At 72.0% G+C, this 57425-nt stretch carries 49 protein-coding genes and 4 pseudogenes (2 of these 53 cut by a window edge); 23 read left to right on the top strand and 30 right to left on the bottom strand.

Annotation, left to right across the window (positions count from 1 at the left end):
• Nucleotides 1-9, top strand: partial view of an SseB family protein gene (locus KYY02_RS13800; RefSeq protein ID WP_371238210.1) — the 3' end only. Its footprint begins 396 nt before the window's first position; the window shows 9 of its 405 coding nt (coding positions 397-405); the start codon falls outside the window, past its left edge; its stop codon occupies nt 7-9.
• A 16-nt stretch (nt 10-25) separates the two neighbouring features.
• On the opposite strand, the gene KYY02_RS13795 is transcribed toward KYY02_RS13800, so the two are convergent.
• The 6 genes from KYY02_RS13795 to KYY02_RS13770 form a co-directional block, all read right to left on the bottom strand.
• Complete coding sequence (locus KYY02_RS13795; RefSeq protein ID WP_371238209.1) at nt 26-415, bottom strand: MarR family transcriptional regulator; 390 nt, start codon at nt 413-415, stop codon at nt 26-28.
• A gap of 62 nt (nt 416-477) precedes the next feature.
• Nucleotides 478-828 carry a VOC family protein gene (locus KYY02_RS13790; RefSeq protein ID WP_371238208.1) on the bottom strand — a complete coding sequence of 117 codons (351 nt, stop codon included), beginning with the start codon at nt 826-828 and terminating at the stop codon, nt 478-480.
• A gap of 110 nt (nt 829-938) precedes the next feature.
• A complete protein-coding gene (locus KYY02_RS13785; RefSeq protein ID WP_371238207.1) occupies nt 939-1970 on the bottom strand; it encodes a LacI family DNA-binding transcriptional regulator in 1032 nt (343 codons plus the stop codon).
• Nucleotides 1967-2860: a carbohydrate ABC transporter permease gene (locus KYY02_RS13780; RefSeq protein WP_371238206.1), complete on the bottom strand. Its 894-nt coding sequence runs from the start codon at nt 2858-2860 to the stop codon at nt 1967-1969. The genes KYY02_RS13785 and KYY02_RS13780 overlap by 4 nt, the downstream gene beginning before the upstream one ends.
• Nucleotides 2857-3789: a carbohydrate ABC transporter permease gene (locus KYY02_RS13775; RefSeq protein WP_371238205.1), complete on the bottom strand. Its 933-nt coding sequence runs from the start codon at nt 3787-3789 to the stop codon at nt 2857-2859. The genes KYY02_RS13780 and KYY02_RS13775 overlap by 4 nt, the downstream gene beginning before the upstream one ends.
• Nucleotides 3786-5105: an ABC transporter substrate-binding protein gene (locus KYY02_RS13770; RefSeq protein ID WP_371238204.1), complete on the bottom strand. Its 1320-nt coding sequence runs from the start codon at nt 5103-5105 to the stop codon at nt 3786-3788. The genes KYY02_RS13775 and KYY02_RS13770 overlap by 4 nt, the downstream gene beginning before the upstream one ends.
• Before the next feature lie 219 nt (nt 5106-5324).
• Here KYY02_RS13770 and KYY02_RS13765 point away from each other — a divergent pair, with 219 nt between their 5' ends.
• From KYY02_RS13765 to KYY02_RS13715, 11 genes are all read left to right on the top strand, one after another.
• A complete protein-coding gene (locus tag KYY02_RS13765) occupies nt 5325-7346 on the top strand; it encodes a beta-galactosidase (protein WP_371238203.1) in 2022 nt (673 codons plus the stop codon).
• 115 nt (nt 7347-7461) lie between these two features.
• Nucleotides 7462-9021, top strand: a complete 1560-nt coding sequence (locus KYY02_RS13760; RefSeq protein WP_371238202.1) for a glycoside hydrolase family 53 protein — start codon at nt 7462-7464, stop codon at nt 9019-9021.
• A gap of 163 nt (nt 9022-9184) precedes the next feature.
• Complete coding sequence (locus KYY02_RS13755) at nt 9185-9481, top strand: ArsR family transcriptional regulator (protein ID WP_371238201.1); 297 nt, start codon at nt 9185-9187, stop codon at nt 9479-9481.
• 34 nt (nt 9482-9515) lie between these two features.
• Nucleotides 9516-9959 carry a FluC/FEX family fluoride channel gene (locus KYY02_RS13750; protein ID WP_371238200.1) on the top strand — a complete coding sequence of 148 codons (444 nt, stop codon included), beginning with the start codon at nt 9516-9518 and terminating at the stop codon, nt 9957-9959.
• Nucleotides 9956-10303, top strand: coding sequence for a DUF190 domain-containing protein (locus tag KYY02_RS13745; protein WP_371238199.1), 348 nt, complete (start codon nt 9956-9958; stop codon nt 10301-10303). Before KYY02_RS13750 ends, KYY02_RS13745 begins: the two co-directional genes overlap by 4 nt.
• Nucleotides 10300-10674, top strand: coding sequence for a fluoride efflux transporter CrcB (crcB, locus tag KYY02_RS13740; protein WP_371238198.1), 375 nt, complete (start codon nt 10300-10302; stop codon nt 10672-10674). Before KYY02_RS13745 ends, crcB begins: the two co-directional genes overlap by 4 nt.
• Before the next feature lie 1422 nt (nt 10675-12096).
• Entirely contained in the window at nt 12097-12864 is a 768-nt protein-coding gene (locus tag KYY02_RS13735; protein WP_371238197.1) for a TSUP family transporter, read from the top strand.
• 36 nt (nt 12865-12900) lie between these two features.
• Nucleotides 12901-14052 carry an alpha-hydroxy acid oxidase gene (locus KYY02_RS13730; RefSeq protein WP_371238196.1) on the top strand — a complete coding sequence of 384 codons (1152 nt, stop codon included), beginning with the start codon at nt 12901-12903 and terminating at the stop codon, nt 14050-14052.
• Nucleotides 14049-15173, top strand: a complete 1125-nt coding sequence (locus KYY02_RS13725) for an aminotransferase-like domain-containing protein (RefSeq protein WP_371238195.1) — start codon at nt 14049-14051, stop codon at nt 15171-15173. The genes KYY02_RS13730 and KYY02_RS13725 overlap by 4 nt, the downstream gene beginning before the upstream one ends.
• Nucleotides 15133-16440 (top strand): benzoate/H(+) symporter BenE family transporter, encoded by a 1308-nt coding sequence (locus KYY02_RS13720; protein ID WP_371238194.1) that lies wholly within the window; start codon nt 15133-15135, stop codon nt 16438-16440. The genes KYY02_RS13725 and KYY02_RS13720 overlap by 41 nt, the downstream gene beginning before the upstream one ends.
• Before the next feature lie 476 nt (nt 16441-16916).
• Complete coding sequence (locus tag KYY02_RS13715) at nt 16917-19634, top strand: ATP-binding protein (protein WP_371238193.1); 2718 nt, start codon at nt 16917-16919, stop codon at nt 19632-19634.
• Here KYY02_RS13715 and KYY02_RS13710 read toward each other — a convergent pair.
• The 4 genes and pseudogenes from KYY02_RS13710 to KYY02_RS13695 all read right to left on the bottom strand — a co-directional run.
• Nucleotides 19604-20557, bottom strand: a complete 954-nt coding sequence (locus KYY02_RS13710) for an aspartyl/asparaginyl beta-hydroxylase domain-containing protein (RefSeq protein ID WP_371238251.1) — start codon at nt 20555-20557, stop codon at nt 19604-19606. The genes KYY02_RS13715 and KYY02_RS13710 overlap by 31 nt on opposite strands.
• A 23-nt stretch (nt 20558-20580) precedes the next feature.
• Nucleotides 20581-21351, bottom strand: a complete 771-nt coding sequence (locus tag KYY02_RS13705; RefSeq protein ID WP_371238192.1) for a TSUP family transporter — start codon at nt 21349-21351, stop codon at nt 20581-20583.
• Nucleotides 21352-21406: 55 nt separating this feature from the next.
• Nucleotides 21407-22396 (bottom strand): TauD/TfdA family dioxygenase, encoded by a 990-nt coding sequence (locus tag KYY02_RS13700; protein WP_371238191.1) that lies wholly within the window; start codon nt 22394-22396, stop codon nt 21407-21409.
• 294 nt (nt 22397-22690) lie between these two features.
• A pseudogene (locus KYY02_RS13695) lies at nt 22691-23043 on the bottom strand (transposase); the annotation flags it as partial.
• A 184-nt stretch (nt 23044-23227) separates the two neighbouring features.
• On the opposite strand from KYY02_RS13695, the gene KYY02_RS13690 reads away from it, so the two are divergent.
• Nucleotides 23228-23902 (top strand): FadR/GntR family transcriptional regulator, encoded by a 675-nt coding sequence (locus tag KYY02_RS13690; RefSeq protein ID WP_371238250.1) that lies wholly within the window; start codon nt 23228-23230, stop codon nt 23900-23902.
• Nucleotides 23902-24918 (top strand): asparaginase, encoded by a 1017-nt coding sequence (locus tag KYY02_RS13685; RefSeq protein WP_371238190.1) that lies wholly within the window; start codon nt 23902-23904, stop codon nt 24916-24918. Before KYY02_RS13690 ends, KYY02_RS13685 begins: the two co-directional genes overlap by 1 nt.
• Before the next feature lie 38 nt (nt 24919-24956).
• Here KYY02_RS13685 and KYY02_RS13680 read toward each other — a convergent pair whose 3' ends face one another.
• Nucleotides 24957-26108, bottom strand: a complete 1152-nt coding sequence (locus KYY02_RS13680; RefSeq protein WP_371238189.1) for a D-alanyl-D-alanine carboxypeptidase family protein — start codon at nt 26106-26108, stop codon at nt 24957-24959.
• Nucleotides 26109-26199: 91 nt separating this feature from the next.
• The gene (gene rho, locus KYY02_RS13675) at nt 26200-27336 is read right to left on the bottom strand and encodes a transcription termination factor Rho (RefSeq protein ID WP_371238188.1); all 1137 of its coding nucleotides are present in this window, start codon (nt 27334-27336) and stop codon (nt 26200-26202) included.
• A 331-nt stretch (nt 27337-27667) separates the two neighbouring features.
• Between rho and KYY02_RS13670 the strand changes: the two genes are divergently transcribed.
• A complete protein-coding gene (locus KYY02_RS13670) occupies nt 27668-28396 on the top strand; it encodes a class I SAM-dependent methyltransferase (RefSeq protein ID WP_371238187.1) in 729 nt (242 codons plus the stop codon).
• A gap of 76 nt (nt 28397-28472) precedes the next feature.
• On the opposite strand, the pseudogene KYY02_RS13665 reads toward KYY02_RS13670, so the two are convergent.
• A pseudogene (locus KYY02_RS13665) lies at nt 28473-28985 on the bottom strand (GntR family transcriptional regulator); the annotation flags it as partial.
• Between the two features lie 122 nt (nt 28986-29107).
• Nucleotides 29108-30076, bottom strand: coding sequence for an acetylxylan esterase (locus tag KYY02_RS13660; protein WP_371238186.1), 969 nt, complete (start codon nt 30074-30076; stop codon nt 29108-29110).
• A 648-nt stretch (nt 30077-30724) separates the two neighbouring features.
• Between KYY02_RS13660 and KYY02_RS13655 the strand changes: the two genes are divergently transcribed.
• Nucleotides 30725-30847, top strand: a complete 123-nt coding sequence (locus KYY02_RS13655; RefSeq protein WP_371238185.1) for a hypothetical protein — start codon at nt 30725-30727, stop codon at nt 30845-30847.
• Nucleotides 30848-30855: 8 nt separating this feature from the next.
• On the opposite strand, the pseudogene KYY02_RS13650 reads toward KYY02_RS13655, so the two are convergent.
• The 3 genes and pseudogenes from KYY02_RS13650 to KYY02_RS13640 form a co-directional block, all read right to left on the bottom strand.
• Nucleotides 30856-30996, bottom strand: a pseudogene (locus tag KYY02_RS13650) (transcriptional regulator); the annotation flags it as partial.
• A 300-nt stretch (nt 30997-31296) separates the two neighbouring features.
• Complete coding sequence (locus tag KYY02_RS13645) at nt 31297-32094, bottom strand: ferredoxin reductase (protein ID WP_371238184.1); 798 nt, start codon at nt 32092-32094, stop codon at nt 31297-31299.
• Complete coding sequence (locus KYY02_RS13640; protein ID WP_371238183.1) at nt 32087-32692, bottom strand: sulfite oxidase-like oxidoreductase; 606 nt, start codon at nt 32690-32692, stop codon at nt 32087-32089. The genes KYY02_RS13645 and KYY02_RS13640 overlap by 8 nt, the downstream gene beginning before the upstream one ends.
• A 682-nt stretch (nt 32693-33374) precedes the next feature.
• Here KYY02_RS13640 and KYY02_RS13635 point away from each other — a divergent pair.
• A complete protein-coding gene (locus KYY02_RS13635; RefSeq protein ID WP_371238182.1) occupies nt 33375-34187 on the top strand; it encodes a putative protein N(5)-glutamine methyltransferase in 813 nt (270 codons plus the stop codon).
• Between the two features lie 6 nt (nt 34188-34193).
• Here the strand turns inward: KYY02_RS13635 and KYY02_RS13630 are convergent, their stop codons facing one another.
• A complete protein-coding gene (locus KYY02_RS13630) occupies nt 34194-36263 on the bottom strand; it encodes a SpoIIE family protein phosphatase (protein WP_371238181.1) in 2070 nt (689 codons plus the stop codon).
• Between the two features lie 241 nt (nt 36264-36504).
• Here KYY02_RS13630 and KYY02_RS13625 point away from each other — a divergent pair, with 241 nt between their 5' ends.
• From KYY02_RS13625 to KYY02_RS13615, 3 genes are all read left to right on the top strand, one after another.
• Entirely contained in the window at nt 36505-36876 is a 372-nt protein-coding gene (locus KYY02_RS13625) for a hypothetical protein (RefSeq protein WP_371238180.1), read from the top strand.
• Between the two features lie 102 nt (nt 36877-36978).
• Nucleotides 36979-38994, top strand: coding sequence for an oxidoreductase (locus tag KYY02_RS13620; RefSeq protein ID WP_371238179.1), 2016 nt, complete (start codon nt 36979-36981; stop codon nt 38992-38994).
• Nucleotides 38995-39025: 31 nt separating this feature from the next.
• The gene (locus KYY02_RS13615; RefSeq protein ID WP_371238178.1) at nt 39026-39601 is read left to right on the top strand and encodes a PadR family transcriptional regulator; all 576 of its coding nucleotides are present in this window, start codon (nt 39026-39028) and stop codon (nt 39599-39601) included.
• A gap of 162 nt (nt 39602-39763) precedes the next feature.
• On the opposite strand, the gene KYY02_RS13610 is transcribed toward KYY02_RS13615, so the two are convergent.
• Nucleotides 39764-40294, bottom strand: coding sequence for a hypothetical protein (locus tag KYY02_RS13610; protein WP_371238177.1), 531 nt, complete (start codon nt 40292-40294; stop codon nt 39764-39766).
• A gap of 168 nt (nt 40295-40462) precedes the next feature.
• Complete coding sequence (locus tag KYY02_RS13605; RefSeq protein ID WP_371238176.1) at nt 40463-41458, bottom strand: fibronectin type III domain-containing protein; 996 nt, start codon at nt 41456-41458, stop codon at nt 40463-40465.
• 385 nt (nt 41459-41843) lie between these two features.
• Between KYY02_RS13605 and KYY02_RS13600 the strand changes: the two genes are divergently transcribed.
• Entirely contained in the window at nt 41844-42614 is a 771-nt protein-coding gene (locus KYY02_RS13600; RefSeq protein ID WP_371238175.1) for a glycoside hydrolase family 75 protein, read from the top strand.
• A 24-nt stretch (nt 42615-42638) separates the two neighbouring features.
• Here the strand turns inward: KYY02_RS13600 and KYY02_RS13595 are convergent, their stop codons facing one another.
• Genes KYY02_RS13595 through dhaK form a run of 3 tightly spaced genes read right to left on the bottom strand, consistent with a single transcriptional unit; the run spans nt 42639 to nt 44706 of the window.
• Complete coding sequence (locus tag KYY02_RS13595; protein ID WP_371238174.1) at nt 42639-43049, bottom strand: PTS-dependent dihydroxyacetone kinase phosphotransferase subunit DhaM; 411 nt, start codon at nt 43047-43049, stop codon at nt 42639-42641.
• The gene (gene dhaL / locus KYY02_RS13590; protein WP_371238173.1) at nt 43042-43659 is read right to left on the bottom strand and encodes a dihydroxyacetone kinase subunit DhaL; all 618 of its coding nucleotides are present in this window, start codon (nt 43657-43659) and stop codon (nt 43042-43044) included. The genes KYY02_RS13595 and dhaL overlap by 8 nt, the downstream gene beginning before the upstream one ends.
• 54 nt (nt 43660-43713) lie before the next feature.
• Nucleotides 43714-44706 (bottom strand): dihydroxyacetone kinase subunit DhaK, encoded by a 993-nt coding sequence (gene dhaK, locus KYY02_RS13585; protein WP_371238172.1) that lies wholly within the window; start codon nt 44704-44706, stop codon nt 43714-43716.
• A gap of 452 nt (nt 44707-45158) precedes the next feature.
• Here dhaK and KYY02_RS13580 point away from each other — a divergent pair.
• A pseudogene (locus tag KYY02_RS13580) lies at nt 45159-46361 on the top strand (IS3 family transposase).
• A gap of 623 nt (nt 46362-46984) precedes the next feature.
• Here KYY02_RS13580 and KYY02_RS13575 read toward each other — a convergent pair.
• Both KYY02_RS13575 and KYY02_RS13570 read right to left on the bottom strand, forming a co-directional pair.
• On the bottom strand, nt 46985-48040 hold the full coding sequence (locus tag KYY02_RS13575) for a YncE family protein (RefSeq protein WP_371238171.1): 1056 nt from the start codon (nt 48038-48040) through the stop codon (nt 46985-46987).
• 84 nt (nt 48041-48124) lie between these two features.
• The gene (locus KYY02_RS13570) at nt 48125-49903 is read right to left on the bottom strand and encodes a hypothetical protein (protein ID WP_371238170.1); all 1779 of its coding nucleotides are present in this window, start codon (nt 49901-49903) and stop codon (nt 48125-48127) included.
• A gap of 147 nt (nt 49904-50050) precedes the next feature.
• Here KYY02_RS13570 and fes point away from each other — a divergent pair, with 147 nt between their 5' ends.
• Nucleotides 50051-51337, top strand: a complete 1287-nt coding sequence (gene fes, locus KYY02_RS13565) for an enterochelin esterase (RefSeq protein ID WP_371238169.1) — start codon at nt 50051-50053, stop codon at nt 51335-51337.
• Here the strand turns inward: fes and KYY02_RS13560 are convergent.
• The 5 genes in view from KYY02_RS13560 to KYY02_RS13540 are tightly spaced (at most 22 nt apart) and all read right to left on the bottom strand, a layout consistent with a single transcriptional unit that may run on beyond the window.
• Nucleotides 51280-51546 carry an MbtH family NRPS accessory protein gene (locus KYY02_RS13560; protein WP_371238168.1) on the bottom strand — a complete coding sequence of 89 codons (267 nt, stop codon included), beginning with the start codon at nt 51544-51546 and terminating at the stop codon, nt 51280-51282. The genes fes and KYY02_RS13560 overlap by 58 nt on opposite strands.
• Complete coding sequence (locus KYY02_RS13555; protein WP_371238167.1) at nt 51543-55397, bottom strand: non-ribosomal peptide synthetase; 3855 nt, start codon at nt 55395-55397, stop codon at nt 51543-51545. Before KYY02_RS13555 ends, KYY02_RS13560 begins: the two co-directional genes overlap by 4 nt.
• Entirely contained in the window at nt 55394-55621 is a 228-nt protein-coding gene (locus KYY02_RS13550) for a phosphopantetheine-binding protein (RefSeq protein WP_371238166.1), read from the bottom strand. The genes KYY02_RS13555 and KYY02_RS13550 overlap by 4 nt, the downstream gene beginning before the upstream one ends.
• A gap of 2 nt (nt 55622-55623) precedes the next feature.
• Nucleotides 55624-56256 (bottom strand): isochorismatase family protein, encoded by a 633-nt coding sequence (locus tag KYY02_RS13545; RefSeq protein WP_371238165.1) that lies wholly within the window; start codon nt 56254-56256, stop codon nt 55624-55626.
• A gap of 22 nt (nt 56257-56278) precedes the next feature.
• Nucleotides 56279-57425 carry the 3' portion of a (2,3-dihydroxybenzoyl)adenylate synthase gene (locus tag KYY02_RS13540; protein WP_371238164.1) on the bottom strand. The gene runs 482 nt beyond the window's last position, so the window shows 1147 of its 1629 coding nt (coding positions 483-1629); its start codon lies beyond the right edge, outside the window; its stop codon occupies nt 56279-56281.

The following is a 57425-nucleotide window of genomic DNA, read 5'->3' as shown; positions in this document are numbered from 1 at the left end:
CGGCCCTGAGCCGGCCGTCCGCGCGCTACCCGCCCAGCGCGCGGACCAGGGCGGCGCGCTGCACCGGCAGCGCCTCGGCGTGCCGCTCGCGCCCCTTCGGCGTGAGTCGCACGTACACGCCGCGCCGGTCCTCCAGGCACATGCTGCGCTCCACCAGGCCGTCCTTCTCCAGGCGGGCGATGAGACGGGACAGCGCGCTCTGGCTGAGGTGGACCCGGCCCACCAGGTTCTGCACCCGGTGCTGCTCGCCGCTTGGGGGCGTGGCGGTCGCGAGCAGATCGAGCACCTCGAAGTCGGAGGCGCCCAGACCGTAGGGGTGCAGCGCGCGGTCGATCTCGCCCAGGGTGCGCGCGTGCACCGCGAGGATGTCACGCCACCGTTCCTCGAGCCGCGCCTCGACCGTCTTCGCTGCCATACTGGAACGGTAACATTTGTTCGACATTCAATGAATATGTGAGGGTGTCGCCTCGCCACACGTCAGGCGGGCGCGTCCTGGAACAGACCGACGAAGTTGCCGTCGGGGTCCCGCACGGACGCGATCAGCGTGCCGCCGCCGACGTCCTGCACGTCCTGCAAGGGCTTCGCCCCCGCCTCCACCAGCGCGGTGAGCGTCTGCCTGATGTCGGTCACGGTCCAGTAGGGGACCGGTCCGGTCATGCCCTTGGCGTGACCGCGCGGGTCGATGCCGATCTCGTGCGTGTCGGTCCGGAAACCGACGTAGTACGGCTCGTCCGTGTACGGCTCCACCCCGAACAGGGCCCGGAACAGCGCCTTCGCGGGGCCGGGGTCCTTCACGGGGTAGACGATCGTCTTCAGGCCGTGGGTCATGACGTACTCCTCCTCGAAGCGGATCCGGCGCCCTCGGCGCGCCGGTCCTCCCACGCTAGGCCGGGGGAGCGCCGCACGGCTTCTCCGATCCTGACCGACCGGTCCGGGGACTACGTCGAGTCCCGCTTCACCAACTCCGTCGGCAGGATCACCGCCGCCGGGTCCTCGCCGCCGATCTGGGCCAGCAGCACTCGCACCATCTCCGTGCTGATGCGGTCCCAGGGCTGGCGGATCGTGGTGAGTTCGGGGCTCGCGGCGACGGCCGCGGGGGAGTCGTCGAAACCGCCGACCGCGATGTCCTGGGGCACCCGGCGCCCCGCCCGGTGCAGCGCGGCGAGCACCCCCTGGGCCATCAGGTCGGAGGCGACGAACACCGCGTCCACCTCCGGGGCCTGCGCCAGCAGCCGCTCGGCGCCGGCCTCGCCGCTGGCCCGGCTGTAGTCGCCGGAGACGACCAGCCGCTCGTCGGCCTCGATGCCCGCCTCGGCGAGCACCTCCCAATAGCCGGCCAGGCGTTCCACACCGCCCGGGGTGTCCAGCGGACCGGTCACCATGCCGATCCGGCGCCGGCCGAGCGCCAGCAGGTGCCGCACCATGTCCCGCGCGCCGTCCCGGTCGTCGGCGGCCACGTAACCCACCTTCGAGCCGAGCCCGATCGGCTTCCCGCACGCGACCAGCGGCACGCCCGCCGCCCGCAGCTCCTCCGCCACCGGGTCGCCGGAGCGGCTGGACACCAGCAGCACCCCGTCGACGTGCCCGGCGGTGATGTACCGCGTGATGCGCCGCCGTTCGTCGTCCGTAGCGGCCAGCATCAGCAGCAGCGGCACGTCGTGCGCGGCCAGCGCCTGCGTGCAACCACGCAGCAGAACGTTGAAGTTGGGGTCCTCGAAGAACCGCTCCTGGGGCTCCGTGAGCAGGAAGCCCACCGAGTCGGAGCGGCCGGTGATCAGCGAGCGGGCGTGCCGGTTGACGACGTAACCCGTCTTGCGGATCGCGGCGTCGACCGCGTCCGCGGCGGCGGGACTGACGTAGTGGCCGCCGTTGAGCACCCGTGAGACGGTGCCGCGCGAGACACCGGCCTCGCGCGCCACGTCGTGGATCGTCGGCGGCTTGCGCCTGCCCCCCGTGTTGCTCATGGTCATGACTTTACGGCTCCGGAGAGCAGATCCAGGCTCCAGAACCGCTGGACGACCAGGAACAGCGCGACCAGCGGGAACACGGCGAGGAACGCGCCCGTGATCACCAGGGTGTACAGCGCGGGGGTGCTGGCGCCCTGTTCGAGCAGCGTGTACAGACCGAGGGTGATCGGGAACTTCTCGTCGTCGCTGAGCATGATGTACGGCAGCAGGAAGTTGTTCCAGATCGCCACGAACTGGAACAGGAAGACCGTCACCAGACCGGGCACCATCATCGGCAGCGCGACCCGGGTGAGGATCCGCCACTCGCCCGCGCCGTCCATCCGCCCGGCCTCCACCACATCGGCCGGCACCGCGGCCGCGGCGTAGATGCGCGCGAGGTAGACGCCGTACGGGGAGAGGATCTGCGGCAGCAGCACGGCCAGGTGGGAGTCGGTGAGGTCCGCCTTCGCCAGCAGCAGGTACTGGGGGACGGCGAGGATCACCGGCGGCATCAGCACACCGGCGAGCAGCACGTTGAACAGCGTCTCGCGGCCCCGGAAGCGGTAGACCGCCAGCGCGTAGCCGCTCAGCGCCGACACGCACGTCGACAGCAGCGCGCCCAGCCCGGCGTACAGGGCGGAGTTGCCCATCCACCGCCAGTAGACGCCGTCGCGGTAGGCGCTGAGGTCGGAGAGGTTCTCGGCGAGGCCGGTGCCCGGCCAGAACGTGAAGGTGGAGAACAGCTCCGAGCCGGACTTGGTGGACGCGATGACCACCCAGGCGACCGGCAGCAGGCAGTACAGCGCGCCGAGCAGCAGTGTCAGGGTCGGGACCAGCGCGATCCGGCGGCGCCGCGCCGGCCCCCGGGCGGCGCCGGCCGCGGGCTCGGCCTTGTGCAGGGCGAGGGAGCTCATCGGGCGGTCCTGCCTTCCTGCTTGTTGCGCCGGTTCGCGGCCCGCAGGAACCCGAAGGACAGCACCAGGGCGGCGAGCGCGATGAGGGTCGCCTGGGCGGCGGCCGCATGGATGTCGCCGTTGCCGAAGGCGTCCTGGTACACCTTCATCAGCGGACTCCAGGTGGTGGAAACGGAGTTGGTGAGCGGCTTGAGGGTGGTCGGTTCGTTGAACACCTGGAGCGTCGCGATGATCGAGAAGAAGAAGGTCAGCACCAGCGAGGGCGCCACCATCGGGATCTTGATCCGCAGCGCGATCTGCAGCGGCGTGGCACCGTCCAGCTTGGCCGCCTCGTACACCTCGGCCGGGATGGCCCGCAGCGCGGTGTAGATGACGACCATGTTGAAGCCGGTGCCGCCCCAGACCGCGATGTTCGACAGCGCCAGGTACAGCGGCCCGCCGTCCAGCAGGTCCGGCTGCGGCAGACCGAACCGGTCGAGCACGAAGTGGAACGGGCTCACGTCCGGCAGGTAGAGGAAGCCCCACAGCAGGGCCGCCACCACGCCGGGGACGGCGTACGGCAGGAAGATCGCGAGCCGGGTGAAGGGGGCCAGCCGCACCTTCTCGGAGTCGAGCATCAGCGCGAACAGCAGCGCGAGGCCCAGCATGACCGGCACCACGATGCAGCCGTAACCGAGCACGCGCAGCGCGCCGCCGAGCAGCTCGCTGTCGGACAGGGCGCCGGTGTAGTTCTCCAGACCGGCCCAGACCTCCTCGCGGGCACCGGTCCCCAGCCCGAGGCCGGACACCTGCACCTTGCGGAAGCTGAGCCAGACGGCGTACCCGATGGGCAGCGCGAAGAAGAGGAGGAACAGGAGGGACGCGGGGATCAGGAACGCGTACGGGGCCCCCTTGACCCCGTACGACGTCCGGCGGGCCGAGGACTTCACTCCGCGACCCCGAAGCCCTGCTTCTTCAGGTCGGCGACCGTGTCCTGCTGCATGGCGTCCAGGGCGGCGGCGAAGTCCGACCTGTTCTTCGCGGCGGCGCCGAAGGCGTCCTTGAACGTCGTGTAGGCGACGTTGACGTTCGGTCCCCAGGCGGACGGCGCGGTGGTCCTCGCGATCTCGGCGGCCTTCTCGTAGAAGTCGGGCTGGTGGGAGAAGTACTCCGGCGGGCTGGTGAAGGCGCCGCTGAGCTGGGCCGAAGTGGAGGCCGGGTAGATGCCGCTCTCCTTCGCCAGCGCGTTCAGCGCGTCGGCGTCGGTGTTCAGCCAGGCGGCGAACTCCGCGGCGGCCTCCTTGTTCCCGGAGTCCGTGGTCACGGCGGTGGAGGAGCCGCCCCAGCTGCCGGTGCTGCTCTCGCCCTCGTTCCACTGGGGGAGCGGGGCCATCGCCCACTTGCCCTTGGTGTCGGGTGCGGCCGTGGTCAGCGTGCCCGGCGCCCACACCGCGCTCACCCATGCGATCTGCTTGCCGGTGTTGAGCGCCTTGTTCCAGGCCGGCGTGTACATCGGCTGGTTGTCGACGGCGCCTTCCTTGACCAGACCGCCCCAGAACTCGGCGACCTTCTTGGTCGCGTCGTCGTTGATGCCGACCTTCCACTTGTCGCCGGAGGTGGTCCACCACCGGGCGCCGGCCTGCTGGGCGAGGCCCGCGAACAGACCGGAGTCGTTGGCGGAGAAGGTGGTCAGGTCCTTGTCGGGGGCCGCCTTCTTCAGCTTGCGCGCGGTCTCGGCGAACTCCTCCCAGGTGGCCGGGACGGAGAGCCCGTACTCCTCGAACAGGTCCTCGCGGTAGTAGAACATCATCGGCCCGATGTCCTGCGGGACCGCGTAGACGGCGTCCGTGCCGAGCGTGGTCTGCTGCCAGACGCCCTCGGCGAACTCGCCCTTCACGTCGTCCACGCTGTCCGCTATGTCGGCGAGCGCGTCATTGCTGACCAGCGTGGGCAGCGCCTGGTACTCGGCCTGCACCAGGTCGGGCGCCTTGCCGGCCTTGTGCGCGGTGAGGATCTTGGTGACCAGCGTGTCGCCGGACGCCTGCTTCTTCACCGTGACGGTGATCTGCTCCTTCCTGCCCGGCCCCTTGTTCCACAGGTCCACGACCTTGTCCATGCCGGGAGCCCAGGTCCAGTACGTCAGCGAGACCGGGCCCGACTGTGCCTCGCCGTCGTCGGACGACGAGCCGCAGGCGGCGAGTGCGGTGGCGCCGAGCGCGACGGCTACGGCGGAACTCACGAGGCGACGATGCTTCGTGTACGGCATGGAACTCTCCCCTGACCCGGGTCCCCGCCTGTTGCGGGAACCTGCTGCACTCCGGGCGCGGCTCGCCTCCGAGGCGCTCGCGCTGCTTCTGTGAGCGTTCACAGTAGGGAAACATCCCGGACACTTGTCAATGGTTGTTGCTGTGCGGTTATGTTGGCCCCGCACCGCCGAAAATGTGTGTGCACGTTCCCAAAAGACTGACACATCGGGAGAGAATCCATGCCGGAGACCACCCCCAGGGGCCTCATCGGGCTCGCCTTCGGTGGGGACTACAACCCCGAGCAGTGGCCGGAAAGGGTCTGGGACGAGGACGTCCGGCTGATGCGGGAGGCCGGCGTCACCATGGTGAGCGTCGGGATCTTCTCCTGGGCCCAGCTGGAACCCTCGCCCGGCGTGTACGACTTCGGCTGGCTCGACCGCAACCTGGACCTGCTGCACGAAGGCGGCATCCGCGTCGACCTCGGCACGCCCACCGTGGTGCCCCCCGCCTGGTTCTACCGCGCCCACCCCGACGCGCTGCCGGTCACCGCGGACGGTGTGCGCCTGGAGTTCGGCTCCCGCGGCGCCATCTGCCACAGCAACGCCGACTACCGGGCCGCCGCCGCGGGCATCACCACCAAGCTCGCCGAGCGCTACGGCGACCATCCCGCGCTCGCGATGTGGCACGTCCACAACGAGTACGGCGTCCCCGTCTCCGCCTGCTACTGCGACTCCTGCGCCGCCCACTTCCGCCGCTGGCTGGCGACGGTGTACGGCACCGTCGAAGCCGTCAACGAGGCCTGGGGGACGGCCTTCTGGGGTCAGCGCTACGCCTCGTTCGAGGAGATCAACCCGCCGCGCGCGACGCCCACGGTCGGTAATCCGGCCCAGGCGCTGGACTACCGGCGGTTCGCAGACGCCACCATGCGCGAGAACTTCACCGCCGAGCGGGACATCCTGCACCGCCTCTCACCCGGCACCCCGGTCACCACCAACTTCATGACCGCCCTCAGCCAGTGCGACTCCGTCGACTACTGGGCCTGGGGCCGCGAGGTGGACATCGTCACCAACGACCACTACCTCATCACCGACGGCCGCCGCACCCACGTCAACCTCGCCATGGCCGCCGACCTCACCCGCTCCGTCGCCGGCGGCGCCCCCTGGCTGCTGCTCGAACACTCCACCTCGGGCGTCAACTGGCAGCCCCGCAACCCCGCCAAGGCCCCCGGCCAGATGGCCCGCAACTCCCTCGCCCACGTGGCCCGCGGCTCCGAGGGCGCGATGTTCTTCCAGTGGCGCCAGTCCCGGCGCGGCGCCGAGAAGTTCCACTCCGCGATGCTGCCGCACGGCGGCACCGGGACCCGCGTCTTCCGTGAGGTGACCGGACTCGGCGCCTCCCTCCAGTCGTTGGCGCCCGTCCGGGGCACCCGCACCGAGGCCGACGTCGCCATGCTGTGGGACTGGCAGTCCTGGTGGGCGCAGAACCTCGACTGGCGTCCCAGCGAGGACCACGACGCCCGCGAACGTGCCGACGCCTGGTACGAGGCCCTCTACGACCACCACCTCACCGTCGACTTCGCCCACCCCGAAGCCGATCTGTCGAGGTATCCCCTCGTCGTCGTACCGGCCCTGTACCTGATGACGGAGACGGCGGGGAACAACCTCAGGGAGTACGTCGGGAACGGCGGCACCCTCGTGGTGTCGTACTTCTCCGGCATCGTCGACGAACACGACGCCGTGCACGACGGCCCCTACCCGGGCGCCCTGCGCGACGTCCTCGGCCTGACCGTCGAGGAGTTCTCCCCCCTGCTCCAGGGCGAACGGGTCCGCCTGACCGGCCCCGACGGCATCGAGACCGGCGCCGACGTGTGGACGGAGTTCGTGGTGCCCCAGGGCGCCGAGACGGTGTGGACGTATGCCGACGGCCTGACCGAGGGCTGTCCGGCCGTCACCCGGCACCGTCTCGGCGAGGGCACCGCCTGGTACGTCTCCACCCGGCTCGGCGCCGAGGGCCTCGCCACCCTGATCGGCCGGGCCGCCGGGGACGCCCGGATCGCCCCGCGCGCCGACCTGCCCCGCGACGTCGAAGTGGTGCGGCGCACGGGCGAGTCGGGCACCTTCCTGTTCGCGATCAACCACACCGCCACCGACGCCGAGGTGCCGCTGGACGCTCCTGGCACCGAGCTGCTGACCGGTGAACGCGCCGCGGGCCGCCTCGTGGTCCCGGCCGGAGCCGTCCGGGTCGTCCGACTCGACGGCTGAGCCACGACTCCCCTCCGCCCGCGTGAGCCACAGGCCGCGGGCGCAGGGGGCCCTCACCCGCGTCTTCCGGGCGCGGGGCATCCCCCTCCCCACGTCGAAGGGACGACGAACGTCCATGTTCCATCCCAGACGCGCACTCCGCGCCCTGCTGCCGCCGCTCGTGGCCGGGCTCGCCCTCACCACCCTGCCCGCCCAGACCGCGACGGCCGCGAGTACCCTCACCAACGGGGGCTTCGAGGCGGGTGGTTCGGGCACCGCCACGCCGGCCGGCTGGTCCGAGTACGGCGACACGGCCGCCTCGTACACGGAGGCCGGTGGCCGCGGCGGCGGTCATCGTCTGTCCCACTGGTCGTCCTCGGCCTACAAGGTGGAGACGTACCAGTACCTGTCGGGCCTGGCCAACGGCGACTACAGACTCACCGCCTGGGTCCGCTCCGGCGGCGGCCAGAACGCGGCCTACCTCGCCCTGAGGAACTGCGGCGGCGCCGAGCAGCGCACCGACCTGCCGGTGTCCGACTCCGGATGGATCCGGATCGTCGTGCCGGTCAGGGTGACGAACAACCAGTGCACGATCAGCGTCAACAGCGACGGACACGCCGGGAACTGGATCAACGTCGACGACCTGACCTTCGCCCGCGGCACCTCGGGCCTGCCGGTCAAGGGCGCCGACATCTCCTCCCTGCCCAAGAGCGAGGCCAGGGGCGGGGTCTACCGGACCGCGTCCGGCGCCGTCGGCGACCCGGTCGCGATCCTGAGGTCCGCCGGCATGAACTACGCCCGACTGAAGGTCTGGGTGGACCCGGCCGACGGCTACAACGACAAGGAGCACGTCCTCGCCCTGGCCAAGCGGATCAAGGCGCAGGGCATGAAGCTGCTGGTCGACTTCCACTACTCGGACGCCTGGGCCGACCCGGGCAAGCAGACCAAGCCCGCCGCCTGGGCCGGACACGGCTACGGGCAGCTGAAGAAGGACGTCCACGACCACACGTACGACGTCCTCGACGCCCTCAGGAAGCAGGGCACCACCGCCGACATGGTGCAGGTGGGCAACGAGATCAACGGCGGCATGCTCTGGAACGAGGGCTCCACGAGCAACTGGCCCCAGCTGGCCGGACTGCTCAACTCCGGCTACGACGCGGTCAAGGCGGTCAGCCCCTCCACGGTGGCCGCCCTGCACCTCGCCGAGGGCGGTGACCTCGAAGGCACCCGTTGGTGGTTCGACAACGCGGTCTCCCACGGAGTGAAGTTCGACGCCATCGGCCTGTCGTACTACGGCTACTGGCACGGCACGCTGCACGACTTCCAGACGACCCTGGACGACGCGGCCGGCCGCTACGGCAAGCCCGTCTTCGTCGCCGAGACGGCCTACCCGTTCCGGCTCGACAGCGAGGACGGGCACGAGAACATCATCGACCTCGACGGTGAACTCGTCCCCGGCTACCCGGCGTCCACCACTGGCCAGACCCGCTGGATGAACGACGTGGCGAGCATCGTGGAGGCCGTCCCGGACGGCCGGGGCCTCGGCGTCTTCTACTGGGAGGCCACCTGGACCGCCCGCAGCGGCAACGGCTGGGACCCCGCCGACCCGTCCTCCGGCAACGGCTGGGAGAACCAGGCGCTGTTCGGCTACGACGACCGCGCGCTGCCCGCGACGGCCTGGTTCCGCCACCGGTGAGCCCGCCGGCCCCGCGCCGACGACCGGCGGCGCGGGGCCGGCGGCCTTCACGCACGGACCGGCCGGGTCCCGGACGAGGCGTCTTCGCCCGGGATCCGGAGCCCTCGCGCACGGCAGAGTGGAAGGGCTCCGGAGCGCGAGGCCCGGCGCGGAGGTGTACGAGATGCTGAGGCCCCCTCGACGGGACACGACTGCGCGTCCTGAGGCTGCTGAGGGAACAGGACGCGGCGGCCGACGCCTGACCGAGGAGGTCGTCGCCGTACGGCTCGGCCTGCCCCGCCCGGTCGCCCTCACCCACCTGCGGCTGCTCACGGCCCTCGGCCTGCTGCGCACCGGCCGCTTTGCCGGGTGCGTGCGCTACCGGCGCGACGAGGTACGGATCGCCGAGGCGACGCGGCTGTCCGGGAAGGGCTGGCAGCCCCGCGGCCGCGACGTGACCCACCGCGTTCCGGGACGCTAGGCTGGCCCCGAGCGAGTGGGAGAGACGTACGACGGTGACAGCCCCCCGGACCGAGGGCCTGCGGGCCCGCCCCGCTCTCCGTGCCCAGGCTCCCGTCGTGGCCGTGGTCGCACTCGGCGGAGGAGCGGGGGCGGTGGCCCGGTACGCGGCGTCCCTGTGGTGGCCGACACCGGCGCACGGGTTCCCCTGGACGATCCTCGGGGTCAATGTCGCCGGCTGCGCCGTCATCGGCGTGTTCATGGTGATCGTCACCGAGGTCCGCACCGCCCACCCCCTCGTCCGCCCGTTCCTCGGCACCGGCGTCCTCGGCGGTTTCACCACCTTCTCGGCGTACACCGTCGACGTCCGGACCCTGCTCGACGGCGGCGGGGCGGGCGCCGGACTCGTGTACCTCGCGGTGACCCCGCTCGCGGCCCTCGCCGCCGTGTGGACGGCCGCCACGGCGACCCGCCGTGCCCTGACCGGGAGGCGGCCGTGACGAGGCCGACCGGCGCCGTCCTCCGTCCGACCGTGCACGTCGGCGGGAACGCCCCGCGGTGCCACCGGCCCCTCTCCTCGGAGATCGTCCACCGGGCCCGTGCGGCCGGACTCGCGGGGGCGAGCGTCCTGCGTGGCGTCGAGGGCTTCGGCGTCTCCTCCGTCGTCCGTACCCGCCGGCTGCCGTCCCTCAGCGGGGACCTCCCGGTGGCAGTCGTCGTGGTCGACACCGGGGAGCGCATGCGGGCCTTCCTGCCGGGACCCGACGCGCTCGTCACCGACGGCCCGGTCCTCCTCGACCGCTGTGAGGCGGTCCGGTACGCGCGTCACGGGGGAGCGCGGTGAACTGGCTGTACGTGATGCTGGGCGGCATGGTCGGCGCCCCGCTGCGCTACCTCACCGACCGTGCGGTGCAGTCCCGGCACGACTCGGTGTTCCCCTGGGGGACCTTCACGGTCAACGTCACCGGCAGCCTGGCCCTCGGCCTGCTCACCGGCGCGGCGGCCGCGGGCGCGGCGGACTCCCGCCTCCAGCTGCTCCTCGGCACGGGCCTGTGCGGCGCCCTGACCACCTACTCCACCTTCTCCTACGAGACGTTGCGCCTGGCCGAGGCCGGCGCCCGCGGCTACGCCGCCCTGAACGTCGTGGCGAGCGTGGCGGCCGGCCTGGGTGCGGCCTTCGCGGGCGCGGGCCTCGCTCACGCCGTGTGGGGTTAGGGGGTGCCGTTCGGATCGTGCCGGGGGCGCGGGGTCCGGCGCCGCTTCCCTGCGCTCGGCTCCGCTCACGCGGGAGGGCCCCCATCGCCGCGTTGCCGCCGGTTGCCGGGGCTCCGCCCTGGCGTCCTCCTCCGCCCCACGGTGCACGGCACCGGGTCCCGCCCGGCCCGGCCGCAGGGCGCCGCCCACCGGAGCCGGCCTGATCCGAACGGCGCCCCTGGTAGTGCCTGGTCAGGTCGGCTGGAGTGGTGCGTGTCCTTGGTGCTCGGTCTGAGGTCGAGGATGTATGAATCCGGACGCGATTGCTGCGGTGTGTGGTGAGTTGGAGGCGTTCGCGGCGGAGGTGTTCGAGCCGTTCGCGTGCAAGGACCAGCTCTGCTGCTCCCAGGGTCTGCGAAGGTCCTCGGCAAGGGGCCGGGGCAGGCGGAGTCGGGCGTGGGCGGCGAAGGTGAGCCGGGGCGGGCGGCCGCGGTCGGATCACGGAGCCCGGGAGGTGTCCAGTCCGGCGTCTGCTTGAACATCCTGAAGGTGTGTTCCAGGTCGAAGCCGTGCAGGAAGGCTTGTCAGGGCCGGTCGACGTCCCCGGCGGTGGCGTCAGTGGTCGACCACCGCAGTCGGATCGGCCGGGGGGTGCGCTCGCGCGTTTCAGCGAGGCTGACGCACTCACTGCAACTGTCGGTGAAGACGTTGCGGGGGCCACCGCGGTGTGAGATTGAACACATGCCAGGGACCTATTCGGTTCCTGGCTGGGCGTGGCAGGAAAGCGCTCACAGGTGGCGCATGGCTGCGCCCGAGGGGCAGTGTCCATCTGGACATCGGGCGCACGCCTCGCCGTTCCGTCAGTTCTGCCCGCTTCGGCCATCGGGGCAGCTCGGCAGGGACGCTGGGCGGGTGTGCCCGACGTGGGGTGCACCCCGCAGGACCGTTGTTTTGCGCTGCACGGGTCGGACGGTCCGTTTCATGGCAAATCGCACCATTGTCACATTTCTTAACAGGGGCGGTCACCGTCCGAAACCTGTTGTTGACGGAGTGAATTTGCGCGGGCTAGGTTGATCAACGTCTTCTGGGAAGTGCGTGCGAACCTTGGAGAGGGATCTTGACCGCCACCGATCAGGGCGAGACGGGTTATCGCTTAGCCGATTTCGAGTCGACCGACAAGACACGTGTTTCTCCAGCGTTCGCGAGCCGCGCCTCCAGTCCCTCGTCGTGCTTCTGGGACCATCATCGGATTCTTTGACCGGGCCGTTTCCCTTCCCCTTGCTGTATCTCGCTGCGGAGTCAGTCGATGAGGCGGCACCCGTATGCGCTGTCCGCTTCGGCCGGCGTGCGCGGCGCCGTCCGAGTCAGGTAATCAGCCTTGCCCTCCGTGCCTGGCGTCGTGCCACGTGGGCTGGTGGTGGCCCGTGAAATGAATGAGGAAAAGTGGATCTGTACGAGGTGGTCGGACTGCTCGTCGCCGCGACGGCGGCCGGGTGGGTGGATGCTGTCGTGGGTGGGGGCGGGGTGCTTCTCATTCCCGTGCTGCTGCTCTCCTTTCCCCAGCACCCGCCCGCGATGGCGCTGGGAACCAACAAGATCGCCGCGGTCATGGGCACCGCCACCGCCGCGTACATGTACCAGCGACGCACCCGGTTGGACCGCTCGATCCTGGTGCCGGCCGCGGTACTCGCCGTCCCGTTCGGTGCGCTGGGTGCGCTGTCCGCGGCGAGTGTGCCCACCGACTACTTCAGGCCCGTCATCATGGCCCTCCTGGTTTCGGTGGCACTCTTCGTGGCCTTCAGGCCGAGTTTCGGTGTTCAGCGGACGGATATGGTCGTGACCAGGGGACGACGTGTCACGGCCATCCTTCTGGCGGGGGTCGGAATCGGTTTCTACGACGGTGTGTTCGGCCCCGGGGTGGGCACCTTCCTCATCATTTCTTTCACTACTCTCCTCGCCACTCAGTTTCTGGAGAGCGCCGCCATGGCGAAGGTCATCAACGCCTCGTCCAATCTGGGAGCTCTGGCGGTGTTCGCCTGGCAGGGAAACGTTCTGTGGGCCATTGGGCTGGGAATGGCTGTGGGCAACATAACTGGCGCGATGATCGGATCGCGCACAGCAATGAAAAAAGGCTCTGGATTCGTACGAATCGTGTTGGTGCTCGTGGTCACCGGAATGGTTGTCAAGATGGGGATCGATCAGTTCGCGTAATCAAACTCGCTGTGCCGCTCGGAGGGATCGCCTGAAATGGCGATCGGGGAAATCTTGATGGGAGAGCTCATGGCAAGAGATCTGTCCGCGTTACTGACCCTGCTCGACTTCGAGAGGGCGGCTGACGCCGTGCTCGACGCCGCTTCCTGGGCATACGTTGCCGGCGGCGCCGACACCCAGGTCACGGTGCGTGCCAACGTCGAGGCGTTCGACCAGGTCTGGCTCAGGCCCCGGGCGCTCGGCAGCGCGAGCGACAAGCCCGACACCTCGGTGACCGTGTTCGAGCAGCGGCTTGCCCTTCCCGTGCTGCTCGCTCCGACCAGCCCGCAGAGGCTTCTGCACGACGACGCGGAGATGGCCACTGCCCGGGCGGCCGAGGCCACGGGAACCGTCTCCATCGTCAGCACCGACAGTCACCATGCCTTTCCCGAGGTGGCCCGGTCCGTCGGAAGCGACTGCTGGTTCCAGCTCTACGCCTACCGTTCCCGGGAGGATGTCGCTGCGACGATCACCCTGGCAGAGGAGGCCGGCGCCACCGCTCTGGTGGTGACCGTCGATGCCAGCTATGCGGCTCGCCGGATCACCACCCGGCGAGCAGGCTTCCGTACCCCCGCCCACGTCGACTTCGGCAACCTGCGCTCGCTCGGAATCCTGACCGGCGCGATCCCGGACGGTGCGCGCATCGAGCGCCTTCCCCTGACGTGGGACGACCTCGAATGGATACGGAGCCGGACCGGGATGCGCCTCGTGGTCAAAGGCATCCTGCGCGCCGAGGACGCCGAGCGGTGTCTCGACCTCGGTGCGGACGGGGTCATCGTCTCCAATCACGGGGGTCGCCAGCTCGACGGAGCGTTGCCGAGTCTGGTCGCTCTCGAGCAGGTCGCGGCGACGGTGTCAGGTCGCGGCACGGTTCTGATGGACGGCGGCATACGGTCCGGCGTTCACGTGGTCAAAGCCCTTGCCCTCGGCGCGGATGCCGTGTGCATCGGTCGGCCCTACCTGTGGGGGCTCGGCCTCGCCGGGCAGGAGGGCATCGAAGCGGTTCTCGGCCTCCTCAAGGACGAGATCGAGGACACGCTCCTCCAACTCGGCGTCGGCTCGATCGCCGACCTCGGCCCTGACTTCACAACCCGAGCCCGATTCGGCTCGGGCCCTGTTGCCCCGCTCGCTCAAGGAGACGACCTGTGACCGTCCAGACCGTCCACTTCTCCCGCGGCATACCCCCGCGCGAGGCAATACCCTCTACGGCCATCGCTGGACTCACCTCCGCGGTCCTCACCGCGGAGCCTGACCGGGTCTTCCAGTACGCGCCCATCGGCCGTCACACCGGTGACCAGGAGCTCCGGGAACAGCTCGGCAAGTTTCACTCGGTCGATCCTGACCGGGTGTTCGTGACCAACGGTTCTCTGCAGGCCCTCGACCTGCTCGCGGCCCACCTGCTGCGCGACGCGAGCGAGCCGCAGGTCCTGGTCGAGGCGCCGACGTACGACCGAGCGGTGCAGATCTTCCGTCGGCACGGGGCCCGGGTGTCCGGGGTGCCCCTGCGGCACGACGGCCTTGACCTCGACGTTCTCAGGGAGCGCCTGCGCACCGAGGTCCCGGCCTTCCTCTATGTCATTCCGGACTTCCAGAACCCAAGTGGTGTCACCACCGGTGAGGACAAGCGCCGGGAACTGGTGCGGTTGTCCGCTGAGTACGGCTTCACCATCCTGGAGGACATTCCGTACCGGGAACTCCGCTTCAGCGGTACCGCCCCCACTCCGCTCGGTGACCTGGCCGCGTCCGCCGACGGCGCCCGGGTGCTGACCATCGGCTCGCTGAGCAAGGTCCTCAGTCCAGGCCTGCGCGTCGGCTATGTCATCGGCCCGCCCGGGACGCCACATGCCCTCGCGGTCCTGGCCGAGAGCATCTACCTGTCCCCGGCCCCGTTGCTCCAAGTGGTTGCGGCCCGGGCACTCGCGGACGGTCTCGTGCGGCAGAACCTCGAGCGCATACGGCAGTTGTTCCAACCCCGACACGACGCCGCGGTCGAGGCGGTACGACAGACGTTCGGTGACATCCACCTGTGCATACCGGACGGCGGTTACTACGTCAGCGTGCACCTTCCGATCCGTACCGACGAGGAGGCCTTCCTGGCCGCTGCGCGGAACGAGGGGCTCGCCCTGACGCGTGGTTCGGCCTTCTACCCGGTGGACTCCGCTCCTCCCCCCGGCACCGCCTTTCTGCGGCTGCCGTTCCAGGCCCTTGACCCCGAGGAGTTCGCGGAAGGTGTCCGGCGACTCGCCGCTGCCGCTGAACAAGCGGTGTGATGAGCAGGAGGGGATACCCCCGGTAACGGATGCTGCCGACCGGGCCGGCGAGGGCGGTGGGGCAGGACGACGTGGCATCGTCCATGACGCCTCGTTCTCCGCCGTCCTCGCCGGCTTCGTCGCGGTCGTAGTCTCCTGCTCCGGACCGCTGGTGATCGTGCTCGCCGCAGCGGACGCCGGACGGCTCAGCGATGAGCAGACGGCCTCGTGGGTCTGGGCCGCGTGCGTCGGCAGCGGAGTGACGTGCGCAGCCCTGAGCTGGTGGAGCCGTATGCCGGTGATCACCGCCTTCTCGACGCCGGGAGCGGCGGTCCTGGTCGACAGCCTCGGCGCATACCCGTATCCCGAGGCGATCGGAGCGTTTCTGGTCACCGGCCTGGTCATGACACTGGTAGGTGTGACCGGCGCCTTCGGGTGGGCCCTGCGGCGCGTACCGCCCGGTGTGGTGTCCGGCATGCTCGCGGGCGTGCTCTTCTCCTTCGGGGCCGGTGTGTTCTCCGCGCTGGACAGCATCCCGGTTCCGGCACTCTCCTCGCTCATCACGTACTTCGCGGTCAAGCGGTGGTCACCGAGATACGCGGTGGCCTGTGCCCTCCTCGCCGCCGTACTTGCGACGGCTGCGGGACCAGGTCTCCATGTCGCGGCGGGTGACATCACCCCGGCCGTCCCGTTGTTCACTGCTCCCGACTTCTCGCTCCAGGCGATGGTGGGCATCGCGATCCCCTTGGCAGTAGTCACCCTGGCTTCGCAGAACGCCCCTGGCCTTGCCGTGCTCACCGCCTTCGGTTACCGACCGAAAGACCGCACGCTGATCGGCGTTACCGGGCTGGCCACTGGGGCGCTGGCGCCGTTCGGCGGGCACGCGATCAACCTGGCAGCCATCACCGCCGCGATCTGCACCGGCGAGGAAGCCCACCCCGATCCGCGGCGCCGCTACGTCGCGGGGGTCGCATGCGGCCTCTTCTACCTGGTGACCGGGTTCTGCGGGGTCGCCCTGGTCGGGGTGTTCACCGCGCTGCCGGCCGACCTGGTCTCCGTCGTCGCCGGAGTGTCGCTCCTGGGCGCCTTCTCAACGAGTCTCACACAGGCGGTCGCCGACGAATCAGGCCGGGACGCGGCCGTGGTCACGTTTCTGACCACCGCGTCAGGCATAAATTTCGGCGGCATCAGCTCGGCCTGCTGGGGTCTTGTCCTGGGCCTTGCCACGCACGGACTGCTCGGCTCCTCCGCTCGTTGCCGACGAGTCTGTCGCCGATTCGGACGGTGAACACGAAAAGCTCTTACCGCGCACCGGATCCTCTTCGGACGCAACCGTGTCCGAGAACACGCGAATGGGTCGCGGACCCCACGGTCCGTCATCGACGATCGAATCGGCTACGTGAGCGTGAAAGTTGGGTGGGAGTAGTGGCATCGGTCGTGCCGCCGGGGAGCGGTGTGCTGGAGGTCCGCATCCTAGGGACTCTGGAGGTATCTGTTGACCAGCGGACACTGGAGATATCCGCACCGCGTCCAAAATCCGTACTCGCCGCCTTGGCCTTGAACGCAGGAAGGCGCGTGAGTATCGAGGACCTTACGGAAAGCGTCTGGGGATCGGATATTCCTGCAGATCCTGCGAATCAGATCGCCGCGAGCGTCTCAGTGCTTCGCCGGATTTTCCGGCGAGGTGGAGTTGGATTCGATGTCGTCGCCACGCGACGACCAGGATACGAATTGATGACCGGAGATCGAGTCAGTGTCGACTCCATGGAATTCCGCGCTCTCCAGGCTGAATCCCGGGCCCACCTCGACGCCGGGAAGGAGCACTCCGCCCTGTCCTTGCTCAAATCGGCGATCGTCCTGTGGCGCGGACCGGTCCTGGCCGACCTGACCTGTCAGGTGTGGCAGCCGGAGATTCGTCGGCTGGAGGAGGAGTACTTCGCCCTGCGCGAGCAGTGCTCCAACCTCCAGCTCCGGCTGGGGCTGTACGAGGAGGTCATCACCGAACTGTTCCCCTTCGTCGCGCAGTACCCCCTGTTGGAGCGGCCGCGGGCCCAGCTGATGCGGGCCCTGTCGGAATCCGGCCGGCAGGCTGACGCCTTCCAGCTTTACCAGGACACGGCGGACCTCCTCGACCGCGAGCTGGGAGTTCCGCCGGGGGAGGACCTGCGGCGAGCCTTTCAACTAGTACTCACCAGTGGCGGTGAGCTGCGGGACACCGGTGCGCGCCCGCCCGCCGCGTCCGTCCCCGCGCGGAGCCCTGGAACCGTTCCGGACGGACCCGCTCCGGTACGGAAGGGCACGGCTCCGACGCCTGAGAACAGCACGGCCCGCATACCCAGTCAGCTCCCCGGCGACGTCGAGGAGTTCGCGGGCCGCGAAGAGGAGGTCGCCTTCCTCCGCACGGTCCTTATTCCCAGCGGCACCACCGTCCCCGTGGCCATCGTCGTGGGTCCCGGTGGCACAGGGAAGACCACCCTCGCCGTGCACGCGGCCCATCAACTGCGCAAGGTGTTCACCGACGGCCAGCTGTACGTCAACCTCGGCGGCATGAGCAAGAGCCCGGTCTCGGCCCATGAGGCGGTCGGCCGGTTCTTGCGAGAACTCGGACTGTCCGGTTCCGCCGTGCCTGACTCCCTCGACGAACGCGCCGCGCTGCTGCGGAGTCGCCTTGCCGGCCGCCGGATACTCCTCCTCCTGGACAACGCCGGCGACGCTCGGCAGATCACGCCTCTGCTCCCTGGTTCGGGCAGTTGCGCCGTCCTCGTCACCAGCAGGATCAGACTGACGACCGTCCCCAACGCCCGCATCCTGGAACTGGACGTACTGGAGCCCAGTCAGGCCGGAGCCCTCCTCGGCCGCCTGGTGGGTGAGGAACGGCTGGCGGCCGAGCCCGACGTGGTGAGCGAGCTGCTCCACTACTGCGGAGGGCTTCCGCTGGCGGTGCGCATCGTGGGCGCGAAACTGGTCTCCCGGCCACATTGGCCGTTGCGCAGGGCAGCGGACCGGCTGGCCGACGAACGCCGACGGCTCGATGAACTCACCCACGAAGGACTTGAGGTCCGTAGCACCTTGGAGCTCTCCCACCAGGGGCTGAGCCCGCGAGCACGGCGGCTGTTCCGCAGGCTGGCGCTGCTGGGGACCGCCGACTTCGCCGAATGGGTGTGCGAGCCCCTCCTGGGCGAGGCACTGTGGAGGGCCGAAGACGTTCTGGAGGAACTCCTCGACGCCCGCCTTGTGGACGTGGTCAGTCCCCCTGGCAGCAGTGACGTGCGCTACCGCTTGCACGACCTCGTCCGGTTGTTCGCCTGGGAATGTCTTGCGGACGGTGAGCCGAACGGAGAGCGGACCGAGGCCCTGCGCAGAGCCACCGCCACCGCGTTGGCCCTGACCGATCTGGCCCACCGTGAGGTGTGCGGCGGCGACTTCACCGTGGTACACGCGCTGGACGTGCGGCTGGTGACCGCCACGGACGTCCTTCGGTACGCCATCGTCGATCCGCTGGGCTGGTATGAGCAGAACCGCACCATTCTCACCACGCTGTGCGCACAAGCGGCCGAGCACGACTACGACGAGCTCGCGTGGGACCTGGCGGCAACCGCCCGCTGCCTGTTCAGCATGCGGTTCCACTTCGACGACTGGCAGCGTACGCATGAGGTTGCCCTGGCCGCCGTACGCCGCCAGGGCAACCGCAGGGGAGAGGCCGCGCTGCTCCTCGGGCTTGGCGACATGCACCTGACCCGGCGCCACTGTCACGTGGCCATGCCTCTGCTGGAGCGGTCCGCCCGGCTGTTCGCCGAGGTCGGCGAGCGGCACGGGCACGCCCTGGCGCTGCGGAAGGCGGCCAGCGCGGATCGCCTCCTGGGGCGTGCGAAGAAGGCCTTGACACGCTGGCGCGAATGCCTTCCCGCGCTGGTGGAGGCAGGCGACCTGGAGGCCCAGACCCAGGTGCTGCGCTGGACGTCCCAGACCCACCTCGAGCTGGGAGCATACGACGAAGCAGACGTGGCACTGCGGGAGGCGGAGCGACTGGCCGCATCCTTTCAGGGGCGTAGCTCGGCGCAGGTGCGGCTGGCCAGGGCCGACCTGACCGCAGTCCGTGGTGATCTCGACCGGGCCCGGGAACTGTACGCCAGCGCATGGGAAGCGACCACGCACCTCGGAGACCTCAGCGGTTCGTGCGTGGCCATGCTCGGACTGGGCACGGTGGATGTGCGCTCCGGCCGCACCGCTCAAGGACGTGATCACCTCGAGGCCGCCCGGACGCTCGCGCACGAAATCCAGGACCCGCTCCTGGAACTGGAGGTGTTACTGGTCCTGGCCTCCGCGCACCGCACGGAGGCCAGGCTTGCCGAGGCCGAGGCGTTGCTGATGGAGGGAGCGGCTCTGTGCCACCGGATCGGGGCCCCGGCACAGCTCATGCGCTTCACCGCCGCGTTGGCGGAGCTGTCCGATTACACCTCAGTGGCCAGGGAGACCCGGTAGAAGTATGCGCCTTCTCGCGCCTCCACCACCACCGCTGCCGGGCCCGCAGCTCCCGCCCGAACCCGCAAGGTCCGCTCCTCGCTCCACCCGCACATGCGGAACTCACCGTCCCCCAGGTGTTCCAGAGTGCAGAAGGGCCGCCCCGCCACCAGCAGCCGCAGAGTGCTCCGGTGCGTCACGATCTCGGCGGGAACAACGTTCCGCAGTGCGTCGCGCGGCAGGAAGTGCCCGGGATTCTCCCAGTTGGTAAATGCCTCCGGCAGCGGGAATCGGCAGATGTAGTGGTGAAGTTCAGCCGGGTCGAGACAGACGGCGGGACGCCGTTCGAGCACGAAAGGCGCGCGCAGGCAGGCCTGGAGGTCCGTGGGAAACAGCCCGGCAAGGGCCGCCGTATGGTGCAGGTCGATCACCATATGGACCAGTTCCTCATCCGTGTGGTTGACCAGAGCGTGCTGCCTCCAGGAGGCCGCGAACCACAGCGAGCCGGGCTGCCAGTGACTTTTGTCGTCGATGAAGACGACCCGGGACTCAGCGCCGCCGACCAGAGGCAGATGCAGCCGGCACAGGCCCCAGGGCGGTCCGATCTTCGCCGTCTGAAGCTTCGTGAGCACGGCTCCCGGGGCCAGTGCCACCAAGCGCACGGATCGCAACGGAGCCGGCAGGGACCGGAGGATCCCGGCGAGCAGCGGCGCATGTTCAAGCCAGCACGTCGGGGCGAACCCCCGCAGGCCGGGCCCGCCTGGGTCGGTGCGCCCAGGATCACCTCCGGGGCTGTGCAGGGCGAGAACCCTGCGTCCCTCAGCCACGGCCAGCGGGGCACCCGCCGTACGCAACGCACCGAGTTCGGCACGCAACAGGCGAGGGTCGCACACCAGACCCAGCTCGACGGCGCTGGGAAGGGACTGCCCCTGGGCGGAGTACATCAGTGGTGTCTCGCGCATCACCCTCATCCCCACCGGTCGTCGGCGAGCTTGATCACCAGCGCGCCGACGACCACGAGCAGAACGCCACGGACGAAACGAGAACCCCGCTTCAGCGCGGTCCGGGCTCTGAGAGCGGCACCCGCGATGTTGCAGACGGCCGTCCCGGCGCCCAGGGGCCACAGGATGTGTCCTTGCACAGCGAAGACCGTGAGCGCGCCGATGTCCCTCCCGGCGTTCACAGCCTTCGCCACCGCCGACGAATGGAGAAGCTCCATGGGCAGCAAGCCCGTGAAGCTCATGACGAGGAGGGTTCCGGTACCGGGCCCGAACACGCCGTCGTGGAAGCCGATGCCGCAGCCTGGGAGGGAAACAGCCGTCAGCTTCCGCCGCTTGCTGACAACGTCAGCGTCCTCGATCACGGACCCGGGACCGGGGCGTGGCGTCACGAACGCTGCCACTCCGATGAGCAGGGCCATGATCAGAGACCGGAACCGGTCGGCCGGCAGGCTGGAGGCCGCCGCAGCTCCGATCCCGGCGAGGGAAATCGCGAGACCGGCTGCGGGCAGCGCGATGTACGGGTCCAGCCCGGCGCGCCGCGCGTAGGTAATTGCGGTCACGCTGGTTTCCGTGATCACTGTCAGTTTGGTGGTGCCCAGCGCGATGGCGGGTGGCAGGGTGGGGAACGCCATGAGCAGCGCGGGTACGAGGACCAGCCCGCCGTCTCCTGCCACTGCGTCCACCCGGCCGGCCGCGGCTGCGAAACCTGGACGGATGGCAGCTGTCTCCGGGTCCACCCCGGTCCTTTCATGTCGTCCGGCGTGTCCGACTTGAGGAAGAGTGCGCCAATGATCACAGAACTCCGGTGATGTCGGTCAGCGCGGGGACGACACGGGGACGGGACATCATCCGCTCCGCCCAGCGGGGCATCGAGCGCAGCGAGTAGCAGCGCCGTAGCCAACGGTCCTGCCCGTCAAACCGTGGGGTGAAGCCGGCCCGGCCGTGCGCGGCGATGTGGTTGTCGACGACGACCAGGTCGCCAGGGGAGAGCACTATCTCGTGGCAGACCTGTTCCAGCGCCTCGGCCAGCGCCTTCGACGCGGCCACGGCCAGGGGTTCCTCGCTGGTGGTGGTGTGCGAGTTGAACCGCATGAACAGGTCGGGCTCGTGGCCGAACAGGACCGGGTGCAGGCCGGAGGAGGGCCGAGGGCCGCGGATGTTGCGGGCGAAGGAGGTCGGGTACGCACTGCGGAAAACGGGTCGGCGCAGGATTTCCTGGTAGGCCGTGGGCAGTAGTCCGTACGCTTCGCGGACGGATGCGACACGGGTCGCGGCGACCCCCTCGTGATCCTGGCGCAGACAGAGCAGCCCCAGGAAGTCGGGACGCAGCGGGTGGTGGACGTTCTCCGTGTGGAAGTCGAAGGCGACCGATCCGCTGTTCTCGATGCGCTGTTCCTCGCCCCGGACGGGGTGGACCTCGTGAATCAGCGTGCCGCTCTTCTCGTCCTCGTACCCGATGAGGGTGCCGAGCAGGTCGGCGACGAGCGTGAGCAGACCCGCGGTGCCGTGATCGGCAAGTCCGCCCGTCCGGTGCTCGCTGGGCGTGGCCGGAAGGTCGCCCACCGGCAGGCCGCGTATGAGGAAGAAGCCCTCGCGCGAGCCGCCGGTGGAGAACTCGATGAGCTGGGCGCGTAAGTCCGAGGGAATGTCCAGCAGCAAGTCGTTCACGTTCGGCCCGGAGCTCTGCTCGCCCCGCCGCTCTGCGGCACGCCTGGCCAGTTCCCACATCGTCCGGGCATCGGCTTCGGCGAGGTGGTGGCCTGTCTGTGCGAAAGTGTGCATCGTCGGCTCCTGCGTCGAGGGTTGCGCTGACCAGGTGCAACACACTAGGAAGGACGGGTGCCGATCGGGTGTCAGATCTCTGTCAGGAGCATGCGTAGACGCCTGCACAGTTCGCGCTTCGGGGGCTTAAGGCGCTCCGGTACGCGGCGATCAGGCCGGTTGCGATCACCCGCAGCCTTCTCCGCGTCATGAGCGGCGATCCACTCCCTCCCGTACGCCTGGCAGCAGTCGGGGTATCGCTCGCGGCGACGGTCCTCGAGCCGGCATGGAGATGCGGCCGTCCTCACCATGGTCGGGGACCTCCTTGTCCGGCTTGGCCAGGAGCTTCCTGAACTCCACCGTGCGGTGCCGGCGGTGCGGCGAGGAGATGACCTCGCCGGTGGCCGCGTTCAGGGCGGCGAACAAGATCGTCACGCCGCCGCGCAGGTGATCGTGGGTGCGGCGCGCGGGTGTGCCCGGCAGCACGGCGCCGACCGGTCCAGTGCCTGGATCTGCGACTTCTCGTCCAGGTACAGGACGACGGCCCGCTCGGGCGGGTCCAGGTACAGGCCGACCACGTCGCGGACCCTTTCGGTGAACCGCGGGTCCCTGGACAGCTTGAAGGTGTCCACCAGGTGTGGTTCGAGGCCGAAGGTCCGCCAGATCCGCCCCGGCGCGGAATGACGTGGGCCCCGGAGAGGAGATCCCGTCGGCCCCCGACGGGAGGTGCGGCCGGCCCCATCCCTGCACTGACCCTCCGCTTGACAGCGCCCGTGCCGCCCGCGCACCATCGGTCCCGTGAACCTGTCAGACAGCCAGACAGGTGGAGGGGGCCCGCGGCGCGTCAGCGCGATGGAAGCGGTGCTCTCCCACCTCCGCGGCGCCATCGAGCGCGGCGAGTACCCGATCGGTGGCAAGCTGCCCTCCGAGACGGAGCTGTGCCGTACCCTCGAGGTCTCCCGGCCCGTGCTGCGCGAGGCGTTGCGGGCCCTGCAGACCATGGGTCTGACCGTGTCCAGGACAGGCAAGGGCACCTTCGTCGTCGCCGACGCCGTGGGGGATCCCACCTTCGGCGACTACGCGGCCGGCGACCTGCTCGAGGTGCGCCGGCACATCGAGGTCCCGGTCGCCGGCTACGCGGCCCGGCGCCGCACCCCGGACGACCTGGACCGGCTGACCCACCTGCTGGACCGGATGGAGCGGGAGACCGACACCACGGCGTGGGTCGCGATGGACACCCTCTTCCACCTCACCGTGGCCGAAGCGGCCCGGAACCCGGTGTTCCGCCGGGTCATCGAGGAGATCCGGGACGCGCTGGCCCGCCAGTCCGCCTTCCTCAACGAACTCGGCGGACGCCGTGAACAGTCCGACCGCGAACACCGGGCGATCGTCCGGGCTCTGACCGACGGCTCCGAGCGTGACGCCGTCGAGGCCATGACCCACCACCTCGACCGCGTCGAGACGACCCTCGCCGCCATCGTGCGCCCCGCGCGCACGCCGGCCCACGACTCCCACCAGGCAGTGTGATGTACAGCAGTCCCCCCGCGGACGCACCCCTGATCCGCGAGCCCCTCCACGCCCCCGTCGCCCATCTGATACGCGGCGGGATCGTCGAAGGCGTCCACTACGGCTCCGTCGTCGTCCTCGGTCCCGACGGAGAGGTCCGGTTCCGGCTCGGCGACATCGAGGCCGCCTGCTACCCGCGCTCCGCGCTCAAGCCCGTCCAGGCGGTGGCGATGGTCCGCGCGGGGCTCCCGCTCGACGGCGGGCTGCTGTCGCTCGCCGCGGCCAGCCACTCCGGCGAGGAACGCCACCTCGCCGGAGTCCGGCGCGTCCTGGAACTCGCCGGGCTGACCGAGGCCGACCTCCGCAACGTCCCTGACCTGCCGTTCGACCCGGTCGTCCGGGACACCTGGGTGCGCGAGGGCCGCCCGCCGTCCCGGCTCGCCCAGAACTGCTCCGGCAAGCACGCCGCCATGCTGTACACGGCCAGGCTGAACGGCTGGTCCCTCGACGACTACCTCGACCCCGCCCACCCTCTCCAGCAGGCGATCGCCGAGATCGTCGAGGACCTCACCGGGCAGCGCGTCGCCACGGTCACCGTCGACGGCTGCGGCGCGCCGTTGTTCGCGGTCTCCCTGCACGGTCTCGCCCGCGCCGCCGCGCGGATCACCACCGCCGCGTCCGGTACGCCGGAGGCGCGCGTCGCCGACGCGATGCGGGAGCACGCGGAGCTGGCCTCCGGGTCCGGCCGGGACGTCGCCGCGCTGATGCGGGCGGTTCCCGGGCTGCTCGCCAAGGACGGGTTCGAGGGCGTGCAGGTCGCCGCGCTGCCGGACGGGCGGGCGATCGCCGTGAAGATCGCCGACGGGGCGGGGAGGGCGCGTGTTCCGGTGGCCGCGGGGGCGCTCGCGCGGGCGGGAGTGGATCCGTCGGCGCTCGCGGAGTTCGGGGGAGAGGTGCTGCTCGGGGGCGGGCGGCCGGTGGGGGAGGTGCGGCCGGTCCCCGCGCTGTCCTCGCTGCCCGCCCAGGCCCGGGGGTGACGCGGAGGGTTCCCCGCATCCCCTCGGGGGCGCTCCCGTCACCGCCGGCCCGTCGGTACCGGACCCCACCGGAGGAGTAGGTACAGGGACACCGCCGCGGCGCCCAGGAAGGCGGCGCCGGCGATGGTCCAGGGGAGGGGGCGGGCCGGGACCCCGTCCCCCCGGGACGCCGGGACGGGGGCGGGATCCGCTTCCGGGCCGCGCAACGGGGCGGGCCGCAGGGCGTCCAGGGAGCCCACCGGAGTCACGTGCCCGGACGCCTCGAAGCCCCAGTCCAGCAGTGCGCGGGCCTCCTCGTACACCGCGTGGCCGCCGCCCGACCGGGGGTTCATGACCGTCACCACGAGGGTGCGGCCGCCTCGGCGCGCCGCGGCCACGAGGGTGTGACCGGCGTTGCTGGTGTAGCCGTTCTTGATACCGATCAGCCCCGGGTAGGGATCGACGCCGTCCGCGCCGGTGAGCAGCCGGTTGGTGTTCACGATCCCGTAGGAGCCGCCGTCGCGGGCCGGGAACCGCGCCTCGTGGCGGGCGCAGTACCGCGCGAACTCGCGGTTGCGCAGCCCGGCGCGGCCGAACACCGCCAGGTCGTACGCCGACGACACCTGGCCGGGTGTGTCGTAGCCGTCGGGCGACTTCACCCGGGTGTCGCGGGCGCCCAGGGCGCGGGCCTTGGTCTGCATCCGCTCGGCCGTGGCCCGCCAGCCCCCGCTGAGCTCGGCCAGGACCCGCACGGCGTCGTTGCCGGAGCTGAGGAAGACCCCGTTCCACAGGTCGGACACCTGGTACGCACGGTCCTCGGCGACCCCGACGAGGCTGCTGCCGGGGCCGATGCCCGCCAGCTCCTCCTCGCTCACCCGGTGCCGGATGCCGGCCGGCAGGGTCGGCAGCACGGTGAGTGCGAACAGCGTCTTGAGCGTACTGGCCGGCGGCAGTCGGCGGTGCGCGTCGTGCGCCGCCAGGACGTCGCCGGTGCGGGCGTCGGCGACCAGCCACGACAGGGCGGACGGGGCAGGGACCCCGGGGGCCCCGGGGTGCGGGCGGACGTGCGTGCCGGGCCGGTACAGCAGCGCCGCGGCCCGTGGCCCGGGGTCCACGCCGGCAATCGCCGCGGCGGGCGCGGACACCAGCAGATGCGCCGTGCAGAGCACACAGGTCGACACGGCAACCCGCGAAGTAAATCCGATAGTCATACCGCAAACGTAGGAATGGCCCCCCGGAACACCGCGTTGCCCCGGCCGGGGACCGCCCGCGAGCACCCGGATGCCGCACGCCGGTGCCGTGTCAGCCGTCCGGCAGGGTCGGCCGGACGCGCCGCAGGAACGTCGCGTTGTCGGGGGTCTCGCGCATCCGGCTCAGCAGCGTCTCCAGATCGGTCAGCCCGTCCCGCGACCGCAGCACGCGCCGCAGTCCCCGGGCGGCGGCCAACTCGACCGGGGCAAGCAGCAGTTCCTCACGGCGGGTGCCCGATCCCGTGATGTCGGCGGCGGGGAACAGCCGGCGTGCGGCGGCCTCGCGGTTCAGCCGGAACTCCATGTTGCCGGTGCCTTTGAGCTCCTCGAAACAGAGCTCGTCGGCGCGGGAGCCGGTCTCCACCAGGGCCGAGGCGAGAATCGTGAGCGAGCCGCCCTCCTCGGCCTGGCGGGCGGCGCCGAAGAACCGCTTGGGCCCGAGCAGCGCGGAGGCGTCGACACCGCCGCTGAGGGTGCGGCCGCCGGACGCGGCCGCGTTGTTGTACGCCCGGCACAGCCGGGTCAGCGAGTCGAGGAGCACGACGACGTCCTCGCCCGCCTCGACGAGCCGCTTGGCCCGCTCGACGACCAGCTCGGCGAGCGCGATGTGCTCCTTGGCGGGCCGGTCGAAGGTCGAGGCGTACACCTCGCCGCGCACCGAGCGCCGCATGTCGGTGACCTCCTCGGGGCGTTCGTCGAGCAGCACCACCATCAGCCGGCACTCGGGGTGGTTGCCTGCGACGGCCGCCGCGAGCTGCTGGAGGAGGACGGTCTTCCCGGCCTTGGGCGGCGCCACGAGCAGCCCGCGCTGCCCCTTGCCGACCGGCGCCAGCAGGTCGACGACCCGCCCGGCCAATCCGGACGCCGGATGCTCCAGGCGCAGCCGCTGGCAGGGGTGGAGCGGCGTAAGATCGCGGAAGTGCCGCCGGGTGTGCGGCGCGTCGGGTGCGCGGCCCTCGACGCGGGTGACCTCGGTCAGGCCGTCCCGGTCGCCGCGCACGCCTTCCACGAGGTCGCCCCTGCGCAGACCGTGGCGGCGCAGCAGCGCAGGAGAGACGGACGGGCCGGAGGGGGAGGGCAGGCAGTTCTCGGCGCGCAGGCGCCCTTTCCCGGTCGCGTCGATGTCCAGGACACCGGTGACGAGCTGGGGCCGCTGCCGTACGGGAGGGGATACGAGGGTGGTGGTCATGGAGGCCGGTCCTTTCGCGGACGACGGACGGGGACGTACGGGGGAGGGAAAAGGAGAGGGGCCGCGCGGGGAGGGCGGACACGCGCCTGCGGGCGGCGGAGAACAGCACCCCGGTCACGGCGGGAAGACCCTGCCGACGAGGTGGTGCGGGAATGCCGTGCGCCGGTCGGAGACGACGGGCGGATCGGTGGACCGAAGAGAACGCGAAACGCGTGGAAGAAAAGGCGCCGACGCCCGAACGGGGGCGTGCTGGATGTGCCGTTTGCACTCTACCACTCGGTGGTGGTGTGCGGAGCCGCCATGTGGCCGGGGTCTCCTCTAGGCTGATCCGGTGTTCAGCCCCGAAGGCCCCCGTCTGCGTGAACTCGCCGCTCAGGTGCTGTCGTCCGTCGAGCGCGGCTACGACCTCCTCGCACCGAAGTTCGACCACACCCCCTTCCGTACGCCCGACTCGGTGCTCGACGCCACCGCCTCCGCACTGCGGCGGACGGGTCCCTTCGACACCGGCCTCGATCTGTGCTGCGGCACCGGCGCGGGCGTCGACGTACTGAGCCAGGTGTGCCGGGAGAGCGTCACCGGGGTCGACTTCAGCGCCGGCATGCTCTCCGTCGCGCGGCAGCGCGTCCGGCCGCCGGGGCCACCGGTGAACTGGGTGCGGGCGGACGCGCGGGCGCTGCCGTTCGGGCCGGTGTTCGACCTCGTGGCCAGCTTCGGCGCGTTCGGGCACTTCCTGCCCCGTGAGGTGCCGGTGCTGTTCGCGCAGGTCCACTCGGTGCTGCGACCGGGCGGACGCTTCGTCTTCCCCGTGGTCGCGCCGCCTCGGCCGGGCTCCCTCACCTACGGGATGCTGCTGGGGTTCGACGCCGTGATGCGGGTGCGCAACGCCGTCTGGCGCCCGTCGTTCGTCATGTACTACCGCGCCTTCCGCTTCGGCGACATGCGGCGGGAACTGAACCGCGCCGGATTCCGGGTGGAGCTGTGGGCGCTGACCGAGTTCGGACGGCGCCGGGACGACAGCCCGAAGGTCCGGTTGGTCGTCGCCGAGCGGACGGAGGCGTGACGGGCCGGGAACGGCCGGCGGGCGGGCGCCCCGGCCCGTGGCCTGTTCGGTGTGCAGGGCCATGGCGGCACGGGCCCCGGTCGCGGTGGCGGCCCAGTCCCCCGACCTCCGCGAGCGCCACCGCGGAAAACGATGCCACCGCCGCCCGCACTTCCCGCCCGTCGGCCGACGCGGACCAGCAGCGGTGCACCGGCGTCGGCCGGGCCGGGGCCGCTCCCAGGACCTCGGCGTGCCCGGGCGGCGGGGCCCCTCCCAGGCCACGGTGGCCCTGACCACCGCCCCCCGGCCGGAGCACCGTGCGCCGGTCGGGAAGCCGGACGACGCAGGCGTCCCCGCCGGCAGGCCGGGCAGCGCGGCGTGGCTGCCCCACCGGTCGGTGGTGACCGGTCCGTCACGGCGCAGCATTCGCAGCGCCTGCCCTACGGTCTCCCTGCTGACCTCGAAGTGCTCGGCCAACCGCCGCTCGCCGAGAGGCGTTCGCCCGGCGGAACCGCTCCGTCGCGCAGTTCGCCGAGCGACTCCCTCGTGATCCTCCGGTGGAGCGGCTTCCCCCGGTGAGCGAGCGGTCGTGCGGGGTGGTGCGGGCCATGCCGCGCCATCCTGTTGATGGCGGTCCGTGGCCGCGCGAGCTCGTTGCGCCACCACATCCGGCACTGGTCTGCACCACAGGGAAGGGTGGTCCGGCGGTCCGGCCGGAACCGTACGGTCCCCTCAGATGTACGAGCGCATCCAGCGCAGCTTGGCCACCTCCTGGAACGCGCCCCCGCCCTCGTGGTCGTTGAAGTCGTACACCTCGATCGCCTTGTCGTCGTGCGCCCAGGCGTTGAAGGCCCCGAACACCGTCGAGGGCGGGCAGGTCTGGTCCTCCAGGGCCGCCGAGAACAGTGCGGGCGCGCTGCCGCGGGCGGCGAAGTGCACGCCGTCGAAGTAGGACAGCGTGCGCAACGCGTCCTCGAAGCGGCCGCGGTGCGTCTTGAGGTAGGAGCCGATCTCCCGGTACGGCTGCCGGTCGGTGAGTGTGGTCGCGCGGGGGAAGTCGCAGAGGAACGGCACGTCCGGCGCGATGCCGGCCAGGTCCGGGACCAGGCCGCCGACCGCGATGGTGATGCCCCCGCCCTGGCTGGCGCCCACGGCGACCGTGCGGCTCGCGTCGGTCAGCGGGTGCGAGCGCGCCGCCTCCACCGCGCGTACGGCGTCCGTGAACACCCGGCGGTAGTAGTAGTTCTCGGGGGCGTCGATGCCGCGCGTCATGAAACCGGGGTAGGCGGGAGCGCCGCCCACCGGATCCGCCGTGCCGCCGCCGGCGCCCCAGGCGCTGCCCTGACCCCGGGTGTCCATCACGAAGTGGGCCCGGCCCGTGGACGCCCACAGCAGGTGCTCGTGGGGCAGCCCGCGGCCGCCGCCGTAACCGATGAACTCCACCACCAGCGGCAGCGGGGCCCCGGCGTCGGCGGGCAGGGTCAGCCAGCCCTTGACGGGATGACCGCCGAACCCGGCGAACGTCACGTCGAAGACCCGCACCGTGGACAGTCCCGTGTCGACCGGCTCGAAACGGGCGTCCAGGTCGTACGCGCGTGCCTCCTCGAGCGTCTTGGACCAGAACGCGTCGAAGTCCTCGGGCGCGGTGGACGCGCTGCGGTACTCGCGCAGTTCGTCGAGGGGGAGGTCGAACAGGGCCATCAGGGACCGCCTTCGTGAAGAGACAGTGCGAAGCGATGACACCGTACGTGGATCACCGGCGCCATCGCCAGAGGTTCTGGGGAAAGTCCCAGGTGGTGGGCGTGGAAAGCGATTGCTCTCGAGGGTGTCCGCAGGGAGCGTCCGCTCGGGTTCCGCAGTGCGTTCGGCGGCGGTGCGGACGGTGCGGCCGTAGGACGCGGGTGCTCCCGAACGGTGCGGAGCGACTGGTTCCCCCTGCCTTGCCAGGGGCTCGCGGGACGTCGGGCGGCGCCCCGCCGGGGCGCCGCCCGACGACGGAACACCCCCTGGGTGTCACCGTCAAGGCGAGTGTTCAGTACCTCCGGGGGTACATCGTTCAAGAGGGGTCGCAGGCGTGTCCTTCGTCGACATCCTGGAGTCCGAGGGCCTGGGCAACCGGGGATGTCCGGTCGGCGGACCCCGGTCGGCGGTGGTCGTCGACCCGCCGCGGGGACATCGGCCAGGTCGTCGTCGCCGCGGGGTGCGCATCGCCTGTGTGGCGAAGAATCATGCGCACAACGACTACGTCACCGGCGGCCTGGAGCTCGCCCGGGCGACCGGCACCTCCTGTCCGGTGCGGCCGCGGCCCACGCGCCCTTCGTCCGCCCCCAGGTCTGCGACGGCGATCCCGTGACGGCGGACGAAGGCGTGGTGCTGCGCGCACTCGTCACTCCCGGGCACATACCGCAACGCGTCCTCGCGTCCCTCCTGCCGGCCGTGGCCGCCTTCGTGCTCGCCGACGCGGTGACGTGAGACGGCGCTCAGGCCAGGGAGAGGAACAGCTTCTCCAGCCGGGCGCGCATCTGCTCCCGGTCCCCGGAAGCGGCCATGTCCGCATCGGTCAGGCAGTGCTGCAACCCCGTGGCGATGATCGCGAAACCCGCCTTGTCCAGGGCGCGGGCGGTCCGGGACCGCCGCCCCGGCCTCCGAGGCAGGCCCTCCGCGACTTCCCCGCCGCCGGACCCGGCGCGTCGACCGGCGCCGCGCGGGCCCCGTCCGCAGGAGCGGTGGCGAGGGAACCGCAGCGGCCCGGCCGGCGCGGGTCCACGCGACGCGGCGGGAAGAGCACGGCGGCGTCCTCGTCCGGGGCGCCGTGCTCGCGCCGGCCGCCGGGCGGGTCCCGGAACCGCCCGGCGACGGAACCCGGGCGGCGGCCGGCGCCGGCCCGGCGGCGTTCAGGACCAGGCGAGCGGGGCGCCCGGTCAGCCGAAGCGCTCGATGCGGATCCGCTCCACGGGCTGACCGGCCGCCACCAGCAACCTGGAGGCGTGCTCCGCGAAGGAGTTGGAGCCGCACACATAGGCCTCCCATCCACCAGGAGGCTGCTTCGCCAGGAGCGGCGCCACATGTGCGGCGGTCATACGTCCCACGGGCACACCCTCCGGGGCGCTGCGCGTGAACACCGGAGTGGTCTCCGCGCCGTACTCGCGTGCGTAGATCAGGTCCTCGGGCCCGCGCGCCGACACCAGCAGCCGCAGCGGCAGCCTCATGTCCCGGGCCCGGTGGTGCCGCACCATCGACATCAGCGGGACCACGCCGGAGCCGGCGCCCACCAGCAGCGCGGGCCGGTCGCCCGGCCAGGCGAAGAAGCCGCTGAGCGGGCCGCGCAGCTCGACCCGGTCACCGGGGCGGGCCACCGTGTGGAACCAGCCCGAGACCTCGCCGCCCTCGACACGGTCCAGGGTCAGCTCGATGTGCCCGGAGTCGTCGGGTGCCGACGCGATCGAGTAGTGGCGCTGGGCCACGTAGCCGTCCTCGGCGGTCAGCCGCAGCAGCAGGTGCTGGCCGGGCACGTGCCCCGGCCAGCCGGGCACCGCGAACCGGAAGGTCGTCGCCCGCGGAGTCTCGTGGCGGATCTCCGTCAGGGTCGCCGTCCGCCACACGGACGCGGTCCGCTCGCTCACGCCGATCCGTCCGGGCACCGCGAACCGTGTCGGCGGGGCGAAGCGCTCCGGGGCGCCCGGTGGGGTCCGTGTCGTCGCTGTCGTCCGCTCAGTCACCGGAGTACCGCTGCTCCTCCCAGGGGTTGCCGCGCGTGTGGTAGCCGTTGCCCTCCCAGAAGCCCGGCTCGTCGTGGTCGAGGAGCCGCAGTCCCGCGATCCACTTGACGCTCTTCCAGAAGTACAGGTGCGGCACGATCAGCCGCGCCGGACCGCCGTGCTCGGGGGGCAGCGGGCGTCCGTCGTACTCCCAGGCGATCCAGGCCCGGCCGCCGGTCACATCCGCGAGCGGCAGGCTGGCGGTGTAGCCGGTGTGCGCGTACGCGACCACATGCGTGGCTGACTCATGGGGCCGGACCATATGGAGGAACGCGTCCAGCGAGACGCCGCCGAACCGCACCCCGAACTTCGACCAGCTCGTCACACAGTGGATGGCCCCCTCGTAGGCCGAGGCCGGCAGCGCGTGCGCCTGCTCCCAGTCCCAGGTGCGGGGCTCCGTCACCAGCCCGTCGATCCGGAAGGTCCAGTCGGCGGGCGTGAGGTCGGGCGTGACCTCGGCGGACAGGACGGGCCATTCGTCGCCCGCGTCGTACTGGCCCGGCGGCAGTCCGGGGTTGTGCACGCGAGGACGGCCGGTGAAGCCTCGGGTGATGTTCACGTGATCGGCGATTCCGTTGCGACTGGTGCTCAAGCTTTTTCGTGTTCAACCGTACGCGGTGTCCGCGGCCGACGCGGTGCCGGGCCGGTCAGGCCGGTCACGTGGTCCCTCGCGGGCCGGTCCGCGAGGCGCCCCCGGGGGCCGCACGTCCGCCGTCGGCCGCACCGTCCGCATCCGGTGGCGCTCCGGGCCCGGGAGCCGCCCGACCGGGCCGTACCGCTCCGGCGCGGTCGTCCGGCGGCCCACCGCCGACCCGTCCGGCGCGCGGTGGGCGACCGGGGCGACGGCCCGACGGCAGCCGCTCGCCGCCGGTCACCGCTCATTGCCGGCCGCCCGAGCGGCGTGCACGCCACGGGCGCCGGCCCGGGGCGCGTACGCCGGGCCGGCACGCGGGCACGGCGGGCGAGGACCGTCATCCCGCGTCGGCCGCCCCGGCCGCGTCCACCCGCGCGCGTACCCCCTTCGCGGCCCCGGCCCCCGAAAGCACCGTACGGCGGCGGTGATCCTCGGGTAATGTGGCCGTCCGGCTGTGAATCCCGCCGGCCGCAGGACGTCGAGGAGGTGAGACCCATCACCGCTGTGTCAGGTCGGGTGCTCTCACCTCGAAGCGATGCGGACCACCGGCAGTAGGTGACCGCGAGAGCGCCCTTCGGCTCCCGAAAGGCCCAGGCTCTTGCCGCACATGCCGCCCCCGCCCCTCTCCTTCTCCGTCGTCCCGCCGTCCCCGTCCCGGGACGCCGTCGTGACCGCCCTCCGCGCCGCCGGTTGCGTCTTCGCCGAGGACGAGGCCGAGTTGATCCTCGCCGCCGCACCCACCCCCCGGGACATCGCCCCGATGGCCGAGCGCCGGGCGGCCGGACTGCCCCTGGAACTCGTCGTCGGCTGGGCCGGGTTCCACGGCCGGCGCATCAGCGTGGCACCCGGTGTCTTCGTGCCCCGCCGCCGCACCGAGTTCCTCGTCGAACAGGCGATCGCCCAGGCGCCGGACGCGTCCGTCGTCGTGGACCTGTGCTGCGGCTCCGGCGCCGTCGGCGCGGCTCTGGCCGCCGCGCTCGGCGCGGTCGAGCTGCACGCCGCCGACATCGACCCGGCCGCCGTGCGCTGCGCCCGCCGTAACGTCGCCGCACTCGGCGGCCGGGTCCACACCGGCGACCTGTTCGAGGCGCTCCCCGGCGCGCTGCGGGGACGCGTCGACATCCTCGCGGCCAATGTGCCCTACGTGCCCAGCGACGAGATCGGTCTGCTGCCCCCGGAGGCCCGCGACCACGAGCCCCTGGTCGCGCTCGACGGCGGCGCGGACGGCCTCGACGTGCTGCGCAGGGTCGCCGCCGGGGCGCCCGGATGGCTCGCTCCGGACGGCTGCCTGCTGGTGGAGACCAGCAGCCGGCAGGCCCCCGCCGCCGTCGACGCCTTCACCGCAGCCGGCCTGCGCACCCGCCTGGCCGCCTCCGACGAGTGGTACGCCCATGTCGTGATCGGTGTGCGGCCGGCGTAGGACCGCTCAGGGGGCCGGCGCCGTCGCACGGGCGATGAGCAGGGCCACGTCGTCGAAGTTGTCGGGCTCGTGCAGGGTGCGCAGGAGCAGGTCGCAGACCTCCTCCAGGGAGTCGCCGGGGTGGTCCAGCAGGGCCAGCAGCCGGTCCAGACGCTCGTCCAGCGGATCCCGGCGCGTCTCGACCAGACCGTCGGTGTAGAGCACCAGCAGGTCGCCCGGTTCCAGTTCGACGGTGGTCGTGGAGAAGGCGACCCCGCCCACCCCCAGCGGCACGCCGGTGGGCAGGTCGAGCAGCTCGGGGGCGTGGCCGGCCCGCACCCGGGCCGGCGGCAGGTGTCCGGCGTTGGCGATCGTGCAGCGCCGCTCGCGGGGATCGTGGACGGCGTAGACACAGGTGGCGATCGCCTGGTCCAGGCCATCGGTGATCCGGTCCAGGTGCTCCAGGAGGACGGCCGGATCGAGGCCGAGGGAGGCGAGGGTGTGGGTCGCCGTGCGCAGCCGGCCCATGGCGGCCGCCGCGGGGATGCCACTGCCCATCACGTCCCCCACGACGAGGGCCGTCTTGCCGTCCTCCAGCGGGATCACGTCGAACCAGTCGCCGCCGACCTCGCTGGTGGCGCCCGCCGGCTGGTAGCGGGAGGCGACCTCGAGGCCCCCGGTGAGGGGTGGATGGCTCGGCAGCAGGCTGCGCTGCAGGGTGAGGGCGGTGTCGCGGGCGTTCTGGTACCAGCGGGCGTTGTCGATCTGCACGGCCGCGCGGGAGGCCAGTTCCCGCGCGAGCAGCAGGTCGTCCTCGCCGAACGGCACGGGATTGCGCATGCGCAGGAGGTCGAGGGCGCCCAGCACCTCCCCGCGCGCGATCAGCGGCACTGCCAGGTACGAGTGGGCACCCGCGCGCGCCAGCAGCGCGGCCGCCTCCGGGGAGCGGGCGATCCGCGCCAGGTCCTCGTCCTTCACCTGCGGCACCATCACCGGCAGCCCGGTGCGCACGCACTCGGTGATCAGCCGGTCCGGGGCGTACCGGGTCACCCGGCCCGGCGGGTCGGCCGCCGCCAGCACCTCGGCCGCGTCCACCACGCGCACCGCCAGCGCCCGGATCACCGCCGGCTCGGTGGGGCCGAGGGCGCTGCGGCGGCCCCGCACCACCGCGTCCAGCAGATCCACCGCCGCCGCGTCGGCCAGCTCCGGCACGGCCACGTCGGCGAGCTCGCCGGCCGTACGGTCCAGGTCCAGGGTGGTGCCGATCCGGGCGGTGGCGTCGACGATCACGGCGAGCCGCCGCCGTGCGGTCTCCGCCTCGGCGTTCGCCCGGTACGGCTCGGTGACGTCCACCACCGACACGGCCACGCCCAGCACCGTGCCGAGCGCGTTCTCCAGGCGGTACAGCGAGAACGACCAGACGTGGTCCTCGTCCGGATCGGCCGGGGTGCGGCCGGTCATGGACCGGTCGACGACGGGCCGGCCGGTCTCGAGGACCTCGCGCGCGGCGGCCTCGAGCGCCTCGGCGTCCACCAGCGGCAGCACATCCCGGACCCTGCGGTTCAGATGCTCCTCGGCCGGGACGCCGTTGATCCGCTCCAGCGCCGGATTCACCGAGACGTAGCGCAGATCGGTGTCCAGCACGGCCAGCCCCAGGGGGGACTGGGCGACGATCCGGGTGGACAGGGCCACGTCCTGCTCCAGCCGGCGCGCCGTCGTCTGGTCCACCGCGAGACCGAGGGCGTAGACGTTCCCCCGGTCGTCCAGCAGACGCATGTTGCGGAACTCCACCAACCGGGTGCTGCCGTCCTTGCGCCGGATGGGGAAGGCCCCGGCCCAGCTCCGTCCGGTGCGCATGACGTCGGCGAACAGATCCACCACGAGGTCCAGGTGCTGCTCGTGCACCATGATCCGGGCGGCGTACCGGCCCAGCGCCTCCTGGGCGCCGTACCCGAACAGTTCCTCGGCCTGGGGGCTCCACAGCACGATCCGTCCCTCGGTGTCCAGCACCACCGAGGCCACCCGCAGCACATCGAGCAGCCCGCTGGGACGCACCGGCCCGTCGCCGTCGGCCGGGGGTGACCCCACTGCACTCATCGCACGCCCCGCCTTCACCGATCTCCACGGCACGTCCGCACCGCGCCGACACCCTTGTTTCTACCGCGCGAGGCCCATTTTCCGCCGCTCCTGCCGTCCGGTGCCAGCTTCTCCCACCATCGGGCCGGGCGCCCCGCGCGGCCGTCACCGCGGCAGCGGCGCGCGAGTAGTGCTCTTCGACGGGTGGTGCTTTGCTGAGTGGGGGGCGGGGACGGCGTGGGCCACGAGAGGAGCGATCACGATGGGCAGCGAGCGACCGCACCCGGAATTCGTCTCGGTCGAGATCAGCGGATGCAGCAAGGACGACGCCCGGATCGTGTTCGACACGCTGTGCGCGTGCTTCGCGTCCGACCGGTGCTCCGACGACGTACCGGAGGAGTTCTCCGAGACCCGCCCGACGGTGTGGCTCAGCACCTTCGACGTCGCCGACGCGCACGAGGGCGCCCGGCCCGGGGCCCGGCTGGCCTCGTCGGTCGACGCCGACCTGCAGGGCGGCTACTGGGCGATCGACCGGTTCCGTACGACGCTGGACTCCCTGTTCACGGTGCACGACCTGAGCACGGTCCCCGGCGACCAGGAGAAGGAGTTGCACGTACGTCTCGAAAGCCGGTGACGTTCCCGGCCCGATGTGCCCTCCGTCTCTTATGCAACTAGTTGCATAAGGCGGTGCGCGTGCCTTACAACTACAGGCACGACACCGCGCACGGAGGGCCCGATGACCCGTTACCCCCACCTGTTGACCCCCCTCGACCTGGGCTTCACCACCCTGCCCAACCGGGTCCTCATGGGCTCCATGCACGTGGGCCTGGAGGAGGCCGAGGGGGGCTTCTCCCGTATGGCCGAGTTCTACGCCGCCCGCGCCCGCGGCGGGGTCGGCCTCATCGTCACCGGCGGCATCGCCCCCAACGACGAGGGGCGGCCCTACGAGGGCGGCGCGAAGCTCACCACCGAGGCCGAGGCGCAGCAGCACCGGACCGTCACCGACGCGGTGCACCGCGAGGGCGGGCGCATCGCGATGCAGATCCTGCACTTCGGCCGGTACGCCTACCACCGGGACCTGGTCGCCCCCAGTCCCGTCCAGGCGCCGATCAGCCCCTTCCCGCCCCGCGAGCTGACCGACGCCGAGGTCGAGCGCACCGTCGACGACTACGCCCGCGCCGCCCGACTCGCCCGACGGGCCGGCTACGACGGCGTCGAGATCATGGGCTCCGAGGGCTACCTGATCAACGAGTTCATCGCCACGCAGACCAACCACCGCACCGACCGCTGGGGCGGCTCCTACGAGAACCGCATGCGCTTCCCCGTCGAGATCGTCCGCCGGGTGCGCGAGGCGGTCGGTGAGGACTTCATCGTCGTCTACCGGCTCTCCATGCTCGACCTCGTGCCCGGCGGCTCCATCCTGGACGAGGTGATCACCCTCGCCAAGGCCGTCGAGACGGCCGGAGCGACGATCATCAACACCGGCATCGGCTGGCACGAGGCCCGCATCCCCACCATCGCCACCTCCGTTCCCCGTGGCGCGTACACCTGGGTGACCAAGCGCCTCATGGGCGAGGTGACGGTGCCGCTGGTCACCACCAACCGCATCAACACCCCCGAGCTCGCCGAGCAGGTGCTCGCCGAGGGCTGCGCCGACATGGTGTCGATGGCCCGCCCGATGCTCGCCGACCCCGACTTCGTCGCCAAGGCCGCCGACGGCCGCCCCGAGGCGATCAACACCTGCATCGGCTGCAACCAGGCCTGCCTCGACCACACCTTCAGCGGGCAGATCACCTCCTGCCTGGTCAACCCGCGCGCCTGCCACGAGACCGAGCTCGTGCTGTCCCCGACCCGCCGCCGCAGGCGCGTCGCGGTCGTCGGCGCCGGCCCGGCCGGCCTCGCCTGCGCGGTGAGCGCCGCCGAACGCGGCCACCACGTCACCCTGTTCGACGCCGCGAGCGAGATCGGCGGCCAGCTCAACGTGGCCCGCAAGGTCCCCGGCAAGCAGGAGTTCGACGAGACCCTGCGCTACTTCCGCACCCGGCTCGCCGAACTGGCCGTGGACGTGCGTCTCGACACGCGCGTCACCGCCGGGGACGTGGCCGGCCACGACGAGGTCGTCGTCGCCACCGGCGTCACCCCGCGCGTCCCCGACATCCCCGGCGTCGACCACAGGAGCGTCCTCGGCTATCTCGACGTGCTCCGCGACGGCGCCCCCGTCGGCGACCGGGTCGCGATCCTCGGCGCGGGCGGCATCGGCTTCGACGTCGCCGAGTTCCTCACCGACGGCGGCGACAAGGCGCACGAGAACCCCGAGACGTACTTCCGTCGGTGGGGCGTCGACCTCGACCACCGCGCCCCCGGCGGCCTCGCCGTACCCGAGCGCCCCGCCCCGCCGCGCACCGTCCACCTGCTGCAGCGCAAGGCCTCCAAGGTCGGCGCCGGCCTCGGCAGGACCACCGGCTGGATCCACCGCACCGAACTCAGGCACCGCGGCGTCACCATGGTCCCGGGCGTGCGCTACGACCGGATCGACGACGCCGGACTGCACGTCACCGTCGACGGCGAGAGCACTGTCCTGGAGGTCGACACGGTCGTCCTGTGCACCGGCCAGGAACCGCGCCGCGACCTGTACGAGGAACTGGTCGCCGCCGGACGGCCCGTCCACCTGATCGGCGGCGCCGACGTGGCCGCCGAGCTGGACGCCAAGCGCGCCATCAAGCAGGGCACCGAGCTGGCGGCGGCGCTGTAGGCCGGGCGCGGCCCGTCCCTAGGATGAGCCCATGTCACTCCCGCACGCGATCCTCACCGCCCTGCTCGAGAAGCCGTCGTCAGGGCTGGAGCTGACCCGCCGGTTCGACCGGTCGATCGGCTACTTCTGGTCCGCGACGCACCAGCAGATCTACCGCGAGCTGGGGAAACTGGAGGCCGAGGGACTGATCCGGGTCCTCCCCTCCGAGCAGCCCGCCCGGGGGCAGAAGAAGGCGTACGAGGTCCTGCCGGCGGGGCGCGCGGAACTGGCCCGTTGGACCTCCGCCTCCCAGGACCCCAAGCCGCACCGCGACGCGATGCTGCTCCGGCTGAGGGCGGCGGCCGTGGTCGGCACCGCGGGCCTGGCGGCCGATCTGCGGCGCCACCGGGAGATGCACGAGCGCCAGTTGGCGGAGTACCGGGAGATCGAGCGGCGCGACTTCCCGCCGGGCAAGGACGGGCCGGAGGACCGGTTGCGCCATCTGGTGCTGCGCGCCGGCATCGACCTGGAGACCTTCTGGACCCAGTGGCTCGACCACGCGCTGGCGGAGTTCGCCCGGCTGCCGGACACCGGCGGACCCGAGAGCCCCGCCGTACGGAAGGCGTGACACCGCGACGGGCCGGCGCCGGCCGCCCTCCCGGGGCGCGTCGGATGTGCCGGCGGCCGGCGCCGGGTCCAGGGGATGTCGTCCGGATCCTGCCGGGGCCGCGGGGCCGGTGCGGCTGCACGGCGCCGTCCCCCGGCGCCGACCCGATCCGGACGAGACCCCCTAGGAGCGGCGCGCAGCGTTGCGGCGGCGCAGGTACCAGGCGGTGGCGGCGATCCCCGTGCCGACCAGTGCGCTGCCCGCCACCAGCGTGACCGTGCCGTAGTCCGTCGAGCCGCCGCCGATGCCGCCCATCACCCCGAGGGACGGGGAGGCGGTAGGAGAGGCCGAGGGGGTGGGAGCCGTGGAGACGACGACGGACTGCGTGCCCGCGGTGCTGCCGTTCGAGCAGATCACGATCACCGTGTACGTGCCCGGAGCGACGTCGGACCAGGCGGCGGACTGTCCCGAACCGTTCCCCGACAGCGCCACCTGACGGCCCTGTGAGAAGCTCGTCTGGCTGCTGTGGAGCAGCGAGGCGGTGCCCCAGTGGCCGTTGACCTGGGCGCACGCGCTGGTGCTCACCGAGACCGTCGGTCCGGTGGTGCTGACGGAGATCCCGGCCGCGGCGGCCGGCCCGGCCAGGGCCAGCGCGAGCGCGGCGGCGGCAGCCGCGGTCGGACCGGAACGGAGCAGTGGCTTCGAGTTGCGCATGTCGACTGCCTTCCGGCGGCACGGCCGGCGGTACATCCCTTGTGCCGCCTAGGTCGGGGAGCGCCCGTGCTGCCACGAGGCAAGCCAACGGGCCGCCGGACCGGCGCGCACTCCGGCGGCATCCGGGCAGGTGACGGCTTCCTCCGGGCGGCCGACCCCGGGGCAGGGTCAGCGTCCGGCGCCCGTCGTCACCGTGCGCTCCGCGGAGAAGCCGCCCCAGGTCCCGTCCGGCAGCATCGCCCGGATCCGCACCCGGTGGGCGACCCCGGGCTCCCGGCCGGCGTAGAAGCGGTACGTCGCCCGGCCGCGGGGCGCGTCACCGCCGTGGACGAGCGAGGTGGCGACACGGCCGTCCAGGTGCACCTCGTACTCGGTGATCACCCCGTCGACGCGCGGCGGCACCCAGTGGAGGACGATGTGGTACGCGCCGTCGGCCCACTCGCTCGCGGCCCGGAAGCCGGTGGGAGCGCCGGCCGGGCCGTCCGCGCCGTCCGCGGTGGTGAGGCGGACGGTGGCACCGGCGGGGGAGAGGTTGTCGGCCGCGTCCCGGGCCCGGACCGTGAAGGAGTAGCGGGTGCCCGGCCGCAGCCCCGTCACCACGGTGGCCGTCTGGTTCCCGCCCACACTGTGGATCTTCGTTCCGCCCTGGTGGACGTCGTACGACACCACACCCCGGTCGTCCTTCGCGGCGGACCACGACAACCGGGCCGCCCGGCTTCCGGCAGTCCGTCCGTGAAGCTCCGCCGGACGGGTGGGGGCGGTGTCGTCGGCGGTGGTCGCCCCGGGTGTCGTCGCCCGGACCTCCCGACTGCGCGGCCCGAGCCGCCCGTCCGTGTCCCGGGCCCGCACCGTGAACACATAGGTGGTCGCGGGCCGGAGTCCGGTGACGTCCACCATGTGTTCGGCACCGGGCGCTTCCTTCACCTTCGTGGTGCCCCGGTACACCTCGTAGCGGCTCACCGCGGTGTCGGCGACCGTGTTCCACATGACGTGCACGCTGGTGGCGCTGCCCGCCTCGGCCGTCACGCCGGTCGGTGCTCCGGGCGGCCGTTCACCACCGGCGCCGTCGTCCGGCCCTCCCCATCGGCAGGAGGTGAGCAGCAGGAGGACACCGCCGAGCGCGAGAAGGCGACGCGGGGACACGGCCGAGGGAACGCCACGCACGACTCTGCCTCCCAGGGCGGCACACGGGGACATCCGAAGAATGGTCCGTACCAATACGAGCAGACTGGCGTGATCACATCAAGAGGGTGGGGTGGAGGAGTGCTCGCGCACATTACGTATGCTGAAGCCCGAACGGGTCGAACCTCCCCTCATGAAAGGGGAGTTCGGGCCCATGGCGCGGATCGCTGTCGTCGCGGATCCCGCGCCGGCGCGGGCGGCCGGACGGCTCGGGTCGATCCGGACCCGGGCCCCGGCCCCCTGGTCGTGGTCGCTGGTGCGATCGTGCGCTGCCCGGCCCTGTCGGGGCCGTCGTGCCGCCGTAACGGGAAGAAATGGTGCAAAGTTCCCGTGAGTGTGCGCCCGTGACCCCGACGAGAGGCCCCCCTTGATCGTGTCCCGTGTCCCGTCACTCACCCTGGTCATGGCCGGTGTCGCCCTGCTGACCCCCTCGCCTCCCCCCGTCACCGCACCCCAGCCCCGTACCGAACCGTCCGCACGGCGCACGGCCCCGGTTCCCGCCGTCGGTCCGTCGGCCGGGGTGCGTACCGGGCCGTCCGCACGGCGCACGGCCCCCGTCTCCGCCGCCGACCTGCTGGCCAAGGTGCGCGCCTGCGCACCCGTCTCCCACGGCCGCTACCGCGAGGACCACGGCGCCAGGGCCACCGTCCCGGTGTGCGGAACCCGCGACGCCGTGTTCTGGAAGGCCGACATGGACATCGACTGCGACGGCCGCCCCGGCCCCCGCTGCAACGCCCGCGCCGACCCGTACTTCTCCGCCTCCACGGCCTTCGCCCAGTCCGACGGCCGCCCGCTGAGCTCCGAGAAGACCCCCTACGTGGTGGTGCCCGCGCCCAGCGTCGTGTGGAACCACCGGTCCCACGGCGTGCGCGGCGGATCGGTGGTGGCGGTGGTGTACCGCGACCGGGTGCGGTACGCGGTCGTCGGTGACACCGGCCCCGCCGACATCATCGGCGAGGCCTCCCACGCCGCGGCCGAGTCGCTCGGTATCGACCCCGACCCGCTCGCCGGCGGCACACCCTCCGGCGTCACCTACATCGTGTTCAGGAACAGCCGGGTGACCCCCATCGAGGACCACCGGGCCGCGGTGACGGCGGGGGAGCGGCTGGCCCGGCGGTTCGTGGAGGCCGACCACTGAACCGGCCGGGCGTCGCCGCCCTCCTCACACCTTCCGGTACGTGTACGCCTCGACGGCCGCCGCCTCCACCGCGGCCAGGTCCGCCCCCGTGGAGGCCGTGACCACCGCGGCCACCGCGCCCTCCACGAACGGCGCGTCCACCAGTCTGGTCCGCTCGGGGAGTTCGTCGCCCTCGGCGAGCAGCGCCTTCACGGTGAGCACCGCGCTGCCCAGGTCGGTCAGCACGGCCACCCCCGCCCCCCGATCGACGGACGCGGCCGCCGCGGCGATCAGCTCGGCGCTCGTGCCGAGCCCACCGCCCTCGGTGCCGCCCGCCGGCGCGACGGGGACCGATCCGCCGGCGCCCGCCAGACCCTGCGCCAGCTCCGCCACCGACGCGGCCACCGCCGCGCTGTGCGACACCAGCACGATCCCCACCAGCTTCTCGTCACTCACCGCCGGCCTCCGTGTCCGCCGAGGCCGCCACGAGTCCGGCGATCAGCAGCGCCGCCGACGTGGCCCCCGGATCCTGGTGCCCGATGCTGCGCTCACCCAGGTAACTGGCCCTTCCCTTGCGCGCCCGCAACGGCGTCGTCGCCACGGCGCCCCCCTCGGCGGCGTCGCGCGCGGCGGCGAAGGAGTCGCCGAGGGCGTCCACCGCGGGCACCAGAGCGTCGATCATCGTCTTGTCGCCCGGTGCGGCACCACCGAGCTGCCGTACCGCGTCCACCCCGGCGCGCAGCGCCTCGGCCAGTTGCCGCTCGTCCACCTCGACGGCGTCCCCGAGCGCCTTGCCGGTGCGGCGCAGCAGCGTCCCGTACAGCGGACCGGACGCGCCGCCCACCGTCGAGACGAGCAGCCGCCCGGCCTGGACCAGCACCGCCCCGGGCGTGGTGGGCAGCTCCTTCTCCAGCGCGTCCCTCACCGCCCGGAACCCGCGCTGGAGGTTACTGCCGTGATCCGCGTCCCCGATCGGCGAGTCGAGGGCGGTGAGCCGTTCCGCCTCGCGGTCCACGGACGCGGCGACGGCCGTCATCCAACGGCGGAAGAAGTCGGCGTCGAGCACGGGAACTCCTTTCGTGATAGGTACTCCTGAACCGAACCATGGCACCGGCGTGCCTCACATGCCCCAGCGCAGCCCCGGAGTCCGCACCGGCGCGTCCCACAGCCGCAGCAGTTCCTCGTCGATCCGGCACAGGGTGACCGAGGCGCCCGCCATGTCGAGGGAGGTGACGTAATTGCCGACCAGGACACGGGCCACCGGGACCCCGCGTTCGCCGAGCACCCGCTGCACCTCGGCGTTGAAGCCGTACAGCTCCAGCAGCGGGGTGGCGCCCATGCCGTTGACCAGGACCAGGACGGGGTCGCGTGGCGTGAGGTCCTCCAGGATCGCGTCGAGGGCGACCTCGGCGATCTCGGCGGACGTCATCATCGGCCGCCGCTCCCGGCCCGGCTCGCCGTGGATGCCGATGCCCAGCTCCAGCTCGCCGGAGGGGAGGTCGAAGGTGGGACTGCCCTTGGCCGGCGTGGTGCAGGCGCTCAGCGCCACACCGAAGCTGCGGGAGTTCTCGTTCACCTGCCGGGCGATCGCCTCCACCCGCTCCAGCGGCTGTCCCTCGTCCGCCGCCGCGCCCGCGATCTTCTCCACGAACAGGGTTGCCCCCGTGCCCCGCCGGCCGGCCGTGTACAGACTGTCGGTCACCGCCACGTCGTCGTCGACCAGCACCTTCGCCACCTGGATGCCCTCGTCCTCGGCCAGCTCGGCGGCCATGTCGAAGTTGAGCACGTCACCGGTGTAGTTCTTCACGACGAACAGCACCCCTGCCCCGCTGTCCACGGCCGCCGCGGCCCGCACCATCTGGTCGGGCACCGGGGAGGTGAACACCTCGCCGGGACAGGCAGCCGACAGCATCCCCGGCCCCACGAACCCGCCGTGCAGCGGCTCGTGCCCCGACCCCCCGCCGGACACCAGGCCCACCTTCCCGGCCACGGGAGCGTCCTTGCGCACGATCACCCGGTTCTCCACGTCCACCGCCAGCTCGGGGTGGGCCGCAGCCATCCCCCGCAACGCGTCCGCGACCACGGTCTCCGGGACGTTGATGAGCATCTCCATGGGTACCTCCTGGGAAGCCTAGCAGGACAGTCGCTGACCTGCGTCTTTGCTGGTCAGAGTGAGTGGGAGCGGTTTTCGATCTTGGCGGTTCGTGACGGCTCGGAGCGGGTTCTGGCGGTACTGATGCTGACTTAATGTTGACTTTGGCGACACCTCGTCAGGTCGGACAGGCAGTCGGATGCCGTGTGGTCGAGATCCCTGCTGACGGCAGTATCGGCCTTGCGGCAGCGAAGGTCACGCGCGAGAACGGCATGGGCGCGCCCCGGTCCCGAAACGGGCTGTGCCGAGCGTCGGCGTCTTGCGGGCCTTGATCAGTAGGCCGCTGGTCGAACAGGTCACCTGGTCGACTGTCCAAGCATGCTAGCCGGATCACCGGTGGGTGAGCTGTACTGAGATTTGTGGAGTCCCTGATGCCAGGGTTACCGTCCTGGCGAAGGAGAACTACCAGCGCCATGGCAGCACCCCGTAAATACCTCGACGAACTCCGCGAGCGCGCGATCCGTGAGGTCCGCGCCACCGGCCGCCCATCGCCCACGTCGCCAAGGATCTGGGCATCCGCAAGGAAGCCCTGCGCGGCTGGGTCCGCCAGGCCGAGGCCGACCACGGCGGGCGCGACGACCGGCTGACCACCGCCGAGCAGGACGAGCTCAGACAACTCCGCAAAGAAGTAGCCGAGTCGAGGCGGGCGAACGAGATCCTCAAAGCCGCCTCGGTGTTTTTTGCCCAGGAGATCGACCGTCCCCGGACGAGGCCGAGCTGGGGGTGCCCCCTCTGGGGGAGTGATCGACCACCTGCGTGACAGAGGTCTCGGGGTCGATCCCGTCTGCCGGGTGCTGGACCTGTCGCCGTCGACGTACTTCGCCCGCGAGAAGCGGCCGAAGACGGCCCGGCGGCTCCGCGGCGAGGAGCTCATGCCACTGATCGAGCAGGTCCACGCGGAGTCGGGCGGCACCTATGGCGCCCGCCGGATCACCCGCGCCCTTCGGCGCAAGGGACACGAGGTGGCCCGCTGCACCGTCGAGCGGCTGATGGCCGAGCTCGACATCGAGGGCGTCATCCGTGGCCGACGGCGGCGCACCACCATCCCGGAGCCGTCGGCACCCCGCCCGCCGGACCTGGTCGACCGCGACTTCACCGCCTCTCGGCCCGGCCAGCTCTGGGTGGCGGACATGACGTATGTCCGCACCTGGTCCGGCTGGGCATACGTGGCATTCGTCCTGGACGTGTGCTCACGGATGATCGTAGGCTGGCAGGCCGCGAACCACATGCGGACCGAACTCCCGCTGGGCGCCCTGGAAATGGCGCTGTGGAGACGGAGAATCAAGAAGGACTCCGGCCTCATTCATCACAGCGACCGCGGGTCGCAATACGTGTCAATTCGATACACCGACCGGCTGTCCGACATCGGCGCCTCAGCGTCGGTCGGCTCGGTCGCGGACTCGTATGACAACGCGATGGCCGAGGCCCTGAACGGCACCTTCAAGGCCGAACTCATCGAGATGCAGGGCCCCTGGAAGGACGTCGAGCGGGCGATCTTCCAGTGGATCACGTGGTACAACGAAGAACGCCTCCACTGCGCGCTCGACTACGTACCGCCCGCCGAGTACGAGCAAGCCTTCTGGCAGAGCCGGGAGCAAGTCCCGCAGTCCGCCTGAACCATCAAGATCGGGCTCTACGAAACTCGGGGCAGCTCGTGCGCCCCTGGCGCGTAGCAGTTGGTGGATTACCGCAACCAGTCTTCTGGGCCCACTCTCCGTCAACTTTGGAGTGAGGCCAACATCGAGCACTTCCAGGACGGATCAATCGCTCACTCGAAGTGGACGGAGGGCCGTCGGCAGAGGGCTCCGTCACCTCGTGTCTGAGGGCCGGGCGTGCTGCGCAGGTGACTGTCTTCGCTCACGGGGGAGGCGGTAGCTGCCCGTTCTTGGTCCCACCATGGCGCAGGTGAGTGGCATTTGCGTGGCGCCGTGAGACGGCGAAGACGCACCGGGGCCTTCCAGCGCGGCTTGTCATCAGGCCGGCTGTTCCGGTGGCGGGCCCTACCTGTGCTTGCCCCGAACTGCCCGCCGGGTCCGAGCGGAGCGGCGGGCAATGGCGCGTCGTCTGATCCGGCACCTGGCCGCCGAGCGGGAGCGAACCCCGATGACCGTCCCGCTGCTCCGCGTCACATGAGGAGACTTCCGTCGGCCCGGTCGACGGGATCGTCGGTATGTGGACGGTGCCCGTCACCTCCCGCTGCCAGGCAGCGGGAGGTGACGGGCACCGGTGAACGGAGACGTCAGCGCGCGAGTCGGATCCGTGTGATGGTGTCTTCGGTCGCGGTGGCACCGGACTTGTCGACCACGTAGGCGGTGCCGTCGGTGATCTCCACGTGGTTCGGGTTGATGCCGGTGGCGATGGTCTCCTCGACCACGCCCTCCTTCACGTCCACCCGGGTCACGTTGGCGGCGGTGCGGTTGACCACCAGGACGTCGCCGGAGCGCTCGTCGGTGGCCACGGACAGGGCGCCGGCGCCGGTTGCCACGGACCGGGTGACGGTGCCCGACTTCAGGTCGACCACGGACAGGGTGCCCGAACTCTGGTCGGCGGTGTAGGCGGTCTTACCGTTCTTGGACAGCGAGACCGAGATCGGGCCGTCACCGGCCGGGATGAGACGCGGGGTCTCGGAGCCCCGCGCCAGCTCGATCAGGCGGTCGTTGTTGAGGTCGGCCGCGTAGAGCGTGCCGGTCTTCTCGTTGACGGTCAGGCCGGTGGGGCCGGCGCCCTCGACGGTGACGCGCTCCTTCTCCTTCAGGGTCTTGGTGTCGAAGGCGACCAGGGTGCCGTCGCCGAAGGCGCTCGCCCACACCGTGTCGTGCTTCTCGTCGACGACGATCTCGCGGGCGTGGTTGACGTCCGGCAGGCTGGCGAGGTGCTCGCCGGTGCGCTGGTTGTAGACGGACACGGTGTTGTTGCGGGTGTTCGTCGTCCAGACGGTGTTGTGCTCGTCGTCGACGGCGACGCCGTAGACCGCCTCGACGGCGCTGGTGGCGGTGTCGGTGACCGGCGGGGTGAGGTCGGCCTTGATCTTCAAGGTCTTCGGGTCGACCTTCAGCAGGTGCGACTCGGTGACCGGCGGGCGGCCCACGGCGGCGGTGACCCACAGCACGTTGTTCCGCTCGGAGTAGGACGACTGGTACAGGCCCTTGGTGAGCGTGGCGGTGGTGACCGACGATCCGGCGGACTGCGCGGACGCGGTGCCCGCCAGGGCGAGGGTGCTGCCCGCGGCGACCGCCACGGCTATGGCGGTGGCGACCGCGGCGCGGCGGCGGATGGGGGTGGCGGGGATGGACATGGCGGTGAAACTCCCTTTTCTCGGTGATAAACGGACAACTGCGGAGGGGGAAGTGGCTCAGGTGGCCGCCCGGAGGCGGCGGTTTCAGGCGACCGCGGCGGGACCGGCGGCGCTGCGGCGGCGGATGACGAGGAGCGTGGTGGCGGCGGCCCCGGCCGCGCCGCCGGCCGCCGCGGCCGCCGCGGACCAGGCGATCGTGGCGTAGGAGACGAGGCTTTCGACGGACGCCGCGGCCAGGGTCCCGGCGGGGGTGTCCGGGGTGGTGGTCCCGGACGTCGGGGAGGATGCGGCGGCCCTGTCCGTCGCGGTGACGACCGTGAACTCCACCTTCAGTGTGGTGGCCGGGTTCGGGGCGAGGAAGCGCAGCCAGTGGCCGCCCGCGGAGGTGTCCACCGGGACGGTGACCTCACCTTCGCGGGTGCCGCTGTCGTCGATGTCCCACTGGCCGAGGATGGCCTCGTCGTCGAGCTTGACAGTGACCTTCTCCCCGGCGGGGAACCCGGTCACCGTGATGTGCAGGGTGCCGCCGGGCCGCACCTGGTCGGCGGTGATCTCGGCCTTGGCCCCGGCGGCGTTGGTCGCGCTGGCGGGGGCGCCCCAGGCGGCCGGCGCGGGGCTCGCGGCACCGTCCGCCGCGGAGGTGCCGGTCGCGCCGGTCGCGGAGGTGCCCGCGGCGCCGGACGTCACCGTGAAGTCGGCCCGGAGGCTGGTGGGCGGGTTCGGGGCGAGGAAGCGCAGCCAGTGCGCGCCCTTGGCGGTGTCGGCGGGGACGGTGACGCCACCGGTGTACGACCCGTCGGAGCCGACCGCCCACTGGCCGAGGATCTTGCCGTCGTCCAGCTTGACCGTCAGCTGCTGACCGGCCGGGAAGCCGGTCACCCGGAACGAGACCCTGCCGCCCGCGGCCACCCGGGAGCCCGCGGTGATGGTGGCGGACGTGCCCGCCGCCACATCGCCGGAGCCGGAGCCGCCCGTCGTCCCCGTCGAACCGCCGGCGCCGCCCGTACCGCTGCCCGACCCGCCGGAACCGCTGCCCGTGCCGCCGCCCGCCGAACCGCCGCCTGAACCGCCCGCCTTGGGCGAGGTGACGGTGATGTCCGCCTTCAGACTGGTGGCGGGGGAGGGGGCGAGGATACGCAGCCAGTGCCTGCCGGCCGGGACGGAGGCGGGGACGGTCACCGTGCCGGAGAACGTCCCGTCGGCCTTCACCGCGTCGGACCACTGGGCGAGGATCTCACCGTCGTCCAGCTTCGCCGTGACGTCCTGTCCCCCGACGAAGCCCGAGAGGGTGAAGGACACCTTGCCGCCGGCTGCCACCTCCCGCCCGCCGGTGAGCTTCACCGCGGGCTCGGTGACCGCCGACGGGGAGGGCGTGGGCGTGGGCTGCGCGGTCTGCGAGGGTGTGGGGGCCGGTGTCGGAGCGGGAGCGGCGGCCGTGACCGTCAGGTCCTCGCTGCGGACGCTCGTCTGCGGGGCCAGGAACCGCAGCCAGTGCCCGCCGCCGGTGCTCGCGTCGGCGGGGGCCGTGACCGAGCCCGCGACGCTTCCGTCGTCGCCGACGGTGAACTGCTTCAGCAGCGTCGCGTCGTCGAACTTGACGCTCAGGGTGGCCCCGGCCGGGAACCCGGTGGCCGTGAAGGGGACCGCGCCGCCCTGCTCCACGCTCCTGGCACCCAGGGTGACCGAGGGCGCGGCCGTGTCCTCCGCCAGTGCCACCGCGCCGGCGGCCCCCGTGTCACCGGTGGTGGCCATGGCCAGGGGGGCGGCGCACAGGGTGCCCAGACCGAGGGCCGCGCCGGCGGTCAGGGCGACCGCACGGCTCAGCCGGGCACCGGAGGGCGAAGCGGATCTTTCAGAGGTCATGGAAACTGCTCCTGGCAGGAGAAACGTCACGGAGAAGGACGTTCGAACAGAGGGGCACATCGGGGGCGGCGAAGCCGGCGCGGAACGGGATGTGCGATCAACTAAGGTAAGGCTAACCTAACCTGCAGATCGTGGACGGTCAAGATCATGGACAGTCAATTGGAATCCGTGTCCCCGCACCTCTCGGAGCCCCCGGAAGGCGCCCCGCACCGCCCGCCCCGTCTGCCCAGGCCGCACCCGGTGCCCCGCCTCGCCCGGCCGGTGTGCACACTGCCGGAACCGGGCGGCGAGGACGCCTTCTGGGCGGACGTGCGGGCCCGCGGCGGCACGCCCCTGGTGGGCCCCGACCCGCGCGGCGACGCCGACCACCGGGCGGTGACGTTCCTGTGGCGCGGCACCCCCGGCACCCGAACCGTCGAGGTCCTGCCCAACAAGCTCGGCGACCCGCGCGACCCCGACGGCAACCTCATGGAACGCGTCCCCGGCACGGACGTCTGGCACTGGACCCTGCGCCTGCGGCACGACTGGCGCGGCACCTACGACCTGTACGTCGACGAGGGCGACGGACCGGACCCGGGAACCCCCGCCTGCCGGCGCCGTCTGCGCACCCTGCGCCGCACCGACCCCTTCAACCCCCGCACGCTGCCCCACCGCTGGGAGGCGGAGCCGGTGTCGTACGCGGAACTCCCGGCCGCCCCGCGCGCGGTGGGCTGGGAACCGCGGCCCGGCATCCCGCGGGGCGCCGTCACGGAGCACACCGTGGCGAGCACCCGCCTCGGCGGCTTCCGCCGGGTCTGGCTGTACGAACCGCCCGGCGCGGTCCGGGAGCCGGCGGAGCTGCCGGTGCTGGTGCTGCTCGACGGCGAGCACTGGCAGCTCCGCCTCGGGCTCTCCCACCTCCTCGACAACCTCGTCGCCGACGGCCGAATCCCGCCCGTCGCCGCCGTGCTGCCGGAGGCCGTGGACGAGGCCACCCGCTGGGCCGAACTCTCCTGCCGGCCCGAGTACGTCGACTTTCTCACCGGTGAATTGCTGCCGTGGGCGGCGGGGCTCCTGCCCCTCGGCGACGATCCGGCGCACACCGTGATCGCCGGGCAGAGCCTCGGCGGACTCACCGCCGCCTACGCCGCCGCGGCGGCACCGCACCGCTTCGGCAACGCCCTCGTCCAGTCGGGCTCGTTCTGGTGGCCGGTGGAACCGGAGCCGGAGTGGCTCACCGGGGCCCTCGCCCGGACGCCCCGGCTGCCGGTGCGTTTCCGGCTCTCCTTCGGCGCACAGGAATGGGTGGCCCTGCCCGCTGCGCGCAGGCTGCGCGACACCCTGACGGCCCTCGGTTACCACGACTCCTCCTACCGGGAGTTCAACGGCGGACACGACTACCTCTGCTGGCGCACGGAACTGGCGGACGGGCTGGTGGAACTGCTGGGCCGCTGAGCCGGCTGCGGGGACCACTCCCGGCCCGCCGCCACCCGGCGCACGCACCGCTCGTACGGTGCGGGGCCGAAGCGGGACGTCCAGCCGGACGGAACCGCGCGCCACGCGGGCCACAGGGACCGGCGGCCCCCGGCGTTCTCCAGGACCAGGTGGCCCTCCCGGCCGTCCTCGGGGCCGGGACCGAAGGGGCCGGCCGGTTCCCGGGTCATGCCTCCAGCTCCTTCAGGCGGGCGGCCAGGAACGCCGCGACGTCGTCGAGGTACCGGTCCCGCATCAGCTGCGGGTGGGTGCAGTCGAGGTCGTGGTTGTCGAGGGCGCCGGTGACGTACGGACGCCAGGACTCCCTGGTCAGCCAGGACTCGGCGCGCGGGGCGGCGGCCGTGAAGAACAGCACGTCGCCGTCGTACGGGCGGTGTTCGTGCTCGCGCATCATGCGGGCGTGGTTGGGGACGATGTCGACGATCCGGGACAGGGTGCGGTCGGTGAGCCCGGCCAGCGGGCTGCCCGCCCGGCGCAGCGTGGCGAGCACGTCCTCGCGGGTGCGTTCGCCGGTGCGGTCGAAGCCCGCCATGCGCAGCACGGCCGTCAGCGCGTCGCCCTCCTCCGGAGCCGGACGCTCCCGCCACTGCTCGGAGGGGAAGGCGTCCAGCAGCGCGAGGAGTTCGACCTCCTCGCCGGCCTCCTGGAGCAGGACGGCGACCGTGTGCGCGAGGACACCGCCGACCGACCAGCCCAGCAGGCGGTACGGGCCGTGCGGCTGGACCTCGCGGATCCGCTCCGCGTAGTCCTCGGCCTCCTCCTGGAGCGTGCGCGGCAGCGCCTCGTCACCGGTCAGACCGCGGGCCTGGAGCCCGTACACCGGCTGCTGCGGGCCGAGCCGCGCGGTCAGTCCCACGTAGCACCAGGCGAGGCCGCCCGCCGGGTGGACGCCGAACAGCGGTGTCCGGTCGCCCTCGGCGCGCAGCGGCAGGATGACGCCGAGGGCGTCCCCGGCGGCCGGTGCGGCGGCGTCCAGCCGGGCGGCGAGCCCGGCCGGCGTCGGCGCCTCGAACAGGGAGCCGATGGTCAGCTCGGCGCCGAACTCCTCGCGGACCCGGCCGACCAGGCGCACCGCCAGCAGCGAGGTCCCGCCCAGGTCGAAGAACGCGTCGTCGGGGCCGGCCCCCTCCACGCCCAGCACCTCGGCGAACAGGCCGGTCAGCGCCTCCTCACGGGCGGAGGCGTACGGCCGCCCGCCGGTGCCGCCGGCGAACACGGGGGCGGGCAGCCCGCGCCGGTCCAGCTTGCCGTTGGGGGAGAGCGGGAAGGCGTCCAGGGCGACGACGGCCGCCGGGACCATGTGCTCGGGCAGCTCCCGGGCCAGCGCCGCCCGGACCCCGGCCGGATCGGCGCTGCCGGTCACGTAGCCGAGGAGCCGGTCGTCGCGGACCAGGGCGCACGCCGCGTCCACGCCGGGACGGGCGGCCAGCGCCGCCTCGACCTCACCGAGTTCGATGCGCTGGCCGCGGAGCTTGACCTGGTGGTCGGTGCGGCCGAGGTACTCGACCTCGCCGTTCGCCGTCCACCGGGCCAGGTCCCCGGTGCGGTACATGCGGGTGCCGGCCGGACCGAAGGGGTCGGCGACGAACCGGGCCGCGGTCAGCTCCGGCCGGCCCAGGTAGCCGTCGGCGAGCTGCGTACCCGCCAGGTACAGCTCGCCGGGGACGCCGGGCGGGCAGGGCTGGAGGGCGGCGTCCAGGACGTACAGGCGGGTGTTCCACACCGGCCGCCCGATCGGCACCGGGCCCGTGTCCGCCGGGTCGCACGCGTGGTACGTCACGTCGACAGCGGCCTCGGTCGGCCCGTAGAGGTTGTGCAGCTCCACGCCGGGCAGGGCGCGGGCGAACGCGGACGCCGTCTCGCGCGGGAGGGCCTCGCCGCTGCAGAACACCCGGCGCAGCGCGTCCGCGCAGTCGGCGGCCTCCGGGGCGGCCAGGAACACCTGGAGCATCGACGGTACGAAGTGGCAGGTGGTGACCGCCTGTTCACGGATCAGCCGGGCCAGGTGGAGCGGGTCCTTGTGGCCGCCGGGCTCGGCGACGACCAGCGTCGCGCCCTCGCGCAGCGGCCAGAAGAACTCCCACACCGACACGTCGAACGACGACGGCGTCTTCTGGAGCACGCGGTCCCCGGCCGTCAGCCCGTACTGGTGCTGCATCCACCGCAGCCGGTTGTCGATCGCCCGGTGCGGCACGACCACGCCCTTGGGGCGGCCGGTGGAACCCGAGGTGTAGATGACGTACGCCGGGTGGGCGGGGGTGAGGGCGCGGGCCGGGTCCGTCCAGGCGTACGACGACACGTCGAGCCCGTCCAGCACGACCACCTCGGTGCCGGCGCTGTCCGGGAGGCGGCCGGCGCGGTCGGTGACGGCGCACACCGGCGCGGCGTCGCCGAGCATGTACGCCAGCCTCTGCTCCGGGTAGTCCGGGTCGAGCGGCAGGTAGGCGGCGCCCGCCTTCAGCACCGCGAGCAGGGTCACGACCAGGTCCACCGAGCGCGGCACCGACACCGCCACCACCGCGCCCGGCCGGGCGCCGAGACGCTGGAGGTGCCGGGCGAGCCGGTTGGCGCGGGTGTTCAGCTCCGCGTAGGCCAGCTCGGTGTCCCCGAAGACCAGCGCGGTGGCGTCCGGGTTGCGGGCGGCCCGCGCCTCGATCGGTCCGACGAGCGTGGTCGGCGGCAGCGCCCGCTCCGTGCGGTTGAACTCCTCGACGACGAGGTCGGCCTCCGCCGGGGTCGCGACGGCGTGCACCGCCAGGGGCTGCTGCGGGTCGGTGCCGGCCAGCCGGTCCAGCAGGTCCAGGAACCGTTCCTGGTGCGCGGCGAGGCCGGAGTCCTCGTACAGCGCGGGGTTGCCGTCGTGGTCGACGCGCAGGCCCCGGCCGTCGGCGCGGTCGTAGACGTTGACCGTCAGGTCGTCCACCGGCCCCGCCGACAGGTTCCTCGCCCGGGCGGGGGCGCCCGCGAAGTCCACGCCGTAGTCGAAGGGCATGACGTTGACGAGCGGGCCGACCAGCGCCCGGCCCTCGCCGAGCAGGCCCAGGTCGCGGCGGATGTCCTCGTAGCGGTAGCGCTGGTGGCGGCGGACCTCGCGGATGCCGAGCACCACCCGCCGGACCAGCTCGGCGAAGGTCTCCTCGGGGGAGACGGTCAGCCTCAGCGGCAGCACGTTCATGACCATGCCGGGCACGCGCAGCGCCACCGAACCCATGCGGCCCATCATGGGCAGGCCCAGCACCACGTCGGTACGGGCCGTGGCGCGGGCGGTGCACAGGGCCTGCGCCGCGATCAGCACGTCCGGCCAGGTCGCGCGGAGCCGGGTCGCAAAATCCTTGAGCCGCTCAGTGGCGTCGGGGGAGAGGTGGGCGGTGCGGCGCAGGAAGGTGCGGGACGGGAGCGCGCCGCGGCCCGCGAGCCGTGGCGCCTCCGGCCGGTCGGCGAACGCCTCGGCCCAGTGCGCCCGGTCGGCCTCGAACGCGGCCGACTCCCGGTACGCGGTGTCGTCCGCGACCAGGTCGGCCAGGTGGCCGAAGCCGCGTGGGGCGGGTTCCTCACCGCGGACGAGCGCCGAGTACACCTCGGCGGTGCGGCGCACCACCAGCGAGTAGCCGTACCCGTCCATGACGAGGTGGTGGACGCGCTGGTACCACAGCCACCGGTCGGCGCCGACCCGGAACAGGGCGTGGCGGAACAGCGGCCCGGCCGCCAGGTCGAACGGCTCGGCGAGGTCGGCGCGCATCCAGGCCTCGGCCTCGGCCTCGGTGTCCGGCTCCCGTACGGTCAGCGGCGGTTCGACGACGTCCGACACGTGCTGCACGGGGCCGTTCGGGGTGTCCTCGATCCGCACCCGCAAGGCCTCGGTCTCGTCCGTCACCCGGCGCAGGGCGCGGGCGAACCGCACCGGATCGAGCGGTCCGTCGATCTCCAGGCACTCGGCGGTGTTCTGCGCGGGGCTGAGCGGGTCCAGGGCCTGGGCGAACCACATGCCCGTCTGGGCCGCCGTCAGGGGCAGGACGCTCATACCGCCCCCAGCAGGGACGCCCACGCCTCGATGGCGGGCCGTTCGGCGAGGTCGGCGAAGGAGGCGGTCACGGCGTGCTCGCGGCGCCAGCGTTCCAGGAGCGTCATGACGCGGATCGAGTCGAGCCCGTGGTCGACGAGGTTCTCGTCCACGGGTATGTCCGCCGGGTCCTCGCCGAGGCAGTCGGCGACGTCGGTGCGGATCCGCTCAAGGGTCAGCGCCATGGTCAGACCTCCGTCAGGAGCGCGTCGGTGGTGGTGACGACCGCGCAGCGGCCGGCGGTCCAGCGCAGTGCCATGTCGTGGTCGGCGCGGGAGAAGTCGGCGACGGCGTCGGCGACGACGAACGCCTGGATGTCCCGCTGCCAGGCGTCGGCGGCGGTCATCAGCACGCCGATGTGCGCGTACACGCCGGTGAGGACGATCTGGTCGCGGCCCCCCTCGCGCAGCAGGTCCGCCAGCCCCGTGCGCACGAACGCGCTGTACTTCCACTTGGTGAGCACGGTCTCCCCGGCCTCGGGGGCGACGGCCTCGGGCGCGGCGAGCCTCTCCGGGTCGTCGGGGACACCGGGCCCCCAGAAGTCGAGCTGGAGGCCCCGCTGCCGGGGCGTCTGACCGCCGCGCTGGGCGGAGTGGAGGACCGGCACGCCCAGGCGCCGGTACTCCTTGAGCAGACGGGCGGTGTTGCCGAGCATGCCGGTCAGGGGCTGCTCGCCGGAGGGGAAGGCGGACAGGAAGTGCTGTTGCAGGTCGTGCACGAGCAGGACGGCGCGCGCGGGGTCCACGGTCCAGGACACCCGGTTCTCCGGGAGTTCGTCCGGTGCCGGCAGCGGATAGGGGGCGATGGCGGGGAGTGCCATGGGGGGAGTCCTCTCGGTACGGTCAGGCCTGTCCGGCGGCGGACCGCAACTGCGTCTTGCTGATCTTGCCGACGCCGGTCCGGGGAAAGGCGTCGACGAATTCGACGAGGTCGGGGATCTTGTAGGCGGCGATGCCGCGTTCGCGGACGAACCGTTTGACCGCGGCCGGCTTCAGCGGCTCGGCGCCCCGCCGCAGGATCACGTAGGCGAGGGAGCGTTCGCCGAGGTACTCGTCGGGCACCGAGACCACCGACACGTCGTGCACCGACGGGTGGGCCAGGATGATGTTCTCGACCTCCTCCGGCGCGATCTTCTCGCCGCCCCGGTTGATCTGGTCCTTCGCCCTGCCCTCCACGACGAGGTGGCCGGTCGGGGTGCGGCGCACGATGTCGCCGGTGCGGTAGAAGCCGTCCTCGGTGAAGGAGCGCCGGTTGTGGTCGGGGGCCCGCCAGTAGCCGCGGATCGTGTACGGACCGCGGGTCAGCAGGTGCCCGAACTCGCCCTCGGGGACGTCGCGGTCCTGGTCGTCGACGATGCGGACATCGTCGTCCGGGGAGATCGGCCGGCCCTGCGTGGTGACGACCGTCTCGGTGTCGTCGTCCCGCCGCGTGTAGTTGACCAGGCCCTCGGCCATGCCGAACACCTGCATCAACGTGCAGCCGAGCGCGGGCTCCAGCCGGCGGGCGGCCTGCTCGCTGTACTTGGCGCCGCCGACCAGCACCAGTTCCAGGGTGGACAGGTCGTGCCCGGTGGCGGACGCGGCCTCGGTCCACACCAGGGCCAGGGGCGGCACCAGGGCCGTCATGGTGATCCGCTCGGTCTCGATCAGCGGGAACGCGGTGGCCGGATCGGGCTTCGGGGCGAGCACCGCCGTGCCGCCCGCGTACAGGACACCCAGCCAGCCCGGGGAACTCATCGGGAAGTTGTGCGCGGCCGGTAGCACGACCAGGAAACGCGTGTCGCCGTCCACGCCGCAGATCTCGTCGGAACCCCGCAGCGAGTACAGGTAGTCGTCGTGGGTGCGAGGGATCAGCTTGTTCAGGCCTGTCGTCCCGCCGGAGAGCTGGAGGAACGCCAGCTCGTGCGGCTCGGGCCCGTCGAATGGACCGGACGGCTCGCACGGCACCTCGCTCAGCGCCGTGTGCTCCCCGGGGTCCCCGGCCACGAAC

Origin of the sequence: Streptomyces pimonensis (genome assembly GCF_041380215.1) — a bacterium.
GTDB classification, from domain to species: Bacteria; Actinomycetota; Actinomycetes; order Streptomycetales; family Streptomycetaceae; genus Streptomyces; species Streptomyces pimonensis.
The sequence above is the reverse complement of the archived record's forward strand: the minus strand, read 5'-3'. Positions and strand labels throughout refer to the sequence as shown.

Coding starts and splice junctions, on each gene's coding strand:
- KYY02_RS13795 (WP_371238209.1), bottom strand. CDS start 415: ATGGCAGCGAAGACGGTCGAGGCGCGGCTCGAGGAACGGTGGCGTGAC.
- KYY02_RS13790 (WP_371238208.1), bottom strand. CDS start 828: ATGACCCACGGCCTGAAGACGATCGTCTACCCCGTGAAGGACCCCGGC.
- KYY02_RS13785 (WP_371238207.1), bottom strand. CDS start 1,970: ATGACCATGAGCAACACGGGGGGCAGGCGCAAGCCGCCGACGATCCAC.
- KYY02_RS13780 (WP_371238206.1), bottom strand. CDS start 2,860: ATGAGCTCCCTCGCCCTGCACAAGGCCGAGCCCGCGGCCGGCGCCGCC.
- KYY02_RS13770 (WP_371238204.1), bottom strand. CDS start 5,105: ATGCCGTACACGAAGCATCGTCGCCTCGTGAGTTCCGCCGTAGCCGTC.
- KYY02_RS13765 (WP_371238203.1), top strand. CDS start 5,325: ATGCCGGAGACCACCCCCAGGGGCCTCATCGGGCTCGCCTTCGGTGGG.
- KYY02_RS13760 (WP_371238202.1), top strand. CDS start 7,462: ATGTTCCATCCCAGACGCGCACTCCGCGCCCTGCTGCCGCCGCTCGTG.
- KYY02_RS13755 (WP_371238201.1), top strand. CDS start 9,185: ATGCTGAGGCCCCCTCGACGGGACACGACTGCGCGTCCTGAGGCTGCT.
- KYY02_RS13730 (WP_371238196.1), top strand. CDS start 12,901: ATGGCGATCGGGGAAATCTTGATGGGAGAGCTCATGGCAAGAGATCTG.
- KYY02_RS13715 (WP_371238193.1), top strand. CDS start 16,917: ATGGAATTCCGCGCTCTCCAGGCTGAATCCCGGGCCCACCTCGACGCC.
- KYY02_RS13710 (WP_371238251.1), bottom strand. CDS start 20,557: ATGTACTCCGCCCAGGGGCAGTCCCTTCCCAGCGCCGTCGAGCTGGGT.
- KYY02_RS13700 (WP_371238191.1), bottom strand. CDS start 22,396: ATGCACACTTTCGCACAGACAGGCCACCACCTCGCCGAAGCCGATGCC.
- KYY02_RS13690 (WP_371238250.1), top strand. CDS start 23,228: ATGGAAGCGGTGCTCTCCCACCTCCGCGGCGCCATCGAGCGCGGCGAG.
- KYY02_RS13685 (WP_371238190.1), top strand. CDS start 23,902: ATGTACAGCAGTCCCCCCGCGGACGCACCCCTGATCCGCGAGCCCCTC.
- KYY02_RS13680 (WP_371238189.1), bottom strand. CDS start 26,108: ATGACTATCGGATTTACTTCGCGGGTTGCCGTGTCGACCTGTGTGCTC.
- rho (WP_371238188.1), bottom strand. CDS start 27,336: ATGACCACCACCCTCGTATCCCCTCCCGTACGGCAGCGGCCCCAGCTC.
- KYY02_RS13660 (WP_371238186.1), bottom strand. CDS start 30,076: ATGGCCCTGTTCGACCTCCCCCTCGACGAACTGCGCGAGTACCGCAGC.
- KYY02_RS13635 (WP_371238182.1), top strand. CDS start 33,375: ATGCCGCCCCCGCCCCTCTCCTTCTCCGTCGTCCCGCCGTCCCCGTCC.
- KYY02_RS13630 (WP_371238181.1), bottom strand. CDS start 36,263: ATGAGTGCAGTGGGGTCACCCCCGGCCGACGGCGACGGGCCGGTGCGT.
- KYY02_RS13625 (WP_371238180.1), top strand. CDS start 36,505: ATGGGCAGCGAGCGACCGCACCCGGAATTCGTCTCGGTCGAGATCAGC.
- KYY02_RS13620 (WP_371238179.1), top strand. CDS start 36,979: ATGACCCGTTACCCCCACCTGTTGACCCCCCTCGACCTGGGCTTCACC.
- KYY02_RS13615 (WP_371238178.1), top strand. CDS start 39,026: ATGTCACTCCCGCACGCGATCCTCACCGCCCTGCTCGAGAAGCCGTCG.
- KYY02_RS13610 (WP_371238177.1), bottom strand. CDS start 40,294: ATGCGCAACTCGAAGCCACTGCTCCGTTCCGGTCCGACCGCGGCTGCC.
- dhaK (WP_371238172.1), bottom strand. CDS start 44,706: ATGGAGATGCTCATCAACGTCCCGGAGACCGTGGTCGCGGACGCGTTG.
- KYY02_RS13575 (WP_371238171.1), bottom strand. CDS start 48,040: ATGTCCATCCCCGCCACCCCCATCCGCCGCCGCGCCGCGGTCGCCACC.
- KYY02_RS13570 (WP_371238170.1), bottom strand. CDS start 49,903: ATGACCTCTGAAAGATCCGCTTCGCCCTCCGGTGCCCGGCTGAGCCGT.
- fes (WP_371238169.1), top strand. CDS start 50,051: ATGGACAGTCAATTGGAATCCGTGTCCCCGCACCTCTCGGAGCCCCCG.
- KYY02_RS13560 (WP_371238168.1), bottom strand. CDS start 51,546: ATGACCCGGGAACCGGCCGGCCCCTTCGGTCCCGGCCCCGAGGACGGC.
- KYY02_RS13555 (WP_371238167.1), bottom strand. CDS start 55,397: ATGAGCGTCCTGCCCCTGACGGCGGCCCAGACGGGCATGTGGTTCGCC.
- KYY02_RS13550 (WP_371238166.1), bottom strand. CDS start 55,621: ATGGCGCTGACCCTTGAGCGGATCCGCACCGACGTCGCCGACTGCCTC.
- KYY02_RS13545 (WP_371238165.1), bottom strand. CDS start 56,256: ATGGCACTCCCCGCCATCGCCCCCTATCCGCTGCCGGCACCGGACGAA.